Raw genomic sequence first — 57101 nt, forward strand, 5'->3', positions numbered from 1 at the left:
GCGCGCTGGTTGCGCGCCAGGCGCTCCTCGTCCGCAAGCAGCAGGCCCAGCAGCAACGGCATCACGCCGTCGCGGCGCGCGGCCAGCGCGCGGAGCGCGTCGGGGATGCCGGCCACGATCTGGTCGGCGCGACGGTAGTCGTCGGACGAAGGCGTGGCGACCTGGGCCACGACCATCGGCGGAGTCACCGTCACTTCGGCGCCGGCATCCGGCAGCGCCCGCGACAGACCGCTGTCCAGCCCGAGGTGCAGATCCTCTTCCAGTCCGTTGGGCGGCGCGGCCAGCCAACGCTTCTGCAACGCTTCCATGTGCTCGCCGCGGAACGACGGCTCCAGTGCCTGGATGCGTTTGAGCAGCGGCGGGTGCGTGGCGAACAGGCCCGACAAGCCGAGTCCGTCGCCGAACAGCATGTGGCTGACTTCCTCGGCGTCGCCGCGGTCGTTGAGGCGCGAACCTTCGCCGAGGCCGCCGATCTTCTTCAGCGCGCCGGCCAGGCCACGGGTCTGGCGGGTGAACTGCACCGCGCTGGCATCGGCCAGGGTCTCGCGGCTGCGGCTGACGCCGGCCTTGATCATGCGGCCGAAGAACAGGCCGATGTAGCCGATCGCCATCGCCACCAGCGCGGCGAGCAGGACCGCCGCCGCGCCGCGGTTGTCGCGCCCGCCGATGCGGCCGAACTGCAGCACCTTGCGGCCGATGATGGCCAGCACCAGGATCCCGAACAGCACGCCGATCAGGCGCACGTTCAGGCGCATGTCGCCATTGAGGATGTGGCTGAACTCGTGCGCGATCACGCCCTGCAGCTCGTCGCGGTTGAGGCGGTCGAGCGCGCCGCGCGTTACCGCCACCACGGCGTCGGCCGGGCTGTAGCCGGCGGCGAAGGCATTGATGGCCTGCTCGTGTTCGAGCACGTAGATGCGCGGTACGGGCACGCCCGAGGCGATCGCGATCTCCTCGACCACGTTGCGCAGCCTGCGCAGGTTGAAGTCGGAGGTGTCCTCGGGCACCGGCGTGCCGCCGAGCTGCAGCGCGACCTGGTCGCCGCCGCCGCGCAGCGAGGCGATGCGGAACAGCGAACCCAGGCCGATGATCGCCACCGTCGCCAGCGACGCCACCACCATCGCACCCAGCGTGCTGCCGCGGCTGCCGTCCGGGTCGGTCGGCATCGCGCCGTAGACCATCCACACGACGAGGTCGACGGCGGCCACGATGCCGATGACCGCAAGCGCGAACAACACCACCAGGCGCGTGGACGCGCGCCTGGCGGCGGCCTGGTGTTCGAAGAAGTTCACCGGCTCAGGACGTCAGAACTGGACCTTCGGCGCCGCGCGCACCGCCGCCTGCTGGTCGGCCGGGATCTCGAGCAATGCGGCCGGGGCGAAGTTGAACATGCCGGCGACGATGCTGGAGGGAAACACTTCGCGCTTGTTGTTGTAGGCCATTACCGAGTCGTTGAAGGCCTGGCGGGCGAAGGCGACCTTGTTCTCGGTCGAGGTCAGCTCCTCGGAGAGCTGCATCATGTTCTGGCTGGCCTTGAGTTCCGGGTAGGCCTCCACCGAGACCATCAGCCGGCCGAGCGCGCCATTGAGCATGCCTTCGGCTTGGCTGAGCTGGGCCATGGCCGCCGGGTCGCCGGGGCTGGCCTTGGCCGCGGCCAGGCCGTTCATGGCCGCCGCCCGGGCCGCGGTCACGGCCTCGAAGGTCTCGCGCTCATGGCTCAGGTAACCCTTGGCGGTCTCCACCAGGTTGGGGATCAGGTCGAAGCGCCGCTGGAGCTGGACGTCGATCTGGGCGAAGGCGTTCTTGTAGGCGTTGCGCGCCATCACGAGGCCGTTGTAGATCCCGACCGCGAAAAATGCGACGACGACCACAATTCCGAGCAGAATCAGCAGCGTGCCCATCGAACTTCCCCTTATTCATGCAAAGTCTGGAGCAGGCGTTATGATCGACCTGCAGGCGCAGCATACGCAGGGGCCAAGCCCGATGAAAGACACTCACCGCTGGCGGAACCCCCGACTCGCCCTGATGGCGATGTTGATGCCGCTGGCCGTGGCCAGCACCGCCCAGAACGCCGCGGACCAGGCACCGGCACCGCGCCTGGCGATGGTGGAAACCGCCTCGCCCGTGGCCGCTCCGGCTGCCACCCCCGTACCCGCCGCTTCTGCGTCCGTTGCCAGCCGCCCCGCCCCCGAGGGCCCGCCGCTGCCGGCGGACTTCGATGTCGCCCGGTTCGAAGCCATGGCCCAGGCCATGGTGTCCAGTGGTCGCGTCCCGGGCATGGCCCTGGCGATCGTGAAGGACGGTCGCGTCCTCACCGCGCGCGGCTACGGCACCACCGACGTGGACACCGGCGAAGGCGTCGGCGCACACACCGTATTCCGCCTGGCATCGCTGTCCAAGGCGTTCGCCGGCACCGTCACCGGCATGCTCGTGGCCGAAGGCGCGCTGCGCTGGGACAGCCGCGTCGCCGACTTCATGCCGGAGCTGCAGCTCTCGCAGCCCGGCGCCGCGCAGCGGCTGACCGTGGCCGAGGTGCTCAGCCATCGCGTCGGCCTCACCCACAACGCCTACGACCGCATGATCGAGGACGGCGTCGGCTATCGCAGCGTCGTGCAGAAGCTGGCGTACGCGCCGATGACCTGCGCGCCGGGCGAGTGCTACGCCTACCAGAACGTCGCCTTCAGCCTGGTCGGCGACGTGGTGTTCGCGGCCACCGGGCGCTTCTACAGCGAGGCGGTGACCGGCCGCATCTTCAAGCCGCTGGGCATGGACGACGCGAGCTACGGCCTGGACGGCATCCGTGCCAGCCAGAGCTGGGCGCGTCCGCACGTGCGCAGCCGCCGCGGTTGGGTGTCGCTCGACGCGCCGAAGCCGACCTACTACCGCATCGCGCCGGCCGCCGGCGTCAATGCCAGCATCAGCGACATGGCGCAGTGGCTGATCGCGCAGACCGGGCACCGCCCCGACGTGCTGCCGGCGCCGCTGCTGGCGACCCTGCATGCGCCGGTGGTGTCCACGCCGGGCGAGACCCGCGGTTCGTCCTGGCGCCGCGCCCGCCTGGAACATGCCGGCTACGGCATCGGCTGGCGCGTCTACGACTATGCCGGGCATCGCGTCGTCTACCACGGCGGTGCGGTGCAGGGTTACCGCGGCGCGATCGCCCTGCTGCCCGAGCGCGACCTCGGCCTGGTGGTGTTGTGGAACAGCAGCAGCGGCCTGCCAGGCGGCCTGGTGCCCACCATCATCGACAGCGCCCTGGGCATTGCCGACGGCGACTGGCTGGACCTGGACGAGGACGACGTCGAGCTCCTCTACGCGGCCCGCAAGCAGGCCCGCCCCGACGACGGCACCGAAGCCAGCACCGCCCACGCCCAACCCCGCTAACCAGAACCAAAAAGGGGACGGAGGTAATTAAGCGCTCGCGCTTAATTACCTCCGTCCCCTTTTTGGTCAGGCAAAAAAATTCCCTCTTCGCCTGGGCTGCGAAGAGGGAACGTGGTTTACGGCTTTCGGGGTCTTGATTACATCATCGGTGCGGGAGCGGAGGGCATTGCCACGGGGGCAGCCTTGCGCTTCGCAGGACGTCGGGCCTTCTTGGCCGCCTTCTTCTTGGCAGGACGCTTGGCCGCCTTGCGCGCGGTCTTCTTCGCGGTCTTCTTGGCAGCCTTCTTGGCCGGACGGCGCTTGGCCGCGGCCTTCTTGGCGGGCTTGCGCTTGGCGGCCGACTTGCGGGCCGTCTTCTTCGCAGCCTTCTTAGCAGGCTTGCGCTTGGCAGCCGACTTGCGGGCCGTCTTCTTCGCAGCCTTCTTGGCGGGCTTGCGCTTGGCGGCAGCCTTGCGCACGGACTTCTTGGCGGCCTTCTTCGCCGGCTTGCGCTTGGCAGCAGCCTTGCGCACCGTCTTCTTGGCAGCCTTCTTCGCCGGCCGACGCTTGGCAGCAGCCTTGCGCACGGTCTTCTTGGCCGCCGATTTACGGGCGGTCTTCTTCGTCGCCTTCTTGGCGGACTTCTTCGCAGCTTTCTTCATGGCCATGTGATGGCTCCTCGTCAGTTGGACTTACGGGTACTGCAGCCCAGTTGAAACCATCGCGGGAGTCGGACCCGCGACAAACCGCCGACGCGCCCGGCGCGCCGGGACGGATCTTGGTGCCTTGCGGCAATAAAAAACCCGCATCGCCAGGCGATGCAGGTCGTCTTGTCTGGAAGCGGTGCGGGGTTTCGCGGAAGAGTAGTTGCCCGAGTCCACCTTGGAGACCGTCAGGGCGGAAGGCTTCTTTGTGCTTCGCGTTGTCTTGGTGATTCGACTCACTCTCGTCCGCAGGAGACCGCTGCTGGGCGAAACCTAATCACGGTTTTTTCAACTGTCAACAACCCCCGTGAAATTTTTTTCAGGGAGGGCGGCGCCGCGGCGGGTACGCGACCGTCCTTCCGGGCCACCGACGACGCCCCGTGGACAGTGCCGCCGAAGCGTGTCGCCGTCGCACGCGGACAATCGTGTTGCGGGAAAACCCCGTGTTTTATGCGGTTTGTTCGCAACGCGGCCGGCGTTGCGGCGCCGGCGTGCATTGCAGGCGGTCGACTCGCGCACGCTCGCCCGGACAGTGCGCGCGACCGTTCCGGAAGGGTCGGAACCGGTTGTCGGCGCACACCCCGGATGGCGCGTCGCAACACTCCGATTGCGCCGATTTGCGCAAAAAAAACCGGCCGCCCTGGGGCGGCCGGTCGGTGTTCGCGGTGGCATCGCGGCTTCCGCCGCTCCCACCCGAGGCGTCAGTGGTCGTCTTCCTCGAGCAGTTCGGCGTACGCATCCGGGTCGAGCATTTCGTTCACCTGGTCGGGCTCCTCGACCTCGACCACGTACAGCCAACCGTCGCCGTATGCGTCCTCGTTGATCGTCTCGGGCTTGTCGGCGAGCGCCGTGTTGACCTCGACGACCGTGCCGCTGACCGGGCTGTACACGTCCGACGCCGCCTTCACCGATTCGACCACCGCACTGGCGGCACCGGCCTCGACACGGTCGCCGACATTGGGAAGCTCCACGTAGACCAGGTCGCCAAGCAGCTCCTGGGCGTGGTCGGAAATGCCGATGGTGACCTTGCCGTCGCCTTCGACGCGGGCCCACTCATGGGACTTCAGGAACTTCAGATCGCCGGGGATCTCGCTCATCGTTTGCTCCGGGGGTATGCGGGGTCGGGCAGACCGTTGGGGGTAGTGGGGCGTAGTTTAGCGACGCGGCGGGCGTGAAAATCAAATCCGCCGTCAGATGCCGGGTTGTGCCTGGCCATCGCGCACGAACGGGAACTTCACCACGCGCACGGGAACCTCGCGACCGCGGATGTCGACTCGCACCTCGCCGTCGCCGTCGCCGGCAGGGACGCGCGCGAACGCGATCGCCTTGCCCAGGGTCGGCGAGAACGTGCCGGAGAGGATCTCGCCGTCGCCGTGCGCGGTGATCACGCGCTGGCCGTGGCGCAGCACGCCCTTCTCGTCCATCACCAGGCCGATCATCCGGCGAGCCGTACCGGCCGCCTTCTGCGCCTCGAGCGCGGCGCGGCCGACGAAGTCGCGCCCTTCGTCCAGCGACACCGTCCAACCCAGCGCCGCCTCGTACGGCGTCACCGTCTCGTCCATGTCCTGGCCGTAGAGATTGAGTCCGGCTTCAAGGCGCAGGGTGTCGCGCGCGCCCAGTCCCGCGGGCTTCACCCCGGCGGCGAGCAGCGCCTCCCACAACGCCACCGCCCGGTCGACCGGCACCACGACCTCGAAACCGTCCTCGCCGGTGTAGCCGGTGCGGGCGATGAACAGCGGCGTGCCGTCGCGCCCGGTTGCCTCGATTGCGGCGAAGCGGCCGAGCTTGCCGGCGGCCTTCGCGCCGGCCTCGTCGAGCAGCCCGATCACGCGTTCGCGGGCGTTCGGACCCTGCACGGCGATCATCGCGAAGTCCTCGCGCTCGGTCACCGACACGCCGTACGGCGCCGCCTGCGCCGTGATCCAGGCCAGGTCCTTGTCGCGGGTGGCGGCGTTGACCACCAGGCGGAAGAAGTCCTCGGCGAGGAAGTACACGATCAGGTCGTCGATCACCCCGCCCTGTTCGTTGAGCATGCAGGTGTAGATCGCCTTGCCGGGCTTCTGCAGCTTGTCCACCGAATTGGCGACCAGCGCGCGCAGGAACTCGCGGCTGCGATCGCCGCGCAGGTCGACCACGGTCATGTGGGAGACGTCGAACATGCCGGCATCGCGGCGCACCTGGTGGTGCTCCTCCACCTGCGAGCCGTAGTGCAGCGGCATGTCCCAGCCGCCGAAGTCGACCATCTTGGCACCGAGGGCGCGATGGGCGTCGTTGAGGATGGTCTTGCGGGTCATGCTGTCTCCACTTGAAGGGTCATGCCGTCGGCACCGGTGATGCGCACCGCGGTGCCGGCGGGAAGGTCGGGGCCGGTGACGGTCCAGTAGGCATCGGCGATCTGAACCCGGCCGCGGCCGTTGGCGATGGGGTCGTGCAGCACCACCACCTGGCCGACCAGCGCCGCGGTGCGCCGGTTCAGCGCCGGTCGGTCGCTCTGCGGTTCGCGACCGCGGAACCAGCGCCGGTACACCTGGATCGAAACGAAACTGAGCACCACGAAGGCGCCGGCCTGGGCCAGCAGCGGGATGCCCGGCACGACCAGCACGCCCAGGAACACCGCGGCCGCGGCGAAGCCCAGCCACAGCATGAACGCGCCCGGCGCGATCGCCTCGGCCGCGAACAGCAACAGCGTCACCGCTGCCCACGCAAAGACATCCCAGCGCATGGCTCAGCCCCCCTGGCGCGGCATCTGCGCCGGCGCGGCGCGCGACGGCTGCTGGACCAGCGCTTCCTTCGCCAGCTCGGCAATGCCGCCCAGCGACCCGATCACGCCCGAAGCCTCCATCGGCATCAGCACGAACTTCTGGTTCGGCGCCTGCGCCAGCGTCTTGAACGCCTCGATGTACTTCTGCGCGACGAAGTAGTTGATCGCGTTGACGTTGCCGCCAGCGATCGCGTCGGAGACCATCTGCGTCGCCTTGGCCTCGGCCTCGGCCAGGCGCTCGCGCGCCTCCGCGGCGCGGAAGGCCGCCTCCTTGTCGCCCTCGGCCTCCAGGATCACCGACTGCTTCTCGCCCTCGGCGCGAAGGATCGCCGCCTGGCGCAGGCCCTCGGCCTCCAGGATGTTGGCGCGCTTCTCGCGTTCGGCCTTCATCTGCTTGGCCATGGCGTCGATCAGGTCGCGCGGCGGGGCGATGTCCTTGAGCTCGATGCGGTTGACCTTGATGCCCCACGGATGGGTCGCCTCGTCCACCGCCACCAGCACCTTGGCGTTGATCTCGTCGCGCTTGGACAGCGACTCGTCCAGGTCCATCGAGCCGATCGCGGTACGGATGTTGGTCATCACCAGGTTCAGCACGGCGATCTCCAGCGTCGCCACCTCGTACGCCGCCTTGGCCGCGTCGAGCACCTGGAAGAACACCACGCCGTCGACCTTGACCACGGCGTTGTCCTTGGTGATCACGTCCTGCGATGGCACCTCCAGCACCTGCTCCATCATGTTCACCTTGCGGCCGATGCCGTAGATGATCGGCACCAGGAAGTGCAGGCCCGGGCTCAGGGTCTGGGTGTAGCGACCGAACCGCTCCACGGTCCACTCGTAGCCCTGCGGCACCATCCGCACGGTCTTGAACAGCAGGATGACGCCGGCGACGACCAGGACGACGGCCAGCAGCGGGATGGTGGACATGGTTCGGGGCTCCTTGAATATGGGGTCAGTTTAAGGCTTTGGGACGGGAATGAAGGGAATGAGGGGAGCGAGGGGAATGGAACCCGCGTCGCACCTGGCAACCCTCCATTCCCCATTCCCTTCATTCCCCTCATTCCCGTTCTTCCCGATCACACGTGCGACCCTTTCGTCCCCATGGCGCATCCTTGAATTCGAATGCCAGCCAACGCCCCGCCCGCCTCGGCCTTTGCCATCGACGTGCCCGCCGCGCTGCTCGCCCGGGCCCGCAACGGCGACCGGGCGGCGTTCGAGCAGCTCTACCGCTGGTTCGAGCGGCCGGTGTTCACCCTGGCGCTGCGCATGTGCGGCGACCGCGAGGAGGCTGCCGAAGTGCTGCAGGAGACCATGCTCAAGCTGTTCCGCCGGATCGGGGACTATCGGGCCGTCGATGGCGCGCCGTTCTGGGGCTGGCTGCGCCAGGTCGCGGTGAACGAGGCACTGATGCGCCTGCGCCGCGACAAGGCCGCCGGACCACCGCTGGAGTTGCCGGGTGAAGACCTCCTGCCCGACGACGTCGCGCCCCCGCCCGCGGCAGCCGTCGATGCCGCCGCCCTGCAGCGCGCACTGGCCGCCCTGCCGCCCATGACCCGCAGCGTGCTGTGGCTGTACCACGCCGAGGGCTACACCCACGACGAGATCGCCGCGCTGATGCAGCGCACCACCAGTTTCTCCAAATCGCAGTTGGCCCGCGGCAGCCGCCGCCTGCGCGCCCTGCTCGAACCGGAGACCCGCCCGGAGCCGACCCATGCATGATCGCGACCCCCGCAACTGGCAGGAGGCGTTCGCCGCCCTGCCCTCCGAAGCGCCACCCCCCGATGGCTGGCAACGATTGGCGCCGCGCCTGGCCGCACCCAGGCGCGCGCCGGCATGGATGGGCGTTGCGGCCGCCGCCGCGCTCGTCGCCATCGTGGTTGCGCCGTGGGGGCGAGTCGACGAGCCAGGCAAGACACCCGTTGGAGCGGCGGAAGCCGCGAAGGACGGCATCGCGGCATCTGCCGCGCCGGCGCCTGGCACCACCAGGCTCCAGGACCTGTACGCCGAATCGGCGCGGCTCGAAGCGCTGCTGTCGGTGGCACGCGACGACCGCGTCGCCAGTGCCGGCGCGGCGATGCTGTCTTCGGAGCTCGATGCGCGTGTCGCCGCCATCGACACGGGACTGGCGCGCGCGGACCTGACCGATGCCGAACGACTGCAACTGTGGCAGGCGCGCGTGGAAACGCTGCGCCAGGCCGCCGGCTTCGAAAGCACCCAGCGGCTGCTGGCATCGCAGGGACGCAGCGACGCGATGCTGGTCAGCGTGGACTGACTCCAACCGAGGAACGACCCATGAAACCCGTAACCCCCGCCCTCACCGCACTGTCCCTGGCGATCGCAATGGCGATGGCGCTGCCCGTGTCGGCACAGGAGTGGACGCCGGCCGCACCGACCGCCGCCGAGCAGAAGGCCCTCGACGAGGCACGCAGGAAACTCGACGAGGCCGCCAGGGCCTACGCCGAACTCGCGGCGAAGCATGGAACGCAGTCGCTGCTGCGCAAGCCGGTGATCGGCGTGGTACTCGCTCCCGACACCACGTCGGGCGTGCGCATCGTCGCCGTCACGCCTGGCGGCGCCGCAGCGGACGCCGGCCTGAAGAGCGGCGACCGCCTGGTCGCCATCGACGGCAACACGATCTCCGGCGCCACCCCCGAAGCACGCGTCGAACGTGCGCGCGTGGCGATCGCAAGGCACGACGAGAAGTCGAAGGTGCAGCTGCGCTACATCCGCGACGGCAAGGAAAAGACGGTGGTCGTCACCCCGAAGGCCGGCGACAGGCTGATGTTCATCGGCGACGACGGCCGCCATGAACGCGTGCTGGCACGCCAGCATCGGGAAGCAGCCCGCGAGGCGGCCGAGCAGGCACGGGCCGCGGTACCCGCCGCCAGGCGCGCGGCAAGGGAAGCGCGCGTCGCCGCGGAGGAGGCAGCGCGCGTCGCCGCCATCGCGCCGGAAGTGCGTCGCGAGATCATCCGCCTGGCCCCCGACGGCAACTTCCCGGTGCTTGCCGATGCGCTACGCTGGAACGGCCTCAACCTTGCGTCGGTGGACGCGGACCTGGGCAAGTACTTCGGCACCGACAAGGGCGTGCTGGTGCTGAGCACCGGACCGGAACTGGACGGCCTGGAGGCTGGCGACGTCATCCGCAGCGTCGCCGGCAAGGACGTCGATTCGCCGCGCGAGGTGATGGAAGCGCTGCGCGGGCGCAAGGCCGGCAGCAAGGTCGACATCGGTTACCTGCGCGACCGCAAGACGGGCACCGCACTGGTGACGGTGCCCGAGCCGATGAAATTCCACATCCCCGCGCCGCCCGCGCCGCCACCGCCGCCGCCCGCTCCGCCGCATCCCGCTCCGCCCGCACCACCGGCACCGCCCGCGCCCCCGATCGTCGACTGATCCGGCGCGCGCCGGGTAGGATGGGGACTCCACCGGAAGGGAGTCCCCTCGATGCAATACCGTCGCCTCGGCACCTCCGGCCTGCAGCTGTCCGCGCTTTCGTTCGGCGCGTGGGTCACCTTCGGCAACAAGGTCGGGCGCGGTGAAGCGCGCGAGCTGATTGCGGCGGCCTGGGACCACGGCGTCAATTTCTTCGACAACGCCGAGGGCTACGCCAACGGCGAGGCCGAGAAGGTGATGGGCGACGTGATCGCCGACCTGCGCCTGCCGCGCGACGGCTTCTGCGTCTCGAGCAAGGTTTACTTCGGCGCGGCCAAGGATCCGCGGCCGACGCAGAAGGGCCTGTCGCGCAAGCACGTGGTCGATGCCTGCCACGACGCGCTCAAGCGCCTGCGCGTGGAATACCTGGACCTGTACTTCTGCCACCGCCCGGACGAGAACACGCCGATCGAGGAAACCGTGCGCGCCATGGACACCCTGGTGCAGCAGGGCAAGGTGCTGTACTGGGGCACCTCGGAATGGTCGGCGGGGCAGATCCGCGAGGCCAACAAGATCGCGCGCCTGCGCAACCTGCAGCCGCCGACGATGGAGCAGCCGCAGTACAACCTGATGCACCGCGAGCGCGTGGAGAAGGAATACGCGCCGCTGTACGCCGAGTACGGCATGGGCACCACCATCTGGTCGCCGCTGGCTTCGGGGCTGCTCACCGGCAAGTACAACAACGGCGTGCACAGCGAAGGCCGCCTGGCCCAGGAGGGCTACGGCTGGCTGCAGAAGATGGTGATCGGCGATCCGAAGGAGCGCCGCATCGAGCGCGCGCGCAAGTTCACCGCGCTGGCCCGTGAACTGGGCGCGGCGCCGGCACCGCTGGCGATCGCCTGGTGCCTGCGCAACCCGAACGTATCCACGGTGATGCTAGGCGCATCGCGCGCCCAGCAATTGGTCGAGAACCTCGAGGCGCTGGCCCTGCTCGACCGCTTCGACGACGCCACCTGGGCGCGCGTCGAAGCCTCCGTCGCCTAGAAAAAAAGGGGACGGAGGTAATTAAGCGCATGCGCTTAATTACCTCCGTCCCCTTTTTTTCTTGTTCAGGCCAGGCGCTTGGCGATCGCGGCGCCGAGGTCGCCCGGCGACTTCACCGTGGTGACGCCGGCCTTCTCCATCGCGGCGAACTTGCCTTCGGCCGTGCCCGCGCCGCCCGAAGCGATCGCGCCCGCGTGACCCATGCGCTTGCCCTTCGGCGCCGAGGCGCCGGCAATGAAGCCCACGACCGGCTTGGTCACGTGCTCGGCGATGAACTCCGCCGCTTCCTCCTCGGCCGAACCGCCGATCTCGCCGACCATGATGATGCCCTTGGTCTGCTCGTCGGCCTGGAACAGCTTCAGGCAGTCGATGAAGTTCAGGCCGTTGATCGGGTCGCCGCCGATGCCGATCACCGTCGACTGGCCGAGGCCTGCGTCGGTGGTCTGCTTCACCGCTTCATAGGTCAGCGTGCCCGACCGCGACACGATGGCGACCTTGCCCGGCATGTGGATGTGCCCCGGCATGATCCCGATCTTGCACTCGCCCGGGGTGATGATGCCCGGGCAGTTCGGACCGACCAGCACGACGTCGTCGTAGCCGGCCAGCACGTTCTTGACCCGCAGCATGTCCAGCACCGGGATGCCCTCGGTGATGGCGACGATGACCTTGATGCCCGCATCGGCCGCTTCCAGGATCGCATCGGCCGCGTACGGTGGCGGCACGTAGATGACGGACGCGTTGGCGCCGGTCTCGACGACGGCATCGGCGACGGTGTCGAACACCGGCAGGCCCAGGTGCTCGGTGCCGCCCTTGCCCGGCGTCACGCCGCCCACGACCTTGGTGCCGTACTCGAGCATCTGCTCGGCGTGGAAGGTGCCCTGGGTACCGGTGAAGCCCTGGACGATGACCTTGGTGTTCTTGTTGACCAAAACGCTCATTCGAATTCGATCCTTTACTTGACGGCTGCCACGGCCTTGCGGGCGCCGTCGTTGATGTCGTCGGCGGGGATGATCGCCAGGCCGGAGTTCTTCAGCAGCTCCTTGCCGGCTTCCACGTTGGTGCCTTCCAGGCGCACGATCACCGGCACCTCGACCCCCACTTCCTTGACCGCCGCGATGATGCCCTCGGCGATCATGTCGCAGCGGACGATGCCGCCGAAGATGTTGACGAAGATCGCCTTGACCTTGTCGGACGACAGGATCAGCTTGAACGCCTCGGTCACGCGCTCCTTGTTGGCGCCGCCGCCGACGTCGAGGAAGTTGGCCGGCTCGCCGCCTTCCAGCTTGATCACGTCCATGGTCGCCATCGCCAGGCCCGCGCCATTGACCATGCAACCGATGTTGCCGTCCATGGTCACGTAGTTCAGGTCGTACTGGCTGGCGCGCACCTCGGTCTCGTCCTCCTGGCGGATGTCGCGCATCGCGGCCAGGTCGGGGTGGCGGAAGGTTGCGTTGTCGTCGGAGTTGATCTTGCCGTCGAGCACGGCCAGGTTGCCGTCCGTCATGATCGCCAGCGGATTGAGCTCCACCAGCGCCAGGTCCTTCTCGTTGAACAGCTTGAACAGGCCCAGCATGATCTTCGTCAGCTGGTTGACCTGCTTGGCGGTCAGGCCCAGGCCGAAGCCCATCTCGCGGCACTGGTAGGGCTGCAGGCCCTGGACGTAGTTCACGTGCAGGGTCTTGATCGCGTCGGGGTTCTCCTCGGCGGTCTTCTCGATCTCCACGCCGCCCTCGGACGAGGCGATGAAGGTGATCGACTTGCTCGAGCGGTCGACCAGCACCGACAGGTACAGCTCCTGGGCGATGTCGGTGGCCTGCGTGACCAGCACGCTGTCGATCGGCAGGGCAACGCCCGCCGACTGGTAGGTTTCCATCTTCGTGCCGAGCATGCCCTTGGCGTACTCGCGCACCTCGTCCAGGGTCCGGGCCAGCTTGACGCCGCCGGCCTTGCCGCGGCCGCCGGCGTGGATCTGCGCCTTGACCACCCAGAAGTTGCCGTCGATGGCCTTGGCGGCCTCGACCGCCTCTTCCGGCGTGCGGGCGACGCGCCCGGGGGGAACGGCGATGCCGTAGTCGGCGAACAGTTGCTTGGCCTGGTATTCGTGGAAGTTCATCGATCGTCCAGCTTGGAGGGGGCGTGAAACAGCCCCCAATTGTACGCCCAGACGGTTTTCGCGGCAGAATCGGATCGCGGCTTCCGCCGCTCCCACGGGGAAAGCATGGCCGGTTCATCGGGAATCGCGGACGCCCAATACCGCGACCTGTACTTCTACAGCCTGTACCGGGTCCTCGAGGCCGGGTTGCTGGCCCTGCTGCTGTTCGGCCCCGTCCGCGAGCTCCTCCCGGACCCGGCCCGGCCCCTGCTGGGCAAGGTCACCAGCATCGCCTATCTGGTGGCGGCCACCGGCCTGATGTACTGGGCGCTGCGCCAGGTGGCGCTGCGCTGGCAGGTGCTGGTCGGCATCTGCATCGACGTCGCGGCAGGCCTGCTGGCGATCCACGCCATGCCCTCGGCCGCCTCGGGCATCGCCCTGATGTTGGTCTTCAACGTGGGCGCCACCTCCATGCTGCTGCCGCTGCGCTTCGGCCTGGCCGCCGGCGCCATGGCCGGCGGCGCCATGATCTTCGAGTACATCTGGAGCACCCTGGGGCCGCTACAGAACGATCGCCCGCTGGCCGAACCGATCATGTTCGCCGTCAGCTTCCTGTCGATCGCGGTGCTGACCTACCTGCTGGGCCGCCAGATCCGCGAGAGCCAGGCCCTGGCCGAGCGCCGCGGCGGCGAGCTGGCGGACCTGGCCGCGGTCAACGAACTGATCATCCGGCGCATGCGCACCGGCGTGCTGGTGGTCGACGGCGAAGGCGGCATCCGCCTGGCAAACGAAGCGGCGGTGCTGCAACTGGGCGACCGCGGCGGACGGCGCCGCCTGGCCGACGTGGCGCCGGCGCTGGCCGAACGCCTGGACCACTGGCTGCGCACCGGCCACAGCGACGATACCCCCCTGCGCCTGTCGGCCGAGCAGCCGGAAGTGCTCCCTCGTTTTGCCCGCCTGCTGGCCCACGGCGACACCGCGCTGGTGTTCCTGGACGACACCGCCCTGGTCTCGCGGCGCGCCGAATCGATGACGCTGGCCACCCTGGGCCGCTTCTCGGCGAGCCTGGCCCACGAGATCCGCAACCCGCTGGCGGCGATCAACTACGCCACCCAGCTGCTGCAGGAATCCGACGAGATCAGCGTCGGCGACCAGCGCCTGCTGCAGATCATCCACGCCCAGTGCCAGCGCACCAATGCCATCGTCGAGAACGTGCTCGGCATGGCCAGGCGCGAACGCGCCCCTGCCGACAACGTCGACCTGGCCGCCTTCGCGCGCCGCTTCGTCGACGATCATCTGCAGGTGCTGCCGCCGGGATCGGCCAGCATCGAAGTGAGCGGGGCCGAAGAGCTGCACGGGCTGGTCGATCCGCGCCACCTGCAGCAGGTGTTGACGGTGCTGCTGCAGAACGCGCTCAACCACGGCCACCTGCCCGGCGACGCGGCGCAGGTGCGAATCCATGTCCATGCGCTCGGCGGCCGTCCCGCCATCGACGTGTGCGACCGCGGCCCCGGCATCGGCGAGGATGCGCGCTCGAACCTGTTCCGTCCGTTCTACACCACGGCCGAACTGGGTACCGGCCTGGGCCTCTACATCGCCCGCGAGCTATGCCGCTCGAACGAGGCGACGCTGGATTACCTGGACAATCCCGAGGGTGGCGGCTGCTTCCGGATCACGCTGCCCGATCCGCATGCGCTGCTGCCGGCTTGATTCGTGGATAGTCGCCTGACACTTACATTGCACCGATCAGTTCTTCAACTGAAATGCCGGCTTGTTTGAGAACTTCAGCGAGCGTTCCAAGCTTGAGCTCGCGATGCAGTGGCACGACGCAACCATCGACTCCACGACGCAGTACAACATGACTTCCGCGTTGCCTTACTTGCTTGAATCCCAGCTTCTCCAGCGCGCGCACAACCTCCGCACCGGAGGTGCGCGGTAATCTAGGTGCCATTTCCCGGGACGTCGAAAGTCGTCATCAACGCCTTGCCAAAAGACTTGACGGGAAACTCTTCCAGATAGAGTTCCGTCGCCTCGCGGAGATTGACCAAGGCTTCGGAAATTGATTCGCCCTGGCTCGCGCTGCCCGTTTCCGGATTCAATGCCACGAAACCGCCTTCTTTCGCGGGCATCAGGACGGCAGTAAGTTGCATCGCGGCCTTCCTGCCTGCCTTCGCGCTCCTGCTCCCCTGGGCGTAGGAGGCTGCCGGTTCGGCGATCCGCGACCCTTCCAGTTCATCGAGGTACGCAGTGAGCGCCGTCCGGACGTAGTGGCTTTTGCTGCGCCTGGTTCGTTTGGCCAATGCGTCGAGGCGCTGTTCGATTTCGGGGGGTAGACGGATAGCGAGCATGGGATTCTCCGATGTGATACATGTATAACACGCATCGTATCCCATCGGTATCAAGAAAATCCCAATCGCGCCCAAGGGGCGCTCTTACACCGGATCGGCGGCATCCGTTAAGGTTGCGGGCATGAGCGAGAACCCTGCACCCAGCGCCCTCATTGTCGACGACGAGCACGACATCCGCGAACTGCTGGTCCTCACCCTGGGCCGCATGGGCCTGCGCACCGACACCGCCGCCAACCTCGCCCAGGCGCGCGCGCAGCTGGCCGGAAACCGCTACGACCTGTGCCTGACCGACATGCGCCTGCCCGACGGTTCCGGCATCGACCTGGTGGCGGAGATCTCGGCCAACCACCCGGATACGCCCACCGCCATGATCACCGCCTTCGGCAACGTCGAAGCCGCGGTGGGCGCGCTCAAGGCCGGCGCCTTCGACTTCGTCAACAAACCGGTCGACATCCATGTGCTGCGGCGCCTGGTCAACCACGCCCTGGACCTGGGCCGGCGACGGCGCGAGGCGCCTGCCCCGGCCACCGGCCTGGCTCGCCTGCAGGGCGATTCCCAGGCCATGCAGGCGCTGCGCGCCACGGTCGCCAAGGTCGCCCGCAGCCAGGCCCCGATCGCCATCACCGGCGAATCCGGCGTGGGCAAGGAACTGGTCGCCCGCACCATCCATGCCGAAGGCGGCCGCGCCAAGGGCCCGTTCGTGCCGGTCAACTGCGGCGCGATTCCGGCCGAGCTGATGGAAAGCGAGTTCTTCGGCCACAAGAAGGGCAGCTTCACCGGCGCCCATGCCGACAAGCAGGGCCTGTTCCAGGCCGCCGACGGCGGCACCCTGTTCCTGGACGAGATCGCCGAGCTGCCGCTGCCCATGCAGGTCAAGCTGCTGCGCGCCATCCAGGAAAAGTCGGTGCGCCCGGTTGGCGCCGCCGCCGAAGTGCCGGTGGACGTGCGCCTGCTCAGCGCCACCCACAAGGACCTGGCCGCGCTGGTCGCCAACGGCAGCTTCCGCCACGACCTCTACTACCGCATCAACGTCATCGAGTTGCGGGTGCCGCCCCTGCGCGAGCGCGGCGACGACCTGGCCATGCTGGCCGCCGACATCCTTGCCCGCCTCGCCCGCGAACAAGGCCGTCCCGCGCCTCGCCTTGGCGAGGGCGCCCGTGCCGCCCTGATGGCCTACCCATTCCCGGGCAACGTCCGCGAGCTGGAAAACATCCTCGAACGCGCCCTGGCCATGGCCGACGGCGACCTCGTCGAGCGCGACGACCTCGGGCTGGTAGCCACACCCGTCGCGCATGCCCCCGAACGTGGGAGCGGCGGGAGCCGCGAAACGGAAAAGGATGACGTTCCCCCCTCCGCCCTCCCCACCTACATCGAAGACGTCGAGCGCAAGGCCATTGAAAAGGCCCTCCAGGACGCCCGTTACAACAAGACCAAGGCCGCGGCCGCGCTGGGAATCACCTTCCGGGCATTGCGGTACAAGCTGAAGAAGCTGGGGATCGACTGACACAAAGTGACCCGGAGCGTCACTTCCTTTCGCCCAAAGTGACCAATTGCGTCACTTCCCGCCCCAGCCCCAGAGGCCGATCGTGACCGGCCTAGCAGTTTGATGAATTGGCACTGCCGCCCGGTCATTGGCACGCAATATGCTTACTATTCGGGTGCACGTGCGGGGCATTGCACGGCTACCGACGGACCGGGGAACCGGCCATGTGGGCACGTGAAACCAAAACCTCCTAGGGGAGACACCATGAAGAAGATCCAGCAAGGCTTTACCCTGATCGAACTGATGATCGTGATCGCGATCCTCGGCATCCTGATGGCCATCGCCATCCCGGCCTACCAGGACTACACCGTCCGCGCGAAGGTTTCGGAAGGCATGAACCTGGCCGGCGCGGCCAAACTGGCTGTGGCCGAGACGATGTCGTCGACCAGCGAGTTCCCGGACAGCAACACCGAGGCCGGTATCGTCACCCCGGCGTCGATCAGCGGCAACAACGTCACCAGCGTGACGGTTGGCGGCAGCGGCGTGATCACCATTCTGTACTCGGGTGCGGAAATCGGTGGCGACACGCTCGTTCTCACCCCTGCGGACAACCAGGGTTCGATCTCCTGGTCCTGCAACACCGGCAGCACCGTCGAGGCAAAGTATCGCCCGGCCAATTGCCGTTAATCTGTTTTGATATAGCGTCACATGAAGCCCCCGCTCGGGGGCTTCTTTTTTTCATTGTGGGTGCCGACGGATGTCCGAGACTCGCTACATCGGGAGATTCCCCGGTAAAGCCGGAATAGGCATCGCTTTTGCGGTGCTATTGCTTGGTTGCCTGCTGCTGAGTTGGCCGGCCTTGAATGGCCCATTCCTCTTCGACGACTTCCCCAATCTTCAACACCTGGCGGGGCTGCGTGGCGAGCTGACCTGGCCTGCGCTCGCTGATTACATGCGTCAGTACGGCGGAACGCCGGGCCGCCCATTGTCAATGCTCAGCTTCGTCCTCAACGATGCTGCATGGCCGAGTACGCCTTGGGCGTTCAAATACACCAACTTGATGCTGCATCTTCTGATAGGGACGCTGGTGTTCGGTTTCGCGCGAACGTTGGCCATCTTGGTCCTTGAAGAGCGTCTGGCGCATATTGCTGCCTTGCTCACCATGGCGGCGTGGCTGCTTCACCCCATGCAGCTTTCGACCAGCATGCTGGTTGTGCAGCGCATGACCCAGCTCTCGATGCTATTTGCGATCTCGGGGCTGTGGGGATATGTGGCGTTTGCGCACCGCGCCAGGAGCACGGCAACCTCAATATTACCTGTCGTGATTCTCGGGTTGGGGACAGCTCTCGCTGTGCTATCCAAGGAAACTGGGGCACTTGCACCCCTTCTCGCCGTTGTGATCAACATGACGTTGTTGAGGGGCCACTTGCAATCGATATCGGCGCGGCACCGCTCGCTGTTGCACTGGGGGACATTGGCTCCTGTGCTCGTGATGGTTGTGGTGATTGCCTCCAAATGGGACGTGGCGAGCAATTTCAGCAACCGCGATTTCACAATGGGCGAGCGCCTCTTGAGTGAAGCGCGGGCCCTCATGGCTTATTTGTCCCAAATCTTGATACCCAGCCTACGTGGCGGCGGCATCTACCACGACGATTTCGTGGTTTCGCGCGGCATACTGCAACCGTGGGTTACCCTTCCTGCCGTCCTTGGCGTAGTTGCACTGCTTGCAAGCGCCGTAATTCTCCGTCGTCGCCACCCCGTGTTTGCATTCGCAGTTGGCTGGTTCTTTTGCGGCCACATTTTGGAGTCGAGCGTTTTCCCACTCGAGCTCTATTTCGAACATAGAAATTACTTGCCAATGTTCGGACCGATGTTCGCCATGGCTTTTTTTGTCGCCAAACCACCAGAGAAATGGCGCTTGGGCATAACGATTCTTGCTGGTTCGTGGATTATATTCGTGGCCTTCCTGACTTGGGTGCAGGCTCCTATTTGGGGAGACGTCCGCAAGCTGACTGCAATCTGGGCAATCGAACATCCGAATTCGCCTCGTGCCGCAGCGCAACGCGCTCACTATTACGCTGGAAGGGGCCAAAGCGAGCAGGCCGCGAGGTCTCTCCTCGATGCATACCATAGGGGTGTTCGCGGAAACAGCTTCCCACTGCAAGCATTGAATATCGCCTGCTTGCTGAACAATGAAGCCTTGGCCGAAGAAGCACGACCGGCTGCCATTATTGAGATGGAGACTAGTACTTACAATCGAGCGCTTCTGGAAACAATGCCTAAAATTCGAAGGGCCATCCAGGGAAACACGTGCCCCCTCATCCTCACTGATGAAGATTGGACGACGTTCACGGTTAAGTTGTTGGAAAACCCGGGATATGCAGAGCCAGGCGTCCAGAACTATATTCATGTGGAGCGAGCATATTTTTTCCGGAGTCAACTTGACTTGGATAGCACCATGCGGGAGTTTGAATCCGCTTGGTCGTTGCGGAAATCACCCAAGCTCGCGCACCTAATATCCGCGACGCTGGCGAGCGCGGGTCTTTATGACGAAGCCGAAAAGTGGGCGGATCTCGCCTACGATAATCGCCTTACGGGATATCAGGGGTGGCTTTCCGATGACGACGTTGTGTCCTTGCGATTGAAGGAAAGCTTGAAGCAATATCGCAAGACCGACAGCGATTCCGATTCGAATTGATTCCATGAGTCGAGCATGCACAGCTGCTGGAGAGGAGGCCTCAACGCATCGCATAGATGTACTGATGGTTAGCACGTCCTACCCAACAAGCTTCTCTGACTGGCGTGGAATTTTCATCCGGAATCTTGCGTTCTCCTTAGCTCGGCGACGCGACCTCGACCTTCAAATTTGGGCGCCTCCTGGGGACATCCCTAAGAACGTCGCCTACGCGCCCACCAGCCGAGAAAGACGTTGGCTCGCCGAACTGATGTCATCCGGAGGGATCGCACATCTGTTCCGGTCTGGCGGCCTTCGGTCACTATGGGCTCCAATTCGATTGCTCTCGCTTTTGCGCAAAGCGTATGGCCGTACCTCAACCGACATCTACCATGTCAATTGGCTACAGAATGCGCTTAGTATCCCTGGGGACGGGCGGCCACTTCTGGCAACGGTCCTTGGAACTGATCTGCAGCTCCTGAAGCTTCCGATGGTTCGTTCGCTGCTGCGCCGATCCTTCAAACATCGTCGCGTCGCAATCTGCCCCAATGCTGACTGGATGGTTCCAATCTTGAACGATGCTTTCGGCGATATTGCGAAAGTATGCTTTGTCCCATTCGGCATCGAACCCAGTTGGTACGAGATGCATCGCTCCATTTCACGTACGGTCGACAAAGATTGGCTGTGCGTGACTCGGCTGACGCGAGACAAGATCGGAACGCTGTTTGAGTGGGGTGCCCCATTTTTCTCTGGCGCAAAGCGTTCACTGCATTTGTTCGGCCCGATGCAAGAAGAGATGCCGTTGCCCGACTGGGTGCACTATCACGGGCCAGTCACGCCGGAAGTTCTCCGCGACGAGTGGTTTCCACGCGTTCATGGCTTGATTACCCTCAGCCAACATTCCGAGGGGAGGCCACAGGTGATGCTCGAAGCCATGGCCGCCGGACTCCCGATCATTGCATCGGATCTGCCTGCCCATGTGGACATCATCCAGCATGGGTTGAACGGCATGATATGCAAGGGCCCCGCAGAGGTGGGAACCGCATTGGAGACGCTAGAAGACGGCATGGTGAACCGACGCATGGGTGAACAGGGGCGCGCTTGGGTATCAAGGGAGATTGGGACTTGGGACGATTGTGCAGGCCGCTATGCGAATCTCTATCATGAACTTCTCTGCGAATCTCGCATATGAGCAGCTCAATCCTAGTCCTGGGCGCCTCTGGGTTCATCGGCAGACACCTGTGTGAGTCAATCGCGAAGTCAGGAAATCCAGTTATCGCTGCGACGCGATCTCAAGCCATTTTCCGCCAGCCTGGCATTTCGAATGTGGTCGCTCCGTTTGATGATCCATCGCATTTTTCGGCCCTGCTAGATGGTTGCGATGCGGTAATTCATGCAGCATCCCGCAGCACACCGGTGAGCAGCGCCGCCCAGCCTCAACTGGACGGAAATCTGAAGACCACGCTGGCTCTAATAGAGGCACTGCAGTACGCGCCATCGTGCCGGGTGATCTTTCTATCGTCAGGGGGCACCTTATATGGGGACAGAGCGGATCCTGCTCGGGAAATAGACCCACTAAGACCACGCTCCTACCACGGAGCGGGTAAAGCGGCTGCGGAGCACTTCTTTCACGCTTGGGCAACTCAGTACGACGGCACAGCAATCTTGCTCCGGCCATCGAATATCTACGGACCGGGCCAGTCGGCCAGGAATGGCTTCGGCATCATCCCTACGGCGTTCGATTGCGCATTGCATGCAAAACCACTAACCATCTTCGATGGCGAATCAGTTCGCGATTATCTGTACATCGACGACTTCGTCGCCCTCTGCCATCGAGCTCTGGTGACGCCCATTGACCGCGGAGCGCAGGTTTTCAACGCCGCGAGCGGAGAAGGCATCTCGTTGGATACGCTGGTAGATCACATCGATGCGGTGACTGGGCAAACGATTGAGCGCGTCTACCAGCCTTCCCGTCTGGTCGACATCCATACAATCGTTGCAGACCCGACTGCTGCTAAATCACAATTCGACTGGTTCCCTAGCACTTCTCTTGAGGAAGGGTTGCGCCAAACATGGCATTGGTTTACCACCCAGGCCTGAATACACCTGCGCGACCCCGCGTATCCGTTTGCATAGCAAACTACAATGGGGAGAAGCTGCTTCAAGCATGCCTCGACTCTGTATGGGCGCAAGATTGTGATTTCGATTTCGAAGTTCTGGTGCACGATGATGCATCCAGTGACTCTTCAGTCGACTTGATTAGGCGCTGCTACCCGCAAGTAGAGCTTCTGGTTTCTTACGAGAATGTTGGGTACTGCGTAAGCAATAATCGCATGGTGGAAAGGGCGCGTGGCGACTTCGTTCTGCTTTTGAACAATGACGCAGCCTTGGAGAAGGACGCTATTCGAAGTCTCATCAGCGCAGCGGAATATGGCGGTGCGCCGGCCATCCTCACCCTTCCACAATATGACTGGGAAACCGGTGATTTGGTTGACAGGGGATGCCTGGTAGATCCGTTCTTCAACCCAATTCCGAATAGAGAGGCCCGCGCCGAAGTTGCGTATGTAATTGGCGCCTGCCTTTGGTGCCCGCGGGAAACATGGCAATCTCTCGGGGGATTTCCGGAGTGGATGGGGTCAGTCGCGGAAGATCTTTACCTGTGCGGCCTAGCCCGGCTCCGAGGCGTAGAAGTGAAAGCGCTTTCTATGAGTGGATATCGGCACCGCCAAGGTAGTAGCTTCGGTGGAAACCGTGTTGGTGCCGACGGACTACGCACAACCGTGCGTCGCAGACGACTAAGCGAGCGAAACAAAACCCTATCTTTGGCCGTTCTCACGCCAGGGATCTGGGTTATTCCGATACTGATCGCGCATCTACTCGCCCTTTCGGTCGAAGGAGCCTTGATGAGCTTGGCGCGTCGCGACACGCGACTCTGGCGCGACGTCTATTTCCCTGCAATCACAGCACCCTTCCATGAAGCCAGGGCGCTAAGGGAACGGCGAAAACTCGTCCAAGGAACTCGATCCATTACAACACGCCGATGGTTCAACACTGTTCGCTTTCAGCTACGGAAGGTAGTTCTCTTATCAAGATACGGGGTGCCGCGAGTCGACTGATCTCGCACGCTCAAGGTGCTTCAAAAGCCAAAAAGGGCTCTGCCGCGTTAACTCCGGCCTTCCGTACGTCTACATCAGGCAGTAACTCGGCGTGACTCCGAACCATCGGACGAAGACCCGTGGACGCGAATCTCGCAACAATATCTTGGCCATAGAGGCGAACGTGATCCTCTTGGCCATACGCCTGCCGCCTCGCTTCCGGTTCAATGATTCCAGGATCGAACCAGGTATGCCGCAGGGTCGCGCTATATGGTGTTTGCAAAATGGCGACCCCACCGGAGCGAAGGACTCGTGAAATCTCCCTCAACGCCTGTAGATCGTCCGACACATGCTCCAAAACATGATTGGCGATAACGATATCGAACGCATTGTCGGCAAAAGGCATTGCCTCGATGTTCACTGGTAGCACATCCGGTGCATCTGGATACAAATCACACTTCGTATAGCTTAGGGGCCTCGTCGCGCAAATGATCTTGGATAAACGACGCTCCGGGGCAAAATGCAGAATCCGAGCTTCTCGCATTCCTTCCATCAAGCCCGACGCTTTCAAGTACAGAAACAGGTGACGTTCGCGATCGTGCGCGCCACAGCGTGGGCACTCAAAGTTGGTCACATCGCTACCAACCACCTGGAGCGCGTGCATCAGCGGCGGCCGGCGCCCATCTCGATAGGGCATGAACCCCCGCACCTGATGAGCACATATCTCGCAGAATCGGCTACCGCCGGGAACCCAGCGTGCCAAGGCGTATCGAGCCAACTTCACCAAGTTCAATGCATTTACTCCAACGCTCATCTGTGGTGGAGCACCGGAACGCAGTGTCCACCCAGCAGCTTACAAAGGCGATGCTTCCCCCAGAAGCCAAGCGCGCGGAAGAGATCCCACATCGCCATTACCCCAACAACGAGAGAGCCGCGAGGAGATTCGGATACAACCCTCGGCCACCATTCGCGGACCAACCCCATATCCCTTGTACGTATCGCCCGCACGGCTACGCGGCTCAGAAAGTTCGCAAGCCCCCAGGCGTAGTCCCAATCTCCAACAGCTTCCCGAGGCACACTCAGAATAGCCTCCCAGTAAAGCCTTCGCACTGTCTCGTTCCGGGACAAAACCATGGATCCAATAGTGTTCACGCGATACGCAACAAAAGGTTTACTTATCTGGGCAAGAACCCCGCGTCTCGCGTGAAGCAAATGCGCCCGATAGTCGATCAGGTCGTCCGCAATCTCCAGCCAAGAACCTACCAGTTCCGATCGGATCATGACGGAACTGTTATTGAGAAAGTTGCCTCGACGAACCATCGCCGCAAGATCGAAAGTGGCATCTCCAACATCATTGAATAAGCCAATGCGTTGTCCAGCTTCGGTGACGGTAACTGCATTCGTATAAACGGCTACGCAGTCAGCATGTTGGTCGAGATACGCCGCTTGGGCATCGATCTTTCCTGGAAACCAGTAGTCGTCACCATCCAGCCTGGCCACGTAGCGGCCCTTGGCGAGCCGCATAAGAAACTGCGTGTTCTTAGATGGACCCAACCTCGAACCATGGCGGATATGGGTCACGAGATGCGGATGTTGCTTGGCAATCAGGGCGACGATCTCGCTGGTTCCATCGTCCGAACAGTCGTCCCCAACAATAACCTCCAGAAGGCGCCGGCCTCCTTGGTCAAGCACGCTCAACAAGCACTGCGCGACATAGTCCCGCTGGTTGCATGTCGTTATGCAGACCGTGACATCGGGACCTCCATGCGGCGACAAGTCCCTTCTCAAGTTGTCTTCCGGAATAGCCACCAGGATTACCTGAGAACAAGCCGCAAGAATCGTGAAAATTCTCGAACGTGAGACAAACCAAAGACCATGCTTGCAATCAAATAGACGGCCGCCGCCACTGGAACCAACACAAGAAGTTGAAGGCTCGCCCCCCCAATGACGTGAGGCCCAAGCAGCCACACCGCTGCAACCATTATGAACGAAGAAACGAATATTCCCAGCAAGACACGCAATTGCGAAATCGCCCCAAACTCCAGGAGGCGGCCGGTATAGAAACAATTCACGACATACGACAGGGCTGCGGTCGCTACTTGACTCCATGCGATAGCCAACAGCCCATATCTACTGGCGATAACCAGGGCAAGAACACCGACGCCCTTCTTGATGAACTCTAGCCTGAGCACCAGTCTGGAATGGCCTTGGGCCAGCAAGGCACTCACGTTGAGTACTTGCAAAGGCCAGACTGCTCCGACCAAGCAAAGAACCTGCAACAGCGGCACAACCGGGAGCCAACGGGCGCCAAACAGAAAGACAACCAGTGGTTCCGCGGTGACGGCTAATCCGGCCATGAGAGGCAGATTGACGAACATGATCATGCGGGAAGCCTTGGCGAATGCCTTCTGCAAGGACAGCTTGTCGGTGGCCGTTCTAGAAAAAGCGGGCAAGGCAACCCGATTGAGCATGTTTGTCAGGAGCGTAGTAGGCAACTGCTGGGTGGACTGCGCCCGGGTATAGAACCCAAGATCAGCTGCGCTGAAGATCTTTCCAATAACGACGCTATAAATCCTTGTATAGAGGGAATCCACGATATTGGCCGCCATTACATGGAAGCCAAAGGAAAAAAGCCCACGGAAGGCCACCCGATCGAAGATCATTTCAGGGCGCCAACGATGTGAAACCCACAGCAGCAGCGTCGAAACGGTCAACTGGATCACCAGTTGCCACGCGAGACTCCATGCACCGTACCCGTTCGAGGCGAGCAGCACCGCCACGCCCCCCGAGATGGCCCACGACCAGAATGTGGCCAGGGTGAGGGGACGAAAGTTCAGCGTCTTGACTAGAAGCGTGGTATGTATCGATCCGAACGCTCCAATCACCACGCTAACCGCCATCAATCGGGTTATGCCCTCTAGCTCGGGTTCCACGAAGAATCTTGCAATTAGTGGAGCGCACAACGAGAGTGCCAGTGCCGCCACGAGGGCCACGACAATATTGAACAGGAAGACGGTTGACTCTTCGCGCCGACCGACATCTTGGCGCTGAATCAAGGCCGTAGATAATCCAGAGTCGACAAAGACATTGGCTACCGCGCTAAACACCAAGACGATGGCCATCAAACCGAACTCAGCTGGTGATACAAGGCGAGCAAGCACCACTGTGATCGCAAATCCAAAGATCGCGCGCAACGCGCCATCCGCGCCGCTCCAAAGCGTGGCACGGTGGGTGCGCGAGGCTAGACTCATCCCGTCTTCCATCTACCCAGCGAGGAACTGGAAAAGCGGTGTACCACGTAGCTCTTCCACCATCATTCTTCCAATATCCGGGTTCAGCTCCGACCCCGGGCTACCCAGGGCACGCCGGCGAAATACACCGTACGTATCGCCGTCGTCTTGGGAGGTGGAGTCTTTTACGAATTGGATCGACTGATTGTCGAGTCCCAGGTTGCAAAAGGTCATGAGACTGGCCAATTCGTCCTGAGGAGCCGCCACCAGATCCTCGTATCGGATCAAGCGGACACGGCTCGGGTATTGGCTCTCGAGGCTCAGCATCAGATTTGCGAAAACCTTCCAACGCTCAAAGCCAAACCAGTTTTCTTCCAATCCTGCGTTTTTCTTAGTTGCGTTACGCCACTCGCTTTCTAGTTCCCATGACGGATCAAATTCGCGCGGGGCGCGCATCCAGGAAGCAAGAACCGACCGCGGATCCCTCACGATCCCGACCACCCTCATTGACGGGGAAACAGTCATTAGATGAGGAAGAAGGCTATGGAATCGAACCTCTTTGTAAACCAGATGGGTTGCATCTTCCTTGTCGAATACCGGCGCTTTCTCAGCCATCCTCGCAGATCCAGTCTGAAGAACGAAAGGATCGTTAGTTGCAAGCAGATCGGAAAAAAAAGATTGAACGTCAACCGGACTTGAGTTCTCGTTTATCCGGCCACGAAACGCATAAGAAAAGAACGGTTGATATCGATAAGCGACTCTTGGATTGCTATTAAACAGTTGCCCGAGCCAACTCGTACCAGAACGAGGCACCCCGTGAATCGCAACGACGTTACTGACTGCTGCCATCAACCAGCCTGCAATTCATACAAAGTAAGTTGTGCTTTTGCTCCGACTACACCCTTATGCATCAGCCCATCGATTATGGAAAGGTACTGCGGCTCGCCGCCCAAGACAGCAGGCGCAACAAGTGTATTTAGAAACGACAGGCTCAAGCCAGCTTCCTCGAAAGTCGACGCATCGTATAGCGCCTTCCCCCCGGGCAAGTTTACGTAATGGGTCGCCCCAACTCGCTGACAGATATCTAGCACCTTGGCTTGCCCCTTAAGCTCGCCGGGCTTCTCTATTTGAGAAGAGAGCATGAACTCGCACTCGATTCCCAGCATTCGCGCGAGGCCGGTCAGCAAACGGGTATTGGCGGTCGCGACATTGCTTTCACCATGATCCAGAAGCGCCGAAATCAGACGCATTGATTCGGCCTTGTAATCTGCTTTCGCGTAGCTCGTGCTCAGGCATCGCTCGACATACCTGACACAATCTGCCCCAGAAAGCTCATAGAAACGTTGATTGATGGGAAGGCTGCGACTTGCTTTTCGTACCGGCATCGTCAACCAGATCGGGCCACTCTCCCCGCGGATCCTGTTGCGGTTGATCCAGCCACGATTTATGTATTGGACGTCATCGAAGATCACGAATGCATCGACGGCATACATCAGTTGGATATAGCCGATGTACGGAAAGAAATATGGCTGCATCACTGCAACTTTCACGCAGCAGCTCCCACCAGCCGGAATACCGTTGCTATCGCGGATACGGCGCCTTCCGGTAGCGCAGGGCCAGTAGGCAGCACAATTACGCGCTCGGCGACGGACTCGGTCTGCTCCAGAAGCAGGCCTGCATGTGGGTAAAGCTCGCGATATGGCTGCATGCGATGGCAGCCTGGCCAGAAGTACTTTCGCGCGAGTATGTTTTCGGCCTGAAGAGCGGAGACGATGGCATCGCGGCGACCGCCGTCTACTTCGACAACCACATACTGGTAGTTCGGATCCGTTGCTGGATCATATTCCAGCAATTTCAATCCCCTCACACCGGCCAGCGCGGTGACGTAATCACCATAGTTCCGACGATTTGCTTCAACGAAGGCGGGCATTGCTTCGAGGTTGACCAGGCCCATTGCTGCGTTTATCTCCGGCATTTTGCCGTTTGTGCCTGGATGGACAACCGTGTCGTAGCCTCGAAAACCGAAGTTGCGCATCAAGCGAACATCTTCGGCTAGCGTATCGTCATTGGTGACAACCGCTCCTCCCTCAAAGGTATTGAACACTTTCGTGGCGTGGAAGCTTAGTACCTCGCAACGTCCACTGCCGCCTATCTTTCTCCCTTGATACGCGCAATCGAATGCATGCGCCGCGTCGAACAGGAGCTGGAGTCCGTTTTCATCGGCGATCTCCTGCAACGCCGCCACCGGGGCCGGTCGCCCCCACAAGTGCACGCCGATGATGCCGGTGGTACGGGGAGTGATCATCTTGCGAACGGAGGCCGGATCCAGATTATGAGTAGCCGGATCGATGTCTGCGAAGACAGGCGTAATCGCTTGCCAATGAAGCGCATGCGCGGTAGCGATAAAGGTATACGAGGGAACAATCACCTCACCTTGCAAGTTCAGCGCACGAATCGCAATTTCCAAAGCGATAGTACCGTTGCACATCGCCACGCAATGGCGGACTCCCAGGCGCTGCGAAATTCGTGCCTCGAGTTCCTGCACCAAGGGACCGTTGTTTGTTAACCAGCGACGGTCATAAAGTTCCGTTGTGTAGCGAAGCAAACTATCGCGATCGCCAAGGTTGGGGCGACCTACGTGAAGAGGCTCGGAGAACGCCGGCGGAGCACCGTTGATGGCTAAATCCGCCGCTGTTCGAATATCTTTCATGTGAGCACCGTTTTACTCGACGCGACGATACGTTAGACCGGTGATTTGCTCGGAAATCAGGCCAATTAGAAAGACGATGACCGCCGCACTTAACAACAACGCGCTCATGTTCGTGAACCTGCCCTCGTAAAAGAAGGTCCACCCGTACCAACCCAAGCCCATCCCCACAAATGACAGGGCCACCGGAGCAAATAGCTTCAACGGCGAGTACAACGTCGCAATCCTGAAAATGATCAGCAGGAATCGCAACCCGTCACGCACCGGCTTGATATGGCTCTTTCCGATCCGCGCCGCCACCGGTATCGGCACATAGGCCACGGGATACGCGCTGCGGAAGAACGCCATGGTGCTCGTGGTCGGGTAGCTGAACCCGTTCGGCAGCAGGTGCAGGAACTGGCGGAAGCGCTCTGCCCTCGCGACACGGAACCCGGAGGTCAGGTCCGCGATGCGATGACCGGTCATCCAGGTCGCCAGGCGGTTGTAGAAGGCATTGGCCAGGCCACGGCCGACGTTCGCCTGCCCACTGCCGCTGCGCGCGCCCACGACCATGTCGTAGCCCTCGTCCAGCTTCTCCAGCAGGCGCGGGATCAGTGCCGGGTCGTGCTGCCCGTCGGCGTCCATGAACACGAGGATCTCGCCGCTGGCGGCGCGCGCCCCGCGCTTGATGGCCGCACCATTGCCCATGGAGTACGGCGCCGAGAGGACACGCGCACCGTATTCGGTGGCCACGGCCGCGGTGTCGTCGGTGGAGCCGTCGTCGACGACGATGACTTCCGCCTCCGGGAACAGGGCGCGCAGGCCCGGCAGGGTCTGGCGCAGGCCGGGAGCCTCGTTCTTGGCGGGCAGGATGATGGATAGGTGCATTCTTGGTCCCCCTGGTGGCAAGGGTAGCGGATATCGCGGCTTCCGCCGCTCCCACGGGGCGGACTGTGACGGGCGTGGCATTCGCGGGGCGGGGGGATTGCGGTAAAGTCCGGGATGGGGAATTGAGAGGGTTTCGCGATGGCGACCGCCTTGCACGCCAACCTGGTGGGGATCACCGGCATCGCCCGGCGCCTGGTCATGGACGGGGCATTGGCCGAGGACGCGGCCCGCGAGGCCCTGGACGCGGCCGGCAAGGCCCGCAAGCCCATCGCCCAGTACCTGATCGAGAACAAGCTGGTGATGCCGGCGCAGATGGCTGCCGCCAACGCGATCGAGTTCGGCATGCCGCTCTTCGACATCAGCGCGATGGACCCCACCCAGACCGCGATCAAGATGGTCAGCGAAGAACTGGTGCGCAAGCATTGCGCCCTGCCGCTGTTCAAGCGCGGCAAGCGCCTGTTCGTGGGCATCGCGGATCCGACCAACACCCGCGCCCTGGACGACTTCAAGTTCCAGACCAACCTCGCGGTCGAGGCGATCCTGGTCGACGAGGACCGGATCAAGGCCGCGATCGACAAGTGGCTGGAGTCGGCCAACGCCCTGGAAGACGCCATGGGCGGCGGCGACGAGGACGAGGACTTCGAGAACCTCGACGTCAGCAGCGGCGACGACGACGACCTGGACGGCGGCGAAGCCGGCGTCGACGCCAAGGGCGACGACACCCCGGTGGTCAAGTTCGTCAACAAGGTGCTGGTCGACAGCATCCGCCGCGGCGCCTCGGACATCCACTTCGAACCCTACGAAACCGAGTACCGGGTGCGCCTGCGCATCGACGGCATCCTCAAGCAGGTGGCCAAGGTGCCGGTGAAGATGAGCCCGCGCATCGCCGCGCGCCTGAAGGTGATGTCGCAGCTCGACATCGCCGAGAAGCGCGTGCCGCAGGACGGCCGCATCAAGCTCAACCTGAGCAAGACCAAGCAGATCGACTTCCGCGTCAGCACCCTGCCGACCCTGTTCGGCGAGAAGATCGTGCTGCGTATCCTCGACGGCGGCGCGGCCAAGCTCGGCATCGAGAAGCTGGGCTACGAGGAGGACCAGAAGCAGCTGTTCCTCGACGCCATCGCCAAGCCGTATGGCATGGTCCTGGTCACCGGCCCCACCGGCTCGGGCAAGACCGTGTCCCTGTACACGGCGCTGAACATCCTCAACGACGAGTCGCGCAACATCAGCACCGTCGAGGACCCGGTGGAAATCCGCCTGCCCGGCGTCAACCAGGTGCAGCAGAACGTCAAGCGCGGCATGACCTTCGCCGCGGCGCTGCGCTCCTTCCTGCGCCAGGACCCGGACGTGATCATGGTCGGCGAAATCCGCGACCTGGAAACCGCGGAAATCGCGGTCAAGGCCGCTCAGACCGGCCATATGGTGCTCTCCACGCTGCACACCAACGATGCGCCGCAGACGATCTCCCGCCTGATGAACATGGGCATCGCCCCGTTCAACATCACCTCCTCGGTCACCGTGGTGATCGCCCAGCGCCTGGCCAGGCGCCTGCACGACGCCTGCAAGAAACCGCAGGAGTTGCCGGAAGCCGCACTGCTGGCCGAAGGCTTCACCGAGGAAGAGATCAAGGCCGGCATGACCATCTACGAGGCCGGCGGCTGTTCCGAATGCACAGAGGGTTACAAGGGCCGTACCGGCATCTACCAGGTGATGCCGATGACCGAGGAGATCCAGGCGATTGTCCTGGCCGGCGGCAACGTGCAGCAGATCGCCGAGGCCGCGCAGCAGTCGAAGGTGCGCGACCTGCGCCAGTCGGCCATGCTCAAGGTCAAGAACGGCATCACCAGCCTCGCCGAAATCAACCGCGTGACCAAGGACTGACGCCATGGCAGCCAGCCGATCCGCCGCAAAGAGCAGCCTCCGCGACGAGCTGAAGCTCTACGTCTGGGAAGGCGTCGACAAGCGCGGCACCAAGATGAAGGGCGAGCAGCCGTCCAAGAGCGAGAACTTCGTTCGCGCCGAGCTGCGCAAGATGGGCATCACCCCGACCTCGGTGCGGCCCAAGCCCAAGCCACTGTTCGGCAGCGCCGGCAAGAAGGTGACCCCGGGCGACATCGCGGTGTTCAGCCGCCAGCTCGCCACGATGATGAAGTCCGGCGTGCCGATCGTCGGCGGCCTGGAGATCATCGCCGGCGGGCAGAAGAACCCCAAGGCCAAGGAGCTCTACAGCGACATCCGCAGCAGCATCGAGGGCGGCAGCTCGCTGCATGAATCGCTGGGCAAGCACCCGGTGCAGTTCGACGAGCTCTACCGCAACCTGGTCCATGCCGGCGAGACCGCGGGCGTGCTGGAGACGGTGCTCGACACCATCGCCAGCTACAAGGAAAACATCGAATCGCTGAAGGGCAAGATCAAGAAGGCCCTGTTCTATCCGGCGACGGTGATCGCGGTGGCGATCCTGGTCAGCGCCGTGCTGTTGATCTTCGTGGTGCCGCAGTTCCAGAACGTGTTCGCCAGCTTCGGCGCGGACCTGCCAGCGTTCACCAAGATGATCATCGCCGCCTCGGACTTCATGATCGCCTGGTGGTGGGCGGTGCTGTTCGTTGTGGGCGGCACTATCGGCGGTCTCATCTACATCAAGAATCGTTCGCTGAAGGTCCAGCATTTCCTCGACCGGGCGATTCTGAAGCTGCCCGTCGTCGGCCAGATCATGCACAACTCGGCGATCGCCCGCTTCTCTCGCACCCTTGCCGTGACCTTCCAGGCCGGCGTGCCGCTGGTGGAGGCGCTGGACATCGTTGCCGGCGCCACCGGCAACACGGTGTACGAACAGGCAGTCAAGCGCATCCGCGACGACGTCTCGGTCGGTTACCAGGTGAACATGGCGATGAAGCAGGTCGGCCTGTTCCCGCACATGGTGATCCAGATGGCCGCCATCGGCGAGGAAGCCGGCGCCCTGGACGCGATGCTGTACAAGGTGGCGGAGTTCTACGAGCAGGAGGTCAACAACGCGGTCGACGCGCTGTCCAGCCTGCTCGAGCCGCTGATCATGATCTTCATCGGCGGCATCGTGGGCGCGATGGTGGTCGGCATGTACCTCCCGATCTTCAAGCTCGCCGCCGCGATCTGAAGCCGCAGGAGCGCGCCTTGCGCGCGACAGCAAAAGGACCCGAATGGCCTTTCTGGACCAGAACCCCGCTTTGGGCTATCCCCTCGCCGCCGGCCTCGGCCTGATGCTCGGCAGCTTCCTCAACGTGGTGATCCTGCGCCTGCCGCGGCGCCTGGAATGGCAGTGGAAGCGCGACAGCCTGGAGATCCTGGGCGAGCCGGAGATCTACGATCCGCCGCCGCCCGGCATCGTGGTCGAGCGTTCGCACTGCCCGCACTGCAAGCACGGGCTGTCCTGGTTCGAGAACATCCCGGTGCTGAGCTGGGTTGCCTTGGGCGGCAAGTGCCGCAACTGCAAGGCGCCCATTTCCATCCAGTACCCGTTGGTCGAACTGCTGACCATGCTGCTGGTGCTGTGCTGCGTCTGGAGGTTCGGCTTCGGCTGGCAGGGCTTCGGCGCGATCGTGTTCACCTGCTACCTCGTCGCCGCCTCCGGCATCGACCTGCGCACCCAGCTGTTGCCCGACCAGCTGACCTTGCCGCTGATGTGGCTGGGCCTGGTGGCCAGCATCGATTCGCTCTACCTGCCGGCCAAGCCGGCGCTGGTGGGCGCCATCATCGGCTACCTGAGCCTGTGGTCGGTGTGGTGGGTGTTCAAGCAGCTCACCGGCAAGGAAGGCATGGGCCACGGCGACTTCAAGCTGCTGGCGGCCATGGGCGCCTGGTTCGGCTTGAACGGCATCCTGCCCACGATCCTGCTGTCGTCGCTGGTCGGCGCCATCGTCGGCTCGATCTGGCTGTACGCCAAGGGCCGCGACCGTGCCACGCCGATTCCATTCGGGCCCTACCTGGCCATCGCCGGCTGGATCACCTTCTTTTGGGGCGAGGACCTGGTCGGCGCCTACCTGCGCTTCGCCGGCCTGGCATGAGCCTCGGGCCATGCTCAGCTAGCATGGCCCCATGAGCGATTTCATCATCGGCCTCACTGGCGGCGTCGCCTCCGGCAAGAGCGCGGTCGCAGAACAGTTCGCCGCCCTGGGCGTGTACGTGGCCGATGCCGACGTGGCCGCGCGCGAGGTGGTGGCCATCGGTTCGCCGGGACTCGAGGCTGTAGTCCAAGCTTTCGGCGCCGGCGTACTGGACGCTTCCGGCGGCCTGGACCGGGCGGCGATGCGTCGCCGCATCTTCGACGACGAGGCCGCCCGACTGACCCTGGAAAGCATCATCCATCCGCAGGTGCGCTCCGCCCTGCGCGCCGAGTGCGAAGCCGCTCCCGGCCCCTACGCCATCGCCGCGATCCCGCTGCTGGCCGAGGGCGGCGGCCGCGCTGCCTATCCCTGGCTGGACCGGATCCTGGTGGTCGACGTGCCGGTGGAGGTCCAGATCGAGCGACTGCTGCAGCGCGACGGCATCGATCGCTCCCTGGCCGAGCGCATGGTCGCCGCCCAGGCCAGCCGCGAAGCGCGCCTGGCGATCGCCGACGACATTCTGGTCAATACCGCCGAGCTGTCCGCCCTGCGCGCCCAGGTCGCCGGGCTTGATGCGCGATACCGACGCCTGGGGATTTCTTCAGACCGGTAAAACGGTGATCTTCAGGCCCAGGGCATGGGCCACCTTGGAAACCGTCGCAAAACTGGGATTCCCCTCTCCCGACAATGCCTTGTAGAGACCCATGCGCGACAAGCCCGTCAGTTCGGCCAGGTGGGTGATGTTTCGTGCGCGGGCGACGTCCCCGAGCGCGGCCACGAACAACGCCGGATCGTTCTCTTCGGCGCACGCCGTGAGGTACGCGGCGATGTCGGCCTCGGTTTCCAGATAGTCCGCCGTGTCATAACGGGCGAACTTTTCCCTCACTCTGGTCTTGGCCACGTTGAATCCTCCCATTGCTTTGCAATGTACTGCGCGCGCTCGATGTCCTGGTCCTGCGTGGACTTGTCACCGCCGCACAACAGCAACACCATCATATGGTTGCGACAGATGTAGTAGATCCGGTAACCAGGTCCATGGTCGATCTTGATCTCACAGATTCCGCGTTTCAGAACCCGGTGCTGGCCCGGATTTCCCAACGAAAGCCGGCGGATCCGGACCTCGATACGCGTCTTCGCCTGACGGTCACGCAATCCTCGCAACCAAGCATCGAATGAGTCGCTTCGCAGGATCTCGAGCACTCACCGAAAGTAAACTGTAGTTTATTTAATGTAAACTATAGTTGAATTGCGTTAGCGCCACAAACTCCTGATCGCCGCGACACCCTGGGCGCCATGCGCACGAGCGGTGGCGGTGTCCTCTGGGCCGAGGCCGCCGATGGCATAGATCGGCAGCGTGCAGCTCTCGCGCAGGGCCGCGAACGCCTCCCAGCCGATCCCCGGGGCCCCAGGATGGGACGGAGTCGCCTTGACCGGCCCCAGCACCGCGAAATCGCAACGCAGGCGCTCGGCGTGGGCCAAGTCGGCGGCGTCGTGGCAGGAGGCGGCGACCGGTAGCGCCGCCGGTAGCGGGCGCTGGCCCAAGCTGGCCAGTTGCGCGGCCTTGAGGTGCACCCCTACCCGCAACTCGCGGGCCAGGGCGATGTCGCCGTTGAGTAGCACCTCGACGTCGCCGGCGCGGCACAGGGCCGCCGCATCCCGCACCAGTGCAGGCGGGGCGTTGCGCAGGTGGATCCGGCGGATGCTGTCGGTGTCGACGGCCCGCTCCAGGGCAGCCAGCCAGGCACCGTGGTCGCCATCGTCGGCGGCGGGGGTCACCAGGTAGCGGTCCGGCTGCAGCAGCGCCGCTACCACCGGCCGATCGGCGCCGGGCATGGCGTAGCTGGTGAGCTTGTGCGGCGGCACCCAGGCCAGCGCCTGGCTGTCCAGGCCCTTGGGCGTGCCCTGCCAGGCGTCGACCCGGCGCACGTCCAGCCGCAGGCGCTTGTGCGGGTAACGGCAGGGTACGGAGATCACCGCCGGCCCGATCTCCGGGACGATGCCCAGTTCTTCGTGCAGTTCGCGCGCCAGCGCGGCTTCGGGCGTCTCGCCGGGCTCGCGCTTGCCGCCCGGGAATTCCCACAGCCCGGCCAGGTCGCGGCCCTCGGTGCGGCGGGCCAGGAGGATGCGGCCAGTGGCGTCCGCGATGACGGCCGCCATGACGTGGATGGATGGCTCGGATTCTTCGGCCGCAGCTTCCCCCGCTCCTGCCGAGTCCCGAGTCCCGAGTCCCGAGTCCCGACTTTCCTCAGGCCAGCTGGCCATGGCAGTGCTTGAACTTCTTGCCGCTGCCGCACGGGCACGGATCGTTGCGGCCGACCTTGGCCATGGCAGCCTGGGCACGAGCCTGCGCCTGCTGCGCCTCTTCGTCGGCGCCGAGTCCACCGGAGTCCGCGTGCTGGAACTGCATCTGCTGCTCCACGCGCTGGGCCGCGGCGCGCTCGGCCGCTTCCATCGCCGCGACTTCCTCTTCACTGCGGATACGCACCCGCGCCAGCAGCGTCACCATGTCGTGCTTGACCTTGTCCAGCAGTTCGCCGAACAGGTTGAAGGCTTCGTGCTTGTACTCCTGCTTCGGCTGCTTCTGGGCGTAGCCGCGCAGGTGGATGCCCTGGCGCAGGTAGTCCATGCGCGCCAGGTGCTGCTTCCAGTTGTCGTCGAGCACGCTGAGCATGATGTGCTTCTCGACCGCGCGCATGGTGTCGTGGCCGACCTGCTGTTCCTTGGCCTCGAACAGCTTGCGCACCTGGTCCTGCACTTCCTCGGCGATGGCTTCGGCGTCGATTTCCTTGCGCCGCGCGATCTCGTCGGCGAGCCCGGGTTGCAGGCCGAAGCTGGCGGCGAGCTCGGCCTCGAGGCCGGGGATGTCCCACTGCTCGTCGACCGAGTTGTCCGGCACGAAGCGGCGGACCAGGTCGGCGACCACGTCCTCGCGGATGCCGTCGATGTTCTCCTTGACGCTGTCGGCTTCCAGCAGCTCGTTGCGCTGCTGGTAGATGACCTTGCGCTGGTCGTTGTTGACGTCGTCGAAGTCGAGCAGGTTCTTGCGGATGTCGAAGTTGTGCGACTCGACCTTGCGCTGCGCGTTGGCGATCTGCTTGGAGACCATCGCGCTTTCGATGATGTCGTCTTCCTTCAGGCCCATCCGCGCCATCACCTTCTGCACCCAGTCGGACGCGAAGATGCGCATCAGGTTGTCTTCCAGCGACAGGTAGAAGCGGCTGGAGCCCGGGTCGCCCTGGCGGCCGGAGCGGCCGCGCAGCTGGTTGTCGATGCGCCGCGACTCGTGGCGCTCGGTGCCGAGGATGTGCAGGCCGCCGGCCGCCTTGACCTGGTCGTGGCGCTGCTGCCACTCGGCCTTGAGCTTCTCGCGCGTGGCCTCGTCGACCGGCGCGCCGGTCTCGGCCTCGATCGCTGCGATCTCCGCCTCCAGCGAGCCGCCGAGCACGATGTCGGTGCCGCGGCCGGCCATGTTGGTGGCGATGGTGACCGCGCCCGGGCGGCCGGCCTGGGCGACGATCTGCGCCTCGCGCTCGTGCTGCTTGGCGTTGAGCACTTCGTGCGGGATGCCTGCGGCATCGAGCTGCTCGCCGAGCATCTCGGAGACTTCGATCGAGGTGGTGCCGACCAGGACCGGCTGGCCCTTGGCGTGCACTTCCTTGATCTCGTTGATCACCGCGCGGTACTTGCCGGCGCGGTTGAGGAACACCGCGTCGGGGTGGTCCTTGCGCACCATCGGCCGGTTGGTCGGGATCACCACCACTTCCAGGCCGTAGATCGACTGGAACTCGTAGGCCTCGGTGTCGGCGGTGCCGGTCATGCCGGCAAGCTTGCCGTACATGCGGAACAGGTTCTGGAAGGTGATCGACGCCAGCGTCTGGTTCTCGCGCTGGACGTTCACGCGCTCCTTGGCCTCGATCGCCTGGTGCAGGCCGTCGGACCAGCGGCGCCCGGCCAGGGTGCGGCCGGTGAATTCGTCGACGATGATCACCTCGCCGTCGCGGACGATGTAGTCCACGTCGCGCTGGTAGATGGCGTGCGCGCGCAGCGCGGCGTTGAGGTGGTGGACGACGTGGATGTTGTGCGAGGCATACAGGCTGTCCTCGTCGCCGCTGAGGATCCCGGCCTGGCGCAGCAGGCCTTCGGCCTTCTCCTGGCCTTCCTCGGACAGGTGCACCTGCTTGCCCTTCTCGTCGACCCAGTAGTCGCCCTCGCCTTCCTCTTCCTTCTGCCGGGTGAGGTGCGGGACGATCTGGTCGACCTTGATGTACAGCTCCGGCGAGTCGTCGGTAGGGCCGGAAATGATCAGCGGGGTACGGGCCTCGTCGATCAGGATCGAGTCGACCTCGTCGACGATGGCGAAGTTGAGGCCGCGCTGGAAACGGTCGTTCTTCGACAGCGCCATGTTGTCGCGCAGGTAGTCGAAGCCGATCTCGTTGTTGGTGGCGTAGGTGATGTCCGCGCCGTAGGCCGCGTGCTTGTCCTGGTGCGGCATGCCCGGGTAGACCACGCCGACGCTCAGGCCCAGCCAGTTGTACAGCCGGCCCATCCAGGCCGAGTCGCGGCGCGCCAGGTAGTCGTTGACCGTGACCACGTGCACGCCCTTGCCGGTGAGGGCATTGAGGTATGTCGGCAGGGTCCCGACCAGGGTCTTGCCCTCGCCGGTGCGCATCTCGGCGATCTTGCCCATGTGCAGGACCATGCCGCCGATCAGCTGCACGTCGTAGTGGCGCATGCCCAGGACGCGGATGCTGGCCTCGCGGCAGACCGCGAAGGCCTCGGGCAGGATCTTGTCGAGCGATTCGCCGTCGGCGATGCGTTGCTGGAACTCCGGCGTCTTGGCCTTGAGCTGTTCGTCGCTGAGCGCCTTCATCTGCGGCTCGAGCGCGTTGATCTTCTTGACGATGCCGCCGAGTTGCTTGAGCAGGCGCTCGTTACGGCTGCCGAAGACGCTGGTAAGCAAACGATTGAACATTGTGTATCCGGATGGCGGGCCGGGACCGGCCCGGAAACGAAAAAGGGCGCGAGGCGCCCTTTTCACGGCAACTACGGATTGTATCGTGGAGGCGCCCCTCGAGGAATCAAGGGTGACTACAGGAACTTGCGGGGGTCCACCACGCGGCCGCGATCCCAGACCTCGAAGTGGACGTGGGCCCCGGTGGAGCGGCCGGTGGAGCCGGCACGGGCCACCTGCTGGCCGGCGCGCACCAGGTCGCCGACGTGCACCAGCAGGCCGGAATTGTGCGCATAGCGGGTCACGTAACCGTTGCCATGGTCGATCTCGACGACCTTGCCGTAGCCGGAGCGGACGCCGGCATAGCTGACCACGCCGCTGCCGACGGCCAGGACCGGATCGCCGGTGTTGGCGTGGAAATCGATGCCGCGGTGGTACTGGCTGCCGCGGCCGAAGGGATCGGCGCGGCGGCCGAAGCGCGAGGTGATGTAGCTGCCGGCGATCGGCGTGCGCGACGGCATGGCCTCGCGGTCGAGCTTCTGGTTGAACAGCAGCGACTCGAGCACCGACAGCTGTGCACCGGAGGCGTCGAACTGGGTGTCGAGCTGGTCGAGGCTGGCGCGCAGCTCGGCCGACGGCATGTCGCGGACCGGGCCTTCGCCGCCCACGCCCACTGGCGCCTGGAAGTCGAACTCGCCGTCGTCGAACTTGCCCACGTGGGCCAGGCGCTCGCCCAGCGCATTGAGGCGGTTGGCCTGGGCCTGCAGCTCGCCGACGCGCGCGGCCAGGGCATTGATCTCCTGCTGGGCCTGGCGCTGCACCGCGACCAGCTGCTCCTGCTGCTCGGCGGCATGCGCCTGCAGCATCGTGACCTGGGCGAAACCGACGCCCGTCCGCGCGCCGGCGCCCAGCGCTATGCCCGCGGCCAGCAGCACGGTTGCGGCGACCAGCGGCTGGCGCGAGGCGACCGCGCCCGCATGGTCGACGGCGTGCCCGATGCGGGTGCGCAGGTTGGCGATCAAGTTGTGCAACGGGTTGTGTAAAGTCATGCGATGTCCAAGTCCGAGCGCTCCACGCGCCCTGCTGGCCCGCAAAAAGCCCTCGATGCGCTCTTTGCCGGCAGTACCGCCGATCCCTTGCGCCGGGCCCTCTGGCTCGACGCCCTGGAACAGCGGCTGCGTCCCCACCTGCCTCCTTCCGTCGCCGCGCACGCGAGGTTCGCGAACGTGGAAGGCGCCAGGCTGGTATTCCTCGTCGATTCGCCGGTCTGGCGGGCGCGCCTGCGCCTCGCTTCGGCCGAGCTCCTCGACGCAGCCCGTGTCGTGGGGCTGCAATGCGACGAGGTCGTGGTCAAGACCGCGACTTCGCCGCTGTGGCCGGATCCTCCGGCCCCTCGCCGCCCCATCCCGCTGTCGGCAGCCACGCGCGAAGCCCTGGCTGCCGCACTGGCGTCCCTGGAGGAGGGTCCGGCCGGCGACGGGCAATCCTAACGGGTCAAGGGGACGTGAAAAGTTAAGCAAGCCCGCGATTTCGTTAAGAAATCGTTAGCGAAATGAATCGCAGCAGGTCGGACGCGGCGACAGTGCGCCGGAGTGTGACGGGCGTCTCAGGTTGCGGCTGCGGCCGCGCCTACATAGGAAGCCGGGGCCTGGGCCGGATCCTCGAAGGTCACCTCTTCCCAGGCGGACTGCTCGGACAGCAGGGCGCGGACCAGCTTGTTGTTCAGGGCGTGGCCCGACTTGTGCGCCTCGTAGGCGCCGATGATCGGGTGGCCGGCCAGGTACAGGTCGCCCACCGCGTCGAGGATCTTGTGGCGCACGAATTCGTCGGCGTAGCGCAGGCCGTCGTCGTTGAGCACCCGGAATTCGTCAAGGACGATGGCGTTGTCCATCGAGCCGCCCAGGCCCAGGTTCCGCTCGCGCATGAACTCCAGGTCGCGCATGAAGCCGAAGGTGCGGGCGCGGCTGACTTCCCTGATGTAGGTCTCGGCCGAGAACTCGACCACCGCCCGCGACTGCGCGGTCGGGATGGCCGGGTGGTTGAACTCGACGGTGAAGTCGAGCTTGAAGCCGTCGTGGGGCACGAACCGGGCGACCTTGTCGCCGTCGCGGACCTCGACCGGATGCTTGATGCGGATGAAGCGCTTGGGCGCGGCCTGGTCGACCAGGCCCGCCGACTGCAGCAGGAACACGAACGGACCGGCCGAGCCGTCCATGATCGGTACCTCGGCCGCGGACAGCTCGACATAGGCGTTGTCGATACCCAGGCCGGCGAAGGCCGACATCAGGTGCTCGATGGTCATCACCCTGGCCTCGCCGACCGACAGGCCGGTGCAGAGCATGGTCTCGGTGACCAGCTCGGCGTCCGCCTTGATGTCCACCGCCGGATCCAGGTCCACCCTGCGGAACACGATGCCGGTGTCGGCGGCAGCCGGGCGCAGGGTCAGGTAGACCTTCTCGCCGCTGTGCAGGCCGACGCCGGTGGCGCGGATGACATTCTTGAGGGTGCGCTGGGGAAGCATCAGGACGCGGAGTTTACTCCTCGGAAGCCTGAACCTGAACAGAAGAAACCAAAAAGGGGACGGAGGTAATTAAATGCCCCGCGGTTCACATCCGACGCGAAGGGGACGGAGGCATTTAATTACCTCCGTCCCCTTTTTTGGTGCTCAGTCGGCCTGGCGGCGGAGGAACGCCGGGATGTCCAGGTAGCTGCTGTCGCCGCCGAAGTCGGCCACCGGCGGGGTCGCGGCCTCGCTGGCGGCACCGGCGGCGGAGCCGCTGCGGCCACGCAGGGCCGAGGCGATGCCGTTGCCCGGGGTATACGGATCGGCGACCTCGTCGATCAGCATCCCGGTGGTGCCGTCGCGCTTGCCCTGGTTGTGGATCAGCTGCACCTGCGGGCGACGGCCGGTCTCGCGGCCGTAATCGCGGTCGTCGGCGCGTACCGTCTGCCGCGCGACCGCGCGGTTGAGGCCGGTGGCGACCACGGTGACGCGGACGTCGTCCTGCATGTCCGGGTCGAGCACGGTGCCGATGACCACGGTCGCATCCTCGCTGGCGAAGTTCTCCACCGTGCGGCCGACCTCGTCGAACTCGGCCATGGTGAAGTCCGGGCCCGCGGTGATGTTGACCAGGATGCCGTTGGCGCCGGCCAGGTTGACGTCGTCGAGCAGCGGGTTCTGGATCGCCGACTCGGCGGCGGCCTGCGCGCGGTCGTCGCCGCGTGCGTGGCCGGTACCCATCATCGCCAGGCCCATCTCGCTCATCACTGTGCGCACGTCGGCGAAGTCGACGTTGATCAGGCCCGGGCGCACGATCAGGTCGGCGATGCCCTGCACGGCGCCGAGCAGCACGTCGTTGGCCGCGCGGAACGCCTGGATCATGGTCGCGTTGCGGCCCAGCACGGTGATCAGCTTCTCGTTCGGGATCGTGATCAGCGAATCGCAGTGCTGGCTCAGCTCGTCGATGCCCTTGAGCGCGACCTGCATGCGCCGGCGGCCTTCGAACGGGAACGGCTTGGTGACCACGGCCACCGTGAGAATGCCCATCTCCTTGGCCAGCTGCGCCACCACCGGCGCCGCGCCGGTACCGGTGCCGCCGCCCATGCCGGCGGTGATGAACACCATGTCGGCGCCCTGCAGCGCATCCATGATCTTCTCGCGGTCCTCGAGCGCGGCCTGGCGGCCGACTTCCGGGTTCGCACCCGCGCCCAGGCCCTTGGTGACGTTGCCGCCGAGCTGCAGCTGCAGCTTGGCGCCGCAGTTCTTGATCGCCTGCGCGTCGGTGTTGGCGGTGATGAACTCCACCCCGTCGACGCTGCTGCTGACCATGTGCGCCACGGCATTGCCGCCACCGCCGCCCACGCCGACCACCTTGATGACCGCGTTCGGGGCCATTTTTTCAACCAGCTCGAAATGTGCCATGACTTTGTCCTCTTTTATCGGGGTTTTTTAGTTATGTGGTGCTTTGACGAGCGGGAGTGGGGAATGGGGAATGAGGGGAATGGTTGGGTCCTCGCTACCCATTGCTTCGTCCCGGATCGGGGCTTTCACTGAAATTTTCGTCATCGTCGTTTCCTTCGTGCGCCTCGCACGACCCATTCCCCATTCCCTATTCCCCATTCCCGCTTCTGCGTCTTCATCAGAACTCCCCCCGGTACCAATTCTTCAGCTTCGAGAGAAAACTCCCGGCGCGACCGGCGCGCAGGACCGGCCGCCGGGGGTTCTCGATCTGGCTGCCCATCAGCAGCAGCCCCACGCCGGTGGCGTGGACGGGGTTGTTGACCACTTCGCCCAGGCCGGTGACGTGCTGCGGCACGCCCACGCGCACCGGCATCTGCAACATCTCCTCGGCCAGTTCGACCACGCCTTCCATCTTCGAGGCGCCGCCGGTGAGCACCATGCCGGCGCGCACCAGTTCCTCGAAGCCGGACCGGCGCAGCTCGGCCTGCACCATCTCGAAGATTTCCTCGTAGCGGCCCTGCACGGCCTGGGCGAGCGCATGCCGCGGCAGGCGCCGCGGCGGGCGGTCGCCGACGCTGGGCACCTGGATCGATTCCTCGGCCGTGGCCAGCTGCGCCAGCGCGCAGGCATAACGCACCTTGATCTGCTCGGCCTCGGGCGTGGGCGTGCGCAGCATGTGCGCGATGTCGTTGGTGACGTGGTCGCCGGCGATCGGCAGCGATGCGGTATGGCTGATCGCGCCCTGCACGAACACCGCCAGGTCGGTCGTGCCCGCGCCGATGTCGACCAGGACCACGCCCAGCTCGCGTTCGTCGGCGGTGAGCACGGCCGTAGCCGAGGCCAGCGACGACAGGATCAGGTCGTCAACCTGCAAGGCGCAGCGCTGCACGCACTTGCTGATGTTGGCCGCGGCCGACTGCGCGCACACCACCAGGTGCGCGTGCACTTCCAGGCGCACGCCGGTCATGCCGACGGGGTTGCGGATGCCTTCCTGTGAGTCGTCGAGCACGTACTCGCGCGGGATCGCGTGCAGGATCTTCTGGTCGGCCGGGATCGCCACGGCCTTGGCCGCCTCGAGCACCCGGTCCAGGTCGGCCCACGTAACCTCGCCGTCGCGGATCGGGACGATGCCCGGCGAGTTGCGGCACTGCACGTGGTTGCCGGAGATCGACGCGTAGACCGAGCTGATCTCGCAGCCGGCCATCAGTTCGGCTTCCTCCACGGCGCGCTGGATCGACTGCACCGTCGACTCGATGTCGACGACGACGCCGCGCTTGAGCCCGCGCGATTCGTGCGAGCCGATGCCGATGACCTCGATCGGGTTGCCCGGCGAGTACTCGCCCACCAGCGCCACCACCTTGGAGGTGCCGATGTCGAGGCCGACGATGAGTGCCTTGTCGCCTTTGCGGTTCATGACTGTGCGGGGTCTCCCCAGGTAAGCGCGAATCCATTGGTGTAGCGGAGGTCGGCGCGCAGCAGCGCCTCGTCGCGGCGCTGCGCGAGCAGCCGCGGCAGCAGCCGGGCGAAACGGGCCATGCGCAGGCGCGCCTCGCGGCTGCCGACCACCACCTCGATGCCGTCGTCGAGTTGCAGGCGCCAGCTGCCGCGGCGGTCCAGCGACATCGCGCGCACGTCGATGCCGGCAGGTGCGAACAGCTCGCGCGACTCGCCGTACAGCGCCATCACCGCGTTCTCCTGGCCTGCCGGGCCATCGAGCTGCGGCAACGACTTCGGCACATCGATGCCCTCGACCGGGAACAACTTGCCTTCCTCGGACAAGACTCGATCGGCGCCCCAGCGCGCGAACGGACGGTGTTCGACCACCGTGACCTCTAGCACGTCGGGCCAGCGCTTGCGCACCTCGGCGTGCTCGACCCAGGCCAGGTCGGTGACGGCCACCTGGGCGTCGTCCAGGCGCACCGCGAAGAAGCCGCGCTGCGCATACGGCAGGAGCACGCGGCGCAGTTCCGCGGCGTCGACCCGCTGCAGCTGTCCGTTGACGCGCAGGGTGCGCAGCGGCCAGCGCTCGGCACCGATCCAGCCGTTGACCACGGCCACTACCGGCAGCGCGACCAGCACCAGCGCCAGCGTCCACACCGCCACGCGCAGCGCGGTGCTGTCGAGCACGCCCCTGACGATGCCGTTCATGGCGCACGCTCCACGGTCTGCTCGAGGATGCGCCAGCACAGTTCCTCGAAGGACACGCCGAACGCGGCCGCGGACTTGGGCATCAGCGAATGGCTGGTCATGCCCGGCGCGGTATTGGCTTCCAGCAGCCAGTTGCGGCCGTCGCCGTCGCGCATGAAGTCGACGCGGGCCCAGCCGCGCAGGTCGAGCGCGGCGTAGGCACGCTCGGCCATCTGCTGCGCCTCGAGCTCGCCGGCTTCGTCCAGGCCGGGGCAGATGTACTGGGTGTCGTCGGCCAGGTACTTGGCGTTGTAGTCGTACCAGGTGCCCTTGGGCACGATGTGGATCGTGGCCAGGGCGATGCCGTCGAGCACGCCGATGGTGTACTCGCCGCCGCCGCGCTCGTCGCCTTCGATCAGCTGTTCGACCAGCAGTTCGCCTGGATAGGCGGCGGCAAGCGCGACCGCCTCGTCCAGGCCGGCCTCGTCGTAGACGCGGCTGACGCCGACGCTCGAACCTTCGCTCGCAGGCTTGACGATCACCGGCAGGCCGAGCTCGCGTGCCGCGGCGTGCACGTCGCCGCCGCGCGCCAGGCGCACGTAGCGCGGCGTCGGCAGGCCCAGCGACAACCACACCTGCTTGCTGCGGATCTTGTCCATCGACAGCGCGCTGCCGAGCACGCCGGAGCCGGTGTAAGGCACGCCCAGCGCTTCCAGCAGGCCCTGCAGGGTGCCGTCCTCGCCACCGCCCTTGTTGCCATGCAGGATGTTGAACACGCGGTCGAAGTGCCTGGCCTGCAGTTCGCGGACCAGGTTGGGAATGCCGTCGACCGCATCGGCGCGCACGCCGCGCGCGCGCAGCGCGTTGAGCACGTTGCGGCCCGAATCCAGCGACACCTCGCGCTCGGCGCTGGTGCCGCCCATCAGCACGGCGACATGCCCGAACACGGCCGGGTCGGTGACGCGCAGCGGCGGCAACCGAGTCCCGAGTCCCGAGTCCCGAGTCCCGCTCATTTCGCCCCCTCGAAGCCATGCGTCGCCAATTGCTGCGCAAGCTGCCCGATGTCCCCTGCCCCCATCACCAGCAGCAGGTCGTCGTCGCGCAGGATGTCGGCCAGCACTTCCGGCAGGTCGGCGGCGGCATTGACCACCACCGGATCGACGCGCCCGCGGGTGCGGATGGCGCGAGCGAGCGAACGCGCATCGGCGCCTGCGATCGGCGCTTCGCCGGCCGGATAGACCTCGGTCAGCACCAGCGCATCGACGCTCGACAGTACGCCGGCGAAGTCGTCGAACAGGTCGCGGGTGCGGGTGTAGCGGTGCGGCTGGAACGCGACGACCAAGCGCTTGTCGGGCCAGCCGCCGCGGGCCGCGGCGAACACCGCCTCCAGCTCCTTCGGATGGTGGCCGTAGTCGTCGACGAGCTGTACGGTCGCGCCGGACGGCGTGGTGAGCCGCGCCAGCAGGTTGAAGCGGCGGCCGATGCCTTCGAACTTCTTCAGCGCGCGCGCGATCGCGTCCGCGCCCACGCCCAGCTGCCAGCCCACCGCGGCCGCGGCCAACGAATTGAGCACGTTGTGGCGGCCCGGCAGCGCCAGTTCCACCCGGGTGCGGCTGCCGTCGGGCAGGCGCAGCACGTAGCGCATGCAGGCGCCTTCCTGGCGCACGTCCTCGGCACGCACGTCCGCGCCGTCGGAGAACCCGTAGGTCATGACGTGGCGCGAAGTGTCGTCGGCCAGCGCGGCGACTTCGGGGTCGTCGATGCACAGCACCGCCAGACCGTAGAACGGCAGCCGGTGCAGGAACTCGGCGAACGCGGCCTGGACGCGGGCGAAATCGCCGCCGTAATTCTCGAGATGATCGGCGTCGATGTTGGTGACGATGGCCACCAACGGATCCAGGCGCAGGAAGCTGCCGTCGCTCTCGTCGGCTTCGGCCACCAGCCAGTCGCCGCCGCCCAGGCGCGCGTTCGCGCCCGCGGCAAGGAGCTTGCCGCCGATGACGAAAGTCGGATCCAGCCCGCCCTCGCCCAGCACGCTGGCCAGCAGCGAGGTGGTGGTGGTCTTGCCGTGGGTGCCGGCGACCGCGATCCCGCGGCGGAAGCGCATCAGCTCGGCCAGCATCTCGGCGCGCGGCACCACCGGGATGCGGAGCGCGTGCGCCTCGGCCAGTTCCGGGTTGTCGCGCTTGATCGCGCTGGAGACGACCACGCAGTCGGCGCCCTGCACGTGTGCGGCCACGTGGCCGCGGTGGATCGTCGCGCCCAGCGAAGCGAGGCGGCGGGTCACCGCGTTGTCGGCGTTGTCCGAGCCGGAGACTTCGTAGCCCAGGGTGCAAAGCACTTCCGCTATGCCGCTCATGCCGACACCGCCGATGCCGACGAAGTGCACGCGGGTGGCCTTGCCGTCGAGGCCGGTACGGGCGATGTCGCGGCTGGCGAACAGGCGGCGCAGGTCGTTCATGCGGCCTCCTTCCAGCCGGCGGCGGCCAGGACCGCGTCGGCGACGCGTTCGGCGGCATCGGGAATCGAAAGCGCGCGCGCGGCCTCGGCCATGGCCAGGCGCTGCGCGGGATCGGCGAGCAACGAAGCGAGTACGGCCTGCAGGCGCACGACCAGGTGCTCGCCCTGCGGCAGCAGCTCGGCCGCGCCGTGCTCGACCAGGTATTCGGCGTTGCGGGTCTGGTGGTCGTCCACGGCCTGCGGGAACGGCACCAGCACGCTGCCGACGCCCGCGGCGCAGAGTTCGGCCAGGGTCAGCGCACCCGCGCGGCATACGACCAGGTCGGCGTCGGCATAGGCCGCCGCCATGTCGGCGATGAAGGGTTCGACGCTGGCCTCGATGCCCGCCTGCGCGTAGGCCTGTTCGGCCTCCTCGCGGAGCTTCTCGCCGCACTGGTGGCGCACCTGGAAACGCGGGGCTTCGTGGTCTGCCTCGGTATTCGCCGCGACGATCGCCGCCAACGCCCTGGGCACGGCCGTGTTGAGCGCGCGCGCGCCCTGGCTGCCGCCCAGCACCAGCAGCTGCACGCTGCCGTTGCGCATCTGGAAGCGTCGCGCCGGCGGCGGCAGCGCGGTGATCGTGTCGCGCACCGGATTGCCGACGGTCTCGGCCTCGACGTTGCCGAAGGTCTGCGGGAATCCGGTGAGCACGCGGCGTGCAAAGCGCGCGAGCACGCGGTTGGTCATCCCGGCCGCGCGGTTCTGCTCGTGCACCACCAGCGGCACGCCGCGCAGGCGTGCAGCGATCCCGCCCGGTCCTGCCGCGTAGCCGCCGAAGCTGACCACTGCACGCGGCTGCCGCGCCCCGATCACGCGCATCGCCGCGAACACCGCCGCCGCGACCCGGAACGGCGCTGCGAGCAGGGTGGCGATGCCCTTGCCGCGCAGGCCCTTGACCGCGATCGTGTCGATGGCGATGCCATGCTGCGGCACCAGCCGGGTTTCCATTCCGCCGTCGGCGCCCAGCCAGGACACGGGCACGCCGCGCGCCTGCAGTGCCGCGGCCACCGACAGCCCGGGGAAGATGTGGCCGCCGGTACCGCCGGCGAGAATGAGGACGGGTCCGTTCATGACCGCTTCCTCAGCGACTGCCAGCCGCCGCCGACGACGGCAGCCGCGCCCAGCACGGGTTCGACCCGACCGCGACCGCGGCCGCGCGTGGTCGGCGCCGGTGGCGGTTGAGCGGTCGGCGGCATGGTGTCCGCCGATGCGGGCGCTGCCGCTTCGCCGCGCAGGCGCGCGACCTGGCGCTGCGCGCGGTCGAGCTCGTAGCTCACCCGCAGCAGGATTCCGATCGCCACGCAGGTCATCAGTACGCTGGAACCGCCCGAGGAGATCAGCGGCAGGGTCAGCCCCTTGGTCGGCAGCATGCCCAGGTTGACCCCGATCGAGACGAAACTCTGCAGCGCGATCCACAGCGCGATGCCGAAGGCGCAATAGCCGGCGAAGTGGCGCCGCATCTCCACGCACTTGAGCCCGATCCAGAACGCGCGGCCGGCCAGCAGCGCGAATGCGGCGATGACCGCGCACACGCCGACGAAACCGAGCTCCTCGGCGATCACCGCGAGGATGAAGTCGGTATGCGCTTCCGGCAGGTACGCCAGCTTCTGGATCGACGCGCCCAGGCCGACGCCGAACCACTCGCCGCGACCGACCGCCATCAGCGCGTTGGTCAGCTGGTAGCCGCTGTTGAACGGGTCCGCCCACGGATCCATGAAGGTCGTCAGGCGCTGGTAGCGGTAGGGCTCGGCGATCGCCACGATCGCCAGCAGCGGCAGCGCGACCACCACCGGTCCGAACAGCCGCGGCATGTTGACCCCGCCCAGCACCAGCATGCCGGCGGTGATCGCCAGCAGCAGCGAGGACGAACCGAAGTCGGGCTGCAACAACAGCAGCACCACCATCCCCCCGGCCACGCCCAGCGGCTTGAGCATCGCCGGCCAGGTCGCGGTGACGTCTTCGCTGTAGCGCTTGAGGTAACTGGCCAGCCAGACGATGTAGAGCACCTTCACCGCTTCCACCGCCTGGAAGTTCGACACGCCCATGTTCAGCCAGCGCCGCGCGCCGTTGACGCTGACGCCGATGCCCGGCACGAACACCAGCAACAGCAACACCAGGCAGGCCAGCAGCAGCCACTGCCCCTGCTGCTCGACGGCCTTGAGTTCGGTGCGCATCGCCCACGCGGCGAGTGCGACCCCACCGGCCAGGAACACCAGGTGACGCTGCAGGAAATGGAACGGGCCGACGCCCAGGCCTTCGCCGATCGCGATCGAACTGGAGGCGACCATCACCACGCCGAAGCAGGCCAGCGCCAGCGAAACGCCGAGCAGCCACGGGTCGAACCGGCCGCCGATGGCGTCCAGTCGCGTCGCTTGCCTGGCGTGGAGTTCCGTCATCAGCGCACCTTCAACGTGGCCAGGCCGACCAGCACGAGCACCACCGAGATGATCCAGAAGCGCACGATCACCCGCGGCTCCGGCCAGCCCTTGAGTTCGAAGTGGTGGTGGATCGGCGCCATCCGGAACACGCGCTTGCCGGTGAGCTTGAACGACGCGACCTGGATCATCACCGACAGGGTCTCGATGACGAACACGCCACCCATCACCACCAGCACCAGTTCCTGGCGCACGATCACCGCGATGGTGCCGAGCACGGCGCCGAGCGCGAGCGCGCCGATGTCGCCCATGAACACCATCGCCGGATAAGTGTTGAACCACAGGAAGCCCAACCCCGCGCCGGCGATGGCCGCGCAGATGATCACCAGCTCGCCGGCGCCGGGAATGCGCGGGATCTGCAGGTAGGCGGCGAACTGCGCATGGCCGGAGGCGTAGGCGAACACGCCCAGCGCGCAGGCAACCAGCACCGTGGGCATGATCGCCAGCCCGTCCAGGCCGTCGGTGAGGTTGACCGCATTGGAGAAGCCGACGATCCAGAAGTAGGCGATCACCACGAAGCTGATGCTCACCAGCGGCAGCGCCACCGCCTTGAAGAACGGGATGTAGAAGGTCGTCGCCGCGGGAATGTCGGCGCTGTAGAACAGGTACAGGCCGACCGCCAGGCCGAACACCGACTGCAGCAGGTACTTCCAGCGCGACTTCAGCCCGTTCGGATCGCGCTTGACGATCTTGATCCAGTCGTCGTACCAGCCAATCGCGCCGAAGGCGAGCATCACCGCCAGCACCACCCATACATACTTGTTGCGCAGGTCGCCCCACAGCAGCACCGACGCCATCACCGTCAGCAGGATCAGCGCGCCGCCCATGGTCGGCGTACCGGCCTTGGTGAAGTGGGTCTTGGGCCCATCCTGGCGGATCGGCTGGCCCTTGAACTCGGCCAGCTTGCGGATCATCGCCGGGCCCCACCACAGCGACAGGGCGAGCGCGGTGAGCGCGCTCAGGATGCCGCGGAAGGTGAGGTAGCCGAACAGGCCGAAGAGGCCTTCGAGCTGCTGCAACCAGCGGGTCAATTCAAGCAGCATCGTTGCCCTCCCCTTCGAGCGACGCGTTGTCCAACATCAGCTTGACGATCCGGTCCATCGCGCTGCCGCGTGAACCCTTGACCAGGATCGTGACGGTGGGAGCGGCGGAAGCCGCGATGAGGGCCTCGGCCAGCGCTCCGTGGCTATCGAAATGCCGTGCACCATCGCCGAACGCCTCGGCGGCGGCGGCGCTCAGTTCGCCCAGCGTGTACAGCCGGGCGATGCCCGCGGCCTTGGCGCGGCGTCCGGCCTCGGCATGCAGCGCGCGCGCATCCTCGCCCAGCTCGCGCATGTCACCGAGCACGAGCCAACCTTCGCGTTCGCCGGTACTACCCTGCGCCAGCAGGTCGATCGCCGCGTTGAGCGAACCGGGGTTGGCGTTGTAGCTGTCGTCGACCAGCGTCGCGCCGCTGTCCAGGCGATGCGACACCAGGCGCCCCGCCACCGGCCGCGCGGCGGCCAGGCCGTCGCGGATCGCCTGCAGCGACACGCCGAGGCCCAGCGCCATCGAGGCGGCAGCCAGCGCGTTGCGCACGTTGTGGCGGCCCGGCAATGCCAGCTGCACGTCGATGTCGCCGTCGGGCGTGGTGAGGGTGAAGCGCGACCCGGACGCGTCGCCAGCGATGTCGCGCGCGCCCACGTCGGCGCTGGACTCCAGCCCGAAGCGGATCAGCCTGCGGCCATGCGCGCGCTCGGCGAAGTACGGTGCGAACGCATCGTCGGCATTGATCACCGCCACGCCGCCGGGCGGCAGCGCGTCGTAGATCGCGGCCTTGGTGTCGGCCACGCCGAGCAGCGTCCCCATGCGCTCCAGGTGCGCTGGCGCGATGTTGTTGACCAAGGCGACGTCCGGGCGGACCACGGCGGTCAGGTAGGCAATGTCGCCCGGCTTGCCCGCGCCCATTTCGTAGATGGCGAACGGCGCCTCTTCCGGTGCGTCGATCACCGCCAGCGGCAGGCCGATCTCGTTGTTGCGGTTGCCCGGGCTGGCGTAGGCGCCGGCCAGCATCGGCTGCAGCAGCGTCTTGACGCTGGTCTTGCCGTTGCTGCCTGTGATCGCGGCGATCCTGGTATCGCGCGTGCGCTGCAGCGCCGAAGCGAACGACGCCAGCGCGCGCTCGGTGTCGGTCACGACCACCTGCGGCAGCGGCACGTCGACCTCGCGCTGCACCAGCAGCGCGCGTGCGCCCGCATCGGCGGCGGCTGCGGCATGGTCGTGCCCGTCGAAACGCTCGCCCTTGAGGGCGATGAACAGCGCCGCGCGGCCGTCGCTGGCGTCCAGCGTGCGCGTATCGGTGGCCACGGCATCGATCAGCACTTCCTCGCCGGCCAGGCGGCCGCCGGTCCATTGCGCGATGCGTGCGAGCGGCAGCGGCATCATGCGCCACCCGCCTTGCGCGCCAGCGCAGCGCGCGCGACCTCGCTGTCGTCGAAGGGATGCTTGACGCCGGCGACTTCCTGGTAGGTTTCGTGGCCCTTGCCGGCGACCAGCACGATGTCCCCGGGGCCGGCGGCGGCGATGGCGCGCTCGATCGCGCGGCGGCGGTCGCGCTCGACCACCACCTTCGCCGGATCGTCGAAGCCGGCCATGATGTCGGCGACGATCGCGTCGCCGTCTTCCGTGCGCGGATTGTCGTCGGTGACGATGACCGAGCCGGCCGCCGCTTCGGCGATCGCCGCCATCTGCGGGCGCTTGCCGCGATCGCGGTCGCCGCCGCAGCCGAACACGCAGGTCAGGCGGCCGTGCAGGTGCCCGCGCAACGAGTCCAGTGCCTGCTGCAGCGCATCGGGCTTGTGCGAGTAGTCGATCACGACCAGCGGGAGATCGCCCCCGCCGAGGCGGTTCATGCGTCCGGGGATCGGCTGCAACCGCGGCAGCACGCCGGCGATCGCGTCCGCATCGCGTCCCAGCGCATGCAGCACGCCGGCGACCGCGACCAGGTTGTCGATGTTGAAGCGGCCCAGCAGCGGCGAACGCACGCTGCGGCGCTCGTCGCCCAGGACCAGGTCGAAGGCGGTGCCCTCGCCGTCCATGCCGATGTTTTCGACGCGCACGTCGCACTGCGCGCCGCGCGAGCTGGTGCCGATGGCGCGGACGCCGGCCGGAAGCGCCGCCAGCAGTTCGCGGCCGAAGGCATCGTCGATGTTCACCACTGCCGCTCCCAGGCCATCGCGCTTGAACAGCCGGGCCTTTGCCGCGCCGTAGCTGGCCATGTCGCCGTGGTAGTCGAGGTGGTCGCGGGTGAGGTTGGTGAACACCGCGACGTCGTAGTGCACCGCGTCCACCCGTCCCTGGTCGAGCGCGTGCGAACTGACTTCCATGGCCACCGCGCGCACGCCCGTGTCGCGCAACTGCGCCAGCAGCGCGTGCATCTGCAGTACGAGCGGCGTGGTGAATCCGGTGGCCACCGCCTCGCCGTACAGGCCGACACCGAGCGTACCGATCGTGCCGCTGCGCGTGCCGAGCAGATCCAGCGCCTGGGCCAGCAGCTGCACGGTCGACGTCTTGCCGCTGGTGCCGGTGACGCCGACCATCGTCATCGCCCGCGACGGATGCCCGTGGAACTCGTCGGCCATCGCGCCCATGCGCGAGCGCAACCCCGGCACGGCAATCGCATCGGCGGGTGCGGGCAACTCATCAGGCGCCGGCGGCTCGAACAGGATCGCGGCCGCACCGGCTTCGCGCGCCTGCGCGCAGAAGTTCAGGCCGTGCGTGCCGAAGCCCGCAATCGCGAAGAACGCATCGCCGGACTTCACCTCGCGGCTGTCCATGGTGAGCCCGGACACCACGAGATCCGACGGCACGCCAGCCGTCTCCGGAAGGAGTTCCGCCAGTCGCATGGAGCGGCTCATTGCGGCGCTCCACTGGGGACCGTTGTTCCGCGCTGCACCGCCAGCCACGACTCGATATCGTCCGGCGGCACGTCCATCAGCCGCAGCGCGCCCTGCATCACGTCGTGGAACACCGGGCCGGACACCGATCCGCCGTAATAGCCGCGACGGCCCGGGTCGGGCTCGCTGACCACCACCGCCATCGAGAAGCGCGGGTTCTCCACCGGCACCACGCCGGCGAAGATGGAAACGTACTTGCGCGAATAGCCGCCACCGGCGGCCATGCGCGAGGTGCCGGTCTTGCCGGCGACGTGGTAACCGAGGATCGCGGCCTGGGTGGCGGTGCCGCCCGGCTCGGTCACGGTCTGCATCATGCGCATCACTTCCTCGGCGATCGCCGGATCCAGCACCTGCCGCGGCTCGTTGCGCTGGCCCTTGACGAAGGTCGGCGCGATCAGGCGCCCGCCGTTGGCCAGCGCCGCATAGACCTCCGCAATCTGCAGCGGTGTCGCCGACAGGCCGTAGCCGTAGGACATGGTCTGCTTGCTGGTGCCGCTCCAGCGGTCCGGTGGCGTCAGCACGCCGGCCGACTCGCCCGGAAAGCCGCTGCCGGGACGCTCGCCGAAACCGAAGTTGTGCACGAAGTCGTAGTACTGCTTGTCAGGCAGCATGTGCGCGATCTTGGCCGCGCCGACGTTCGAGCTCTTGGTGATCACGCCGGTGACGGTCAGCACGCCGTGGTTGCGCGTGTCGGTGGTGCGGTAGCGGCCGTTCGGCATCCAGCCCGGGTTGGTGTCGATCAGCGTATCGGGCGTGACCACGCCGGCCACCAGGCCGGCAGCGATCGTGACCGGCTTCATCGTCGAACCCGGCTCCACCACGTCGGTGACCGCGCGGTTGCGGCGCGCCTCGCGATGGCTGCCGTCGACCGCATTCGGGTTGTACGACGGCAGGTTCGCCATCGCCAGCACTTCGCCGGTGGCGATGTCGAGCACCACGGCCGACGCGCTGCTCGCGCCGGTCTCGAGCATCGCGCGCTTGAGTTCGCGATAGGTCAGGTACTGGATGCGGCGGTCGATCGACAGGGTCAGGTCGCGCCCCGGCTGCGCCGCGCGCACCAGGTCGACGTTCTCGACGATGCGCCCGCGCCGGTCGCGGATCACGCGCTTTGCGCCGGGCGTGCCGCGCAGCCAGTCGTCGAACGCGAGCTCGATGCCTTCCTGGCCGCGGTCGTCGATGTTGGTGAAGCCCAGCACGTGCGCCAGCGCGTCGCCCTGCGGGTAGAAGCGGCGGAACTCGCGCTGCGAGGACACGCCCGGGATGTCCAGGGCCAGGATCGTCTTCGCCTCGTCCGGGTTGATCCGGCGCTTGAGGTACATGAACTCCTTGTCGCTGCGCTGCCCGAGCTTGCGGGTCAGCTGGTCCAGCGGCACGCCCAGGGCTTCGGCCAGTTGCGGCAGGCGTTCTGGCGCCTTGAGCAGTTCCTGCGGATTGCCCCAGATCGATTCGACCGGCGAGGACACCGCCAGCGGTTCGCCGTTGCGGTCGGTGATCATGCCGCGCGAGGTCGGGATCGGGATCTCGCGCAGGAAGCGCGCGTCGCCCTGCTGGCGATAGAAGTCGTTGTCGACCAGTTGCAGGTCGACGGCGCGCCCGACGAGGGCAAGCGAGCACAGGCCCAGCGCGCCGGTGACCAGCGCCAGGCGGGTACGCAGGTTGAACTGCGCACGCGTACGCGTGCGTGCCGGCTTGGCCGAAGTCCTGCCGCCGGCGGGCCTGCCGTTGCCCGGCCTGCTCATGGACGCACCACCACGATGTCGCGGGTCTCGGGGAACGCCATGCCCAGGCGCGTGCGCGCAACCTGGTCGATGCGGTTGCTCTCGGCCCAGGTGGCCTGCTCCAGCTGCAGGCGCCCGAACTCGATGTTGAGCTCGTCGCGCGCACGCTCGAGCCTGGTCAGTTCATTGAAGAGCTGGCGGTGCTCGTGGCGCGCGAACACCACGGCCACGCCGCTGCCGACGTTGGCCAGGACCAGCAGCGCAATGACGAACACGACACGAGTGCTCATGCCGCCACCTGCAATCGTTCGGCCACGCGCAGCACGGCACTGCGTGCGCGCGGGTTCGCTGCCAGCTCCGCCTCGCCGGCCTTGCGTGCGCCGCCGATGGCGCGCAGCGTCGGCGTGAACGGTTCGGGCTCGGGCATGCGGCGGTTGGCCGGCGGGGCCTTCGCCCGCGCGGCGATGAACTGCTTGGCGATGCGGTCTTCGAGCGAGTGGAAGCTGATCACCACCAGGCGCCCGCCCGCCTTCAGCCGCTGCATCGCGGCCTCCAGCCCGGTTTCCAGGTCGGCCAGTTCGCGGTTGACGTGGATGCGGATGGCCTGGAAGCTGCGGGTAGCCGGGTGGATCTTCTCCTTGCCGCGCGGCACGACGGATGCGATCAGCGCCGCCAGTTGCGCGGTGCGCACGATCGGCTCGCGTTCGCGTTCGGCGACGATGGCGCGGGCGATCCGGCGCGACATGCGCTCCTCGCCCAGGGTCCACAACACGTCGGCGATTTCCTTCTCGTCGGCGCGCGCCAGCCACTGCGCGGCGCTTTCGCCGCCGTCCGGGTCCATGCGCATGTCCAGCGGGCCGTCCTTGCCGAACGAGAAGCCGCGCTCGGCCACGTCCAGTTGCGGCGACGACACCCCCAGGTCGAACAGCACGCCATCCAGGCCGCCGGCGGTTTCGTCCCAGTGGGCAAGGTCGGCGAAGCTGCCGCGGAACACGGCCACGCGGCCGTCCGCACCGAACTCGCGCTCGGCGGTGGCGATGGCTTCGGGATCCTTGTCCATCAGCAGCAGTCGTCCTCCCGGACCCAACCTCTGCAGCACGCCACGCGCATGTCCACCGCGCCCGAACGTGCCATCGAGGTACGTTCCATCCGCCTTCACGGCGAGGCCTTCCAGGACCTCTTCGAACATCACCGGAAGGTGGCCGCTGCGGGTCGCCCCCGGGCCACCGGCCGTCATAGCTGCAGGTCGAGCAGGCCGTCGCCCAGGTCGGCGTCGCTGAGCGTCTGCCGGATCTGTGCGTGGTGCGCCTGCTCGCTCCACAGTTCGAACTTGTCGCCCATGCCCAGCAGCACCGCGCGCTTCTCCAGTCCGCACGCGCTGCGCTGCGACGCAGGAATCGAAATCCGCCCGCTGCCGTCGGGCTCCACGAACGCGGCCGCGCCGACCAGCTTGAATTGCATCTGCCGGTTGACGCTGCGCGTGCGTGGCAATGCGTTGACCTGGTCGCGTACCTTCTCCCAGACATCCTGCGGATAGAGGTAGAGGCAACCCATGTCGAAGGGGCTGTAGGTCAGCACCAGGCGATTGCCGCACGCACGCGCGACTAGGTCCCGGTAACTGGTCGGAATCGCCAGCCGGCCCTTGTCGTCGATGGTGAT

At 65.8% G+C, this 57101-nt stretch carries 51 protein-coding genes and 3 pseudogenes (1 of these 54 running past the window's edge); 17 read left to right on the top strand and 37 right to left on the bottom strand.

Annotated features, from left to right (window positions below):
* Both QAA18_RS03545 and QAA18_RS03550 read right to left on the bottom strand, forming a co-directional pair.
* The coding region (locus tag QAA18_RS03545) for a M48 family metallopeptidase (RefSeq protein WP_279411053.1) at positions 1–1292 on the bottom strand (1292 nt) is incomplete at its 3' end.
* A 12-nt stretch (positions 1293–1304) separates the two neighbouring features.
* A complete protein-coding gene (locus QAA18_RS03550; RefSeq protein WP_279411054.1) occupies positions 1305–1901 on the bottom strand; it encodes a LemA family protein in 597 nt (198 codons plus the stop codon).
* Positions 1902–1983: 82 nt separating this feature from the next.
* Between QAA18_RS03550 and QAA18_RS03555 the strand changes: the two are divergent.
* Positions 1984–3297: pseudogene (locus tag QAA18_RS03555) on the top strand (serine hydrolase domain-containing protein); the annotation flags it as partial.
* Between the two features lie 224 nt (positions 3298–3521).
* Here QAA18_RS03555 and QAA18_RS12900 read toward each other — a convergent pair.
* The 5 genes from QAA18_RS12900 to QAA18_RS03580 form a co-directional block, all read right to left on the bottom strand.
* The gene (locus tag QAA18_RS12900) at positions 3522–4031 is read right to left on the bottom strand and encodes a hypothetical protein (protein ID WP_343226738.1); all 510 of its coding nucleotides are present in this window, start codon (positions 4029–4031) and stop codon (positions 3522–3524) included.
* 737 nt (positions 4032–4768) lie between these two features.
* Entirely contained in the window at positions 4769–5164 is a 396-nt protein-coding gene (gene gcvH / locus QAA18_RS03565; RefSeq protein WP_279411055.1) for a glycine cleavage system protein GcvH, read from the bottom strand.
* Between the two features lie 93 nt (positions 5165–5257).
* Positions 5258–6361, bottom strand: coding sequence for a glycine cleavage system aminomethyltransferase GcvT (gcvT, locus tag QAA18_RS03570; RefSeq protein ID WP_279411056.1), 1104 nt, complete (start codon positions 6359–6361; stop codon positions 5258–5260).
* The gene (locus QAA18_RS03575; protein ID WP_279411057.1) at positions 6358–6789 is read right to left on the bottom strand and encodes an NfeD family protein; all 432 of its coding nucleotides are present in this window, start codon (positions 6787–6789) and stop codon (positions 6358–6360) included. Before QAA18_RS03575 ends, gcvT begins: the two co-directional genes overlap by 4 nt.
* Positions 6790–6792: 3 nt before the next feature.
* Positions 6793–7752 (bottom strand): SPFH/Band 7/PHB domain protein, encoded by a 960-nt coding sequence (locus QAA18_RS03580; protein ID WP_279411058.1) that lies wholly within the window; start codon positions 7750–7752, stop codon positions 6793–6795.
* Between the two features lie 195 nt (positions 7753–7947).
* Between QAA18_RS03580 and QAA18_RS03585 the strand changes: the two genes are divergently transcribed.
* The 4 genes from QAA18_RS03585 to QAA18_RS03600 are packed head-to-tail and all read left to right on the top strand — an operon-like array spanning position 7948 to position 11244.
* Positions 7948–8544, top strand: a complete 597-nt coding sequence (locus QAA18_RS03585; protein ID WP_279411059.1) for a sigma-70 family RNA polymerase sigma factor — start codon at positions 7948–7950, stop codon at positions 8542–8544.
* Positions 8537–9097 carry a hypothetical protein gene (locus QAA18_RS03590; protein ID WP_279411060.1) on the top strand — a complete coding sequence of 187 codons (561 nt, stop codon included), beginning with the start codon at positions 8537–8539 and terminating at the stop codon, positions 9095–9097. Before QAA18_RS03585 ends, QAA18_RS03590 begins: the two co-directional genes overlap by 8 nt.
* Positions 9098–9117: 20 nt before the next feature.
* A complete protein-coding gene (locus tag QAA18_RS03595) occupies positions 9118–10221 on the top strand; it encodes a PDZ domain-containing protein (RefSeq protein ID WP_279411061.1) in 1104 nt (367 codons plus the stop codon).
* 51 nt (positions 10222–10272) lie between these two features.
* Positions 10273–11244: an aldo/keto reductase gene (locus QAA18_RS03600; RefSeq protein ID WP_279411062.1), complete on the top strand. Its 972-nt coding sequence runs from the start codon at positions 10273–10275 to the stop codon at positions 11242–11244.
* Positions 11245–11309: 65 nt separating this feature from the next.
* Here QAA18_RS03600 and sucD read toward each other — a convergent pair whose 3' ends face one another.
* Positions 11310–12182, bottom strand: coding sequence for a succinate--CoA ligase subunit alpha (gene sucD, locus QAA18_RS03605; protein ID WP_279411063.1), 873 nt, complete (start codon positions 12180–12182; stop codon positions 11310–11312).
* Between the two features lie 14 nt (positions 12183–12196).
* Positions 12197–13357, bottom strand: a complete 1161-nt coding sequence (gene sucC / locus QAA18_RS03610; protein ID WP_279411064.1) for an ADP-forming succinate--CoA ligase subunit beta — start codon at positions 13355–13357, stop codon at positions 12197–12199.
* A gap of 105 nt (positions 13358–13462) precedes the next feature.
* Between sucC and QAA18_RS03615 the strand changes: the two genes are divergently transcribed.
* Complete coding sequence (locus QAA18_RS03615; protein ID WP_279411065.1) at positions 13463–15046, top strand: HAMP domain-containing sensor histidine kinase; 1584 nt, start codon at positions 13463–13465, stop codon at positions 15044–15046.
* 230 nt (positions 15047–15276) lie between these two features.
* Here the strand turns inward: QAA18_RS03615 and QAA18_RS03620 are convergent, their stop codons facing one another.
* Positions 15277–15684: a ribbon-helix-helix domain-containing protein gene (locus tag QAA18_RS03620; protein WP_279411066.1), complete on the bottom strand. Its 408-nt coding sequence runs from the start codon at positions 15682–15684 to the stop codon at positions 15277–15279.
* A 121-nt stretch (positions 15685–15805) separates the two neighbouring features.
* On the opposite strand from QAA18_RS03620, the gene QAA18_RS03625 reads away from it, so the two are divergent.
* From QAA18_RS03625 to QAA18_RS03650, 6 genes are all read left to right on the top strand, one after another.
* The gene (locus QAA18_RS03625) at positions 15806–17188 is read left to right on the top strand and encodes a sigma-54 dependent transcriptional regulator (protein WP_279411067.1); all 1383 of its coding nucleotides are present in this window, start codon (positions 15806–15808) and stop codon (positions 17186–17188) included.
* Between the two features lie 243 nt (positions 17189–17431).
* Positions 17432–17854 (top strand): pilin, encoded by a 423-nt coding sequence (locus QAA18_RS03630; RefSeq protein WP_279411068.1) that lies wholly within the window; start codon positions 17432–17434, stop codon positions 17852–17854.
* A 70-nt stretch (positions 17855–17924) separates the two neighbouring features.
* Positions 17925–19865, top strand: coding sequence for a hypothetical protein (locus QAA18_RS03635; protein ID WP_279411069.1), 1941 nt, complete (start codon positions 17925–17927; stop codon positions 19863–19865).
* A 466-nt stretch (positions 19866–20331) separates the two neighbouring features.
* A complete protein-coding gene (locus QAA18_RS03640; protein ID WP_279411070.1) occupies positions 20332–21033 on the top strand; it encodes a glycosyltransferase family 4 protein in 702 nt (233 codons plus the stop codon).
* Positions 21030–21941, top strand: a complete 912-nt coding sequence (locus QAA18_RS03645) for an NAD-dependent epimerase/dehydratase family protein (protein WP_279411071.1) — start codon at positions 21030–21032, stop codon at positions 21939–21941. The genes QAA18_RS03640 and QAA18_RS03645 overlap by 4 nt, the downstream gene beginning before the upstream one ends.
* Positions 21914–22957 (top strand): glycosyltransferase, encoded by a 1044-nt coding sequence (locus QAA18_RS03650; protein ID WP_279411072.1) that lies wholly within the window; start codon positions 21914–21916, stop codon positions 22955–22957. The genes QAA18_RS03645 and QAA18_RS03650 overlap by 28 nt, the downstream gene beginning before the upstream one ends.
* A gap of 10 nt (positions 22958–22967) precedes the next feature.
* Here the strand turns inward: QAA18_RS03650 and QAA18_RS03655 are convergent, their stop codons facing one another.
* From QAA18_RS03655 to QAA18_RS03685, 7 genes are all read right to left on the bottom strand, one after another.
* Positions 22968–23633 carry a class I SAM-dependent methyltransferase gene (locus tag QAA18_RS03655; protein WP_279411074.1) on the bottom strand — a complete coding sequence of 222 codons (666 nt, stop codon included), beginning with the start codon at positions 23631–23633 and terminating at the stop codon, positions 22968–22970.
* A gap of 113 nt (positions 23634–23746) precedes the next feature.
* Entirely contained in the window at positions 23747–24745 is a 999-nt protein-coding gene (locus tag QAA18_RS03660; protein ID WP_279411075.1) for a glycosyltransferase, read from the bottom strand.
* A 5-nt stretch (positions 24746–24750) separates the two neighbouring features.
* Positions 24751–26199: a lipopolysaccharide biosynthesis protein gene (locus QAA18_RS03665; protein ID WP_279411076.1), complete on the bottom strand. Its 1449-nt coding sequence runs from the start codon at positions 26197–26199 to the stop codon at positions 24751–24753.
* On the bottom strand, positions 26200–27015 hold the full coding sequence (locus QAA18_RS03670; protein ID WP_279411077.1) for a sulfotransferase: 816 nt from the start codon (positions 27013–27015) through the stop codon (positions 26200–26202).
* Complete coding sequence (locus tag QAA18_RS03675; protein WP_279411078.1) at positions 27015–27716, bottom strand: WbqC family protein; 702 nt, start codon at positions 27714–27716, stop codon at positions 27015–27017. The genes QAA18_RS03670 and QAA18_RS03675 overlap by 1 nt, the downstream gene beginning before the upstream one ends.
* Complete coding sequence (locus tag QAA18_RS03680) at positions 27713–28876, bottom strand: DegT/DnrJ/EryC1/StrS family aminotransferase (RefSeq protein ID WP_279411080.1); 1164 nt, start codon at positions 28874–28876, stop codon at positions 27713–27715. The genes QAA18_RS03675 and QAA18_RS03680 overlap by 4 nt, the downstream gene beginning before the upstream one ends.
* A 12-nt stretch (positions 28877–28888) precedes the next feature.
* Positions 28889–29740, bottom strand: a complete 852-nt coding sequence (locus QAA18_RS03685; protein ID WP_279411083.1) for a glycosyltransferase family 2 protein — start codon at positions 29738–29740, stop codon at positions 28889–28891.
* Between the two features lie 165 nt (positions 29741–29905).
* Here QAA18_RS03685 and pilB point away from each other — a divergent pair, with 165 nt between their 5' ends.
* Genes pilB through coaE form a run of 4 tightly spaced genes read left to right on the top strand, consistent with a single transcriptional unit; the run spans position 29906 to position 34429 of the window.
* Positions 29906–31621: a type IV-A pilus assembly ATPase PilB gene (pilB, locus tag QAA18_RS03690; RefSeq protein ID WP_279411125.1), complete on the top strand. Its 1716-nt coding sequence runs from the start codon at positions 29906–29908 to the stop codon at positions 31619–31621.
* A 4-nt stretch (positions 31622–31625) separates the two neighbouring features.
* Entirely contained in the window at positions 31626–32870 is a 1245-nt protein-coding gene (locus tag QAA18_RS03695; RefSeq protein WP_279411085.1) for a type II secretion system F family protein, read from the top strand.
* 43 nt (positions 32871–32913) lie between these two features.
* Positions 32914–33777 carry an A24 family peptidase gene (locus QAA18_RS03700; RefSeq protein ID WP_279411087.1) on the top strand — a complete coding sequence of 288 codons (864 nt, stop codon included), beginning with the start codon at positions 32914–32916 and terminating at the stop codon, positions 33775–33777.
* Positions 33778–33808: 31 nt separating this feature from the next.
* Complete coding sequence (coaE, locus tag QAA18_RS03705; RefSeq protein ID WP_279411089.1) at positions 33809–34429, top strand: dephospho-CoA kinase; 621 nt, start codon at positions 33809–33811, stop codon at positions 34427–34429.
* Here the strand turns inward: coaE and QAA18_RS03710 are convergent.
* From QAA18_RS03710 to QAA18_RS03730, 5 genes are all read right to left on the bottom strand, one after another.
* A complete protein-coding gene (locus QAA18_RS03710; protein WP_279411090.1) occupies positions 34418–34717 on the bottom strand; it encodes an addiction module antidote protein in 300 nt (99 codons plus the stop codon). The genes coaE and QAA18_RS03710 overlap by 12 nt on opposite strands.
* Positions 34699–35016 (bottom strand): type II toxin-antitoxin system RelE/ParE family toxin, encoded by a 318-nt coding sequence (locus QAA18_RS03715; RefSeq protein WP_279411092.1) that lies wholly within the window; start codon positions 35014–35016, stop codon positions 34699–34701. The genes QAA18_RS03710 and QAA18_RS03715 overlap by 19 nt, the downstream gene beginning before the upstream one ends.
* Before the next feature lie 51 nt (positions 35017–35067).
* Positions 35068–35982 carry a Nudix family hydrolase gene (locus tag QAA18_RS03720; protein WP_279411126.1) on the bottom strand — a complete coding sequence of 305 codons (915 nt, stop codon included), beginning with the start codon at positions 35980–35982 and terminating at the stop codon, positions 35068–35070.
* Between the two features lie 79 nt (positions 35983–36061).
* On the bottom strand, positions 36062–38788 hold the full coding sequence (secA, locus tag QAA18_RS03725; protein ID WP_279411093.1) for a preprotein translocase subunit SecA: 2727 nt from the start codon (positions 38786–38788) through the stop codon (positions 36062–36064).
* 116 nt (positions 38789–38904) lie between these two features.
* A complete protein-coding gene (locus tag QAA18_RS03730; RefSeq protein WP_279411094.1) occupies positions 38905–39816 on the bottom strand; it encodes a M23 family metallopeptidase in 912 nt (303 codons plus the stop codon).
* A gap of 3 nt (positions 39817–39819) precedes the next feature.
* Between QAA18_RS03730 and QAA18_RS03735 the strand changes: the two genes are divergently transcribed.
* Positions 39820–40257, top strand: a complete 438-nt coding sequence (locus QAA18_RS03735; protein ID WP_279411096.1) for a DUF721 domain-containing protein — start codon at positions 39820–39822, stop codon at positions 40255–40257.
* 116 nt (positions 40258–40373) lie between these two features.
* On the opposite strand, the gene lpxC is transcribed toward QAA18_RS03735, so the two are convergent.
* The 15 genes and pseudogenes from lpxC to mraZ all read right to left on the bottom strand — a co-directional run.
* A complete protein-coding gene (gene lpxC / locus QAA18_RS03740; protein ID WP_279411097.1) occupies positions 40374–41288 on the bottom strand; it encodes a UDP-3-O-acyl-N-acetylglucosamine deacetylase in 915 nt (304 codons plus the stop codon).
* Between the two features lie 144 nt (positions 41289–41432).
* Complete coding sequence (gene ftsZ, locus QAA18_RS03745) at positions 41433–42689, bottom strand: cell division protein FtsZ (RefSeq protein WP_279411099.1); 1257 nt, start codon at positions 42687–42689, stop codon at positions 41433–41435.
* 217 nt (positions 42690–42906) lie between these two features.
* A complete protein-coding gene (ftsA, locus tag QAA18_RS03750) occupies positions 42907–44142 on the bottom strand; it encodes a cell division protein FtsA (RefSeq protein ID WP_279411100.1) in 1236 nt (411 codons plus the stop codon).
* A complete protein-coding gene (locus tag QAA18_RS03755) occupies positions 44139–44876 on the bottom strand; it encodes a cell division protein FtsQ/DivIB (RefSeq protein ID WP_279411102.1) in 738 nt (245 codons plus the stop codon). Before QAA18_RS03755 ends, ftsA begins: the two co-directional genes overlap by 4 nt.
* Positions 44873–45868, bottom strand: coding sequence for a D-alanine--D-alanine ligase (locus tag QAA18_RS03760; RefSeq protein WP_279411104.1), 996 nt, complete (start codon positions 45866–45868; stop codon positions 44873–44875). The genes QAA18_RS03755 and QAA18_RS03760 overlap by 4 nt, the downstream gene beginning before the upstream one ends.
* Positions 45865–47316, bottom strand: a complete 1452-nt coding sequence (gene murC, locus QAA18_RS03765; protein ID WP_279411105.1) for a UDP-N-acetylmuramate--L-alanine ligase — start codon at positions 47314–47316, stop codon at positions 45865–45867. Before murC ends, QAA18_RS03760 begins: the two co-directional genes overlap by 4 nt.
* A 2-nt stretch (positions 47317–47318) precedes the next feature.
* Positions 47319–48425: pseudogene (gene murG, locus QAA18_RS03770) on the bottom strand (undecaprenyldiphospho-muramoylpentapeptide beta-N-acetylglucosaminyltransferase); the annotation flags it as partial.
* Positions 48422–49750 carry a putative lipid II flippase FtsW gene (gene ftsW / locus QAA18_RS03775; protein ID WP_279411107.1) on the bottom strand — a complete coding sequence of 443 codons (1329 nt, stop codon included), beginning with the start codon at positions 49748–49750 and terminating at the stop codon, positions 48422–48424. The pseudogene murG and the gene ftsW, both read right to left, overlap by 4 nt.
* Positions 49750–50832, bottom strand: a complete 1083-nt coding sequence (gene mraY / locus QAA18_RS03780; RefSeq protein ID WP_279411108.1) for a phospho-N-acetylmuramoyl-pentapeptide-transferase — start codon at positions 50830–50832, stop codon at positions 49750–49752. The genes ftsW and mraY overlap by 1 nt, the downstream gene beginning before the upstream one ends.
* On the bottom strand, positions 50822–52213 hold the full coding sequence (gene murF, locus QAA18_RS03785; RefSeq protein ID WP_279411110.1) for a UDP-N-acetylmuramoyl-tripeptide--D-alanyl-D-alanine ligase: 1392 nt from the start codon (positions 52211–52213) through the stop codon (positions 50822–50824). Before murF ends, mraY begins: the two co-directional genes overlap by 11 nt.
* A complete protein-coding gene (locus QAA18_RS03790; protein WP_279411111.1) occupies positions 52210–53685 on the bottom strand; it encodes a UDP-N-acetylmuramoyl-L-alanyl-D-glutamate--2,6-diaminopimelate ligase in 1476 nt (491 codons plus the stop codon). The genes murF and QAA18_RS03790 overlap by 4 nt, the downstream gene beginning before the upstream one ends.
* Positions 53686–53717: 32 nt before the next feature.
* Positions 53718–55463, bottom strand: a pseudogene (locus QAA18_RS03795) (penicillin-binding protein 2); the annotation flags it as partial.
* Positions 55460–55732: a cell division protein FtsL gene (gene ftsL / locus QAA18_RS03800; RefSeq protein WP_279411113.1), complete on the bottom strand. Its 273-nt coding sequence runs from the start codon at positions 55730–55732 to the stop codon at positions 55460–55462. The pseudogene QAA18_RS03795 and the gene ftsL, both read right to left, overlap by 4 nt.
* Positions 55729–56679 carry a 16S rRNA (cytosine(1402)-N(4))-methyltransferase RsmH gene (rsmH, locus tag QAA18_RS03805; RefSeq protein ID WP_279411114.1) on the bottom strand — a complete coding sequence of 317 codons (951 nt, stop codon included), beginning with the start codon at positions 56677–56679 and terminating at the stop codon, positions 55729–55731. The genes ftsL and rsmH overlap by 4 nt, the downstream gene beginning before the upstream one ends.
* Positions 56676–57101, bottom strand: the 3' portion of a protein-coding gene (gene mraZ, locus QAA18_RS03810; protein ID WP_279411127.1) for a division/cell wall cluster transcriptional repressor MraZ. The gene runs 30 nt beyond the window's last position; only the last 426 of its 456 coding nucleotides appear in the window; the start codon falls outside the window, past its right edge; the stop codon is at positions 56676–56678. Before mraZ ends, rsmH begins: the two co-directional genes overlap by 4 nt.

The sequence above is a fragment of the Luteimonas sp. 8-5 genome (genome assembly GCF_029763755.1).
Taxonomy (GTDB): Bacteria; Pseudomonadota; Gammaproteobacteria; order Xanthomonadales; family Xanthomonadaceae; genus Cognatiluteimonas.

Coding starts and splice junctions, on each gene's coding strand:
- rsmH (WP_279411114.1), bottom strand. CDS start 56,679: ATGACGGCCGGTGGCCCGGGGGCGACCCGCAGCGGCCACCTTCCGGTG.
- QAA18_RS03590 (WP_279411060.1), top strand. CDS start 8,537: ATGCATGATCGCGACCCCCGCAACTGGCAGGAGGCGTTCGCCGCCCTG.
- gcvH (WP_279411055.1), bottom strand. CDS start 5,164: ATGAGCGAGATCCCCGGCGATCTGAAGTTCCTGAAGTCCCATGAGTGG.
- QAA18_RS03730 (WP_279411094.1), bottom strand. CDS start 39,816: ATGACTTTACACAACCCGTTGCACAACTTGATCGCCAACCTGCGCACC.
- QAA18_RS03665 (WP_279411076.1), bottom strand. CDS start 26,199: ATGGAAGACGGGATGAGTCTAGCCTCGCGCACCCACCGTGCCACGCTT.
- coaE (WP_279411089.1), top strand. CDS start 33,809: ATGAGCGATTTCATCATCGGCCTCACTGGCGGCGTCGCCTCCGGCAAG.
- QAA18_RS03645 (WP_279411071.1), top strand. CDS start 21,030: ATGAGCAGCTCAATCCTAGTCCTGGGCGCCTCTGGGTTCATCGGCAGA.
- QAA18_RS03615 (WP_279411065.1), top strand. CDS start 13,463: ATGGCCGGTTCATCGGGAATCGCGGACGCCCAATACCGCGACCTGTAC.
- ftsZ (WP_279411099.1), bottom strand. CDS start 42,689: ATGGCACATTTCGAGCTGGTTGAAAAAATGGCCCCGAACGCGGTCATC.
- QAA18_RS03635 (WP_279411069.1), top strand. CDS start 17,925: ATGTCCGAGACTCGCTACATCGGGAGATTCCCCGGTAAAGCCGGAATA.
- QAA18_RS03630 (WP_279411068.1), top strand. CDS start 17,432: ATGAAGAAGATCCAGCAAGGCTTTACCCTGATCGAACTGATGATCGTG.
- QAA18_RS03695 (WP_279411085.1), top strand. CDS start 31,626: ATGGCAGCCAGCCGATCCGCCGCAAAGAGCAGCCTCCGCGACGAGCTG.
- QAA18_RS03680 (WP_279411080.1), bottom strand. CDS start 28,876: ATGAAAGATATTCGAACAGCGGCGGATTTAGCCATCAACGGTGCTCCG.
- QAA18_RS03735 (WP_279411096.1), top strand. CDS start 39,820: ATGTCCAAGTCCGAGCGCTCCACGCGCCCTGCTGGCCCGCAAAAAGCC.
- QAA18_RS03575 (WP_279411057.1), bottom strand. CDS start 6,789: ATGCGCTGGGATGTCTTTGCGTGGGCAGCGGTGACGCTGTTGCTGTTC.
- lpxC (WP_279411097.1), bottom strand. CDS start 41,288: ATGCTTCCCCAGCGCACCCTCAAGAATGTCATCCGCGCCACCGGCGTC.
- QAA18_RS03655 (WP_279411074.1), bottom strand. CDS start 23,633: ATGCCCTATCGAGATGGGCGCCGGCCGCCGCTGATGCACGCGCTCCAG.
- QAA18_RS03650 (WP_279411072.1), top strand. CDS start 21,914: ATGGCATTGGTTTACCACCCAGGCCTGAATACACCTGCGCGACCCCGC.
- QAA18_RS03600 (WP_279411062.1), top strand. CDS start 10,273: ATGCAATACCGTCGCCTCGGCACCTCCGGCCTGCAGCTGTCCGCGCTT.
- ftsW (WP_279411107.1), bottom strand. CDS start 49,750: ATGACGGAACTCCACGCCAGGCAAGCGACGCGACTGGACGCCATCGGC.
- QAA18_RS03550 (WP_279411054.1), bottom strand. CDS start 1,901: ATGGGCACGCTGCTGATTCTGCTCGGAATTGTGGTCGTCGTCGCATTT.
- QAA18_RS03790 (WP_279411111.1), bottom strand. CDS start 53,685: ATGAGCCGCTCCATGCGACTGGCGGAACTCCTTCCGGAGACGGCTGGC.
- QAA18_RS03580 (WP_279411058.1), bottom strand. CDS start 7,752: ATGTCCACCATCCCGCTGCTGGCCGTCGTCCTGGTCGTCGCCGGCGTC.
- murF (WP_279411110.1), bottom strand. CDS start 52,213: ATGATGCCGCTGCCGCTCGCACGCATCGCGCAATGGACCGGCGGCCGC.
- QAA18_RS12900 (WP_343226738.1), bottom strand. CDS start 4,031: ATGGCCATGAAGAAAGCTGCGAAGAAGTCCGCCAAGAAGGCGACGAAG.
- mraY (WP_279411108.1), bottom strand. CDS start 50,832: ATGCTGCTTGAATTGACCCGCTGGTTGCAGCAGCTCGAAGGCCTCTTC.
- QAA18_RS03595 (WP_279411061.1), top strand. CDS start 9,118: ATGAAACCCGTAACCCCCGCCCTCACCGCACTGTCCCTGGCGATCGCA.
- sucC (WP_279411064.1), bottom strand. CDS start 13,357: ATGAACTTCCACGAATACCAGGCCAAGCAACTGTTCGCCGACTACGGC.
- secA (WP_279411093.1), bottom strand. CDS start 38,788: ATGTTCAATCGTTTGCTTACCAGCGTCTTCGGCAGCCGTAACGAGCGC.
- QAA18_RS03760 (WP_279411104.1), bottom strand. CDS start 45,868: ATGAGCGGGACTCGGGACTCGGGACTCGGGACTCGGTTGCCGCCGCTG.
- QAA18_RS03620 (WP_279411066.1), bottom strand. CDS start 15,684: ATGCTCGCTATCCGTCTACCCCCCGAAATCGAACAGCGCCTCGACGCA.
- QAA18_RS03625 (WP_279411067.1), top strand. CDS start 15,806: ATGAGCGAGAACCCTGCACCCAGCGCCCTCATTGTCGACGACGAGCAC.
- ftsA (WP_279411100.1), bottom strand. CDS start 44,142: ATGAACCGCAAAGGCGACAAGGCACTCATCGTCGGCCTCGACATCGGC.
- sucD (WP_279411063.1), bottom strand. CDS start 12,182: ATGAGCGTTTTGGTCAACAAGAACACCAAGGTCATCGTCCAGGGCTTC.
- murC (WP_279411105.1), bottom strand. CDS start 47,316: ATGAACGACCTGCGCCGCCTGTTCGCCAGCCGCGACATCGCCCGTACC.
- ftsL (WP_279411113.1), bottom strand. CDS start 55,732: ATGAGCACTCGTGTCGTGTTCGTCATTGCGCTGCTGGTCCTGGCCAAC.
- QAA18_RS03670 (WP_279411077.1), bottom strand. CDS start 27,015: ATGGCAGCAGTCAGTAACGTCGTTGCGATTCACGGGGTGCCTCGTTCT.
- QAA18_RS03700 (WP_279411087.1), top strand. CDS start 32,914: ATGGCCTTTCTGGACCAGAACCCCGCTTTGGGCTATCCCCTCGCCGCC.
- QAA18_RS03585 (WP_279411059.1), top strand. CDS start 7,948: ATGCCAGCCAACGCCCCGCCCGCCTCGGCCTTTGCCATCGACGTGCCC.
- QAA18_RS03685 (WP_279411083.1), bottom strand. CDS start 29,740: ATGCACCTATCCATCATCCTGCCCGCCAAGAACGAGGCTCCCGGCCTG.
- QAA18_RS03755 (WP_279411102.1), bottom strand. CDS start 44,876: ATGAACGGCATCGTCAGGGGCGTGCTCGACAGCACCGCGCTGCGCGTG.
- QAA18_RS03640 (WP_279411070.1), top strand. CDS start 20,332: ATGGTTCGTTCGCTGCTGCGCCGATCCTTCAAACATCGTCGCGTCGCA.
- gcvT (WP_279411056.1), bottom strand. CDS start 6,361: ATGACCCGCAAGACCATCCTCAACGACGCCCATCGCGCCCTCGGTGCC.